46 protein-coding genes (1 of these 46 only partly in view) are annotated in these 57,671 nt (G+C 71.0%); 25 read left to right on the top strand and 21 right to left on the bottom strand.

The genetic code is table 11. The features are described 5' to 3' along the window. Window positions 1-46: 46 nt before the first annotated feature. Entirely contained in the window at window positions 47-1,849 is a 1,803-nt protein-coding gene (locus tag BXA11_RS18700) for a S9 family peptidase (protein WP_076436182.1), read from the top strand. Between the two features lies 1 nt (window position 1,850). On the opposite strand, the gene BXA11_RS18705 is transcribed toward BXA11_RS18700, so the two are convergent. Further along, the gene (locus BXA11_RS18705) at window positions 1,851-3,329 is read right to left on the bottom strand and encodes a PP2C family protein-serine/threonine phosphatase (protein ID WP_231513859.1); all 1,479 of its coding nucleotides are present in this window, start codon (window positions 3,327-3,329) and stop codon (window positions 1,851-1,853) included. A gap of 215 nt (window positions 3,330-3,544) precedes the next feature. Here BXA11_RS18705 and BXA11_RS18710 point away from each other — a divergent pair, with 215 nt between their 5' ends. After that, a complete protein-coding gene (locus BXA11_RS18710) occupies window positions 3,545-7,753 on the top strand; it encodes a HAMP domain-containing protein (protein WP_076436184.1) in 4,209 nt (1,402 codons plus the stop codon). A gap of 3 nt (window positions 7,754-7,756) precedes the next feature. After that, the gene (locus BXA11_RS18715; protein WP_030507738.1) at window positions 7,757-8,380 is read left to right on the top strand and encodes a response regulator; all 624 of its coding nucleotides are present in this window, start codon (window positions 7,757-7,759) and stop codon (window positions 8,378-8,380) included. 151 nt (window positions 8,381-8,531) lie between these two features. Here the strand turns inward: BXA11_RS18715 and BXA11_RS45390 are convergent, their stop codons facing one another. Together BXA11_RS45390 and BXA11_RS18725 are read right to left on the bottom strand one after the other, a co-directional pair. Further along, on the bottom strand, window positions 8,532-10,346 hold the full coding sequence (locus BXA11_RS45390; protein ID WP_076436186.1) for an NYN domain-containing protein: 1,815 nt from the start codon (window positions 10,344-10,346) through the stop codon (window positions 8,532-8,534). 251 nt (window positions 10,347-10,597) lie between these two features. Next, complete coding sequence (locus BXA11_RS18725; protein ID WP_076436188.1) at window positions 10,598-14,245, bottom strand: sigma-70 family RNA polymerase sigma factor; 3,648 nt, start codon at window positions 14,243-14,245, stop codon at window positions 10,598-10,600. Window positions 14,246-14,433: 188 nt separating this feature from the next. Here BXA11_RS18725 and pyrE point away from each other — a divergent pair, with 188 nt between their 5' ends. Further along, window positions 14,434-14,970, top strand: coding sequence for an orotate phosphoribosyltransferase (pyrE, locus tag BXA11_RS18730; protein ID WP_030507735.1), 537 nt, complete (start codon window positions 14,434-14,436; stop codon window positions 14,968-14,970). Here pyrE and BXA11_RS18735 read toward each other — a convergent pair. After that, window positions 14,940-15,413, bottom strand: coding sequence for a hypothetical protein (locus tag BXA11_RS18735; protein WP_030507734.1), 474 nt, complete (start codon window positions 15,411-15,413; stop codon window positions 14,940-14,942). The genes pyrE and BXA11_RS18735 overlap by 31 nt on opposite strands. A 169-nt stretch (window positions 15,414-15,582) precedes the next feature. Then, window positions 15,583-16,263, bottom strand: a complete 681-nt coding sequence (locus BXA11_RS18740; RefSeq protein WP_051761644.1) for a DedA family protein — start codon at window positions 16,261-16,263, stop codon at window positions 15,583-15,585. Between the two features lie 177 nt (window positions 16,264-16,440). Between BXA11_RS18740 and fbaA the strand changes: the two genes are divergently transcribed. From fbaA to BXA11_RS18760, 4 genes are all read left to right on the top strand, one after another. Beyond that, entirely contained in the window at window positions 16,441-17,463 is a 1,023-nt protein-coding gene (fbaA, locus tag BXA11_RS18745) for a class II fructose-bisphosphate aldolase (RefSeq protein WP_030507732.1), read from the top strand. Window positions 17,464-17,568: 105 nt separating this feature from the next. Further along, window positions 17,569-17,991, top strand: a complete 423-nt coding sequence (locus BXA11_RS18750; RefSeq protein WP_030507731.1) for a DUF3151 domain-containing protein — start codon at window positions 17,569-17,571, stop codon at window positions 17,989-17,991. A 193-nt stretch (window positions 17,992-18,184) separates the two neighbouring features. Beyond that, on the top strand, window positions 18,185-19,468 hold the full coding sequence (locus tag BXA11_RS18755; RefSeq protein WP_076436190.1) for an adenylosuccinate synthase: 1,284 nt from the start codon (window positions 18,185-18,187) through the stop codon (window positions 19,466-19,468). A 102-nt stretch (window positions 19,469-19,570) separates the two neighbouring features. Then, on the top strand, window positions 19,571-20,497 hold the full coding sequence (locus BXA11_RS18760) for a glycerophosphodiester phosphodiesterase family protein (RefSeq protein ID WP_076436191.1): 927 nt from the start codon (window positions 19,571-19,573) through the stop codon (window positions 20,495-20,497). A 281-nt stretch (window positions 20,498-20,778) separates the two neighbouring features. On the opposite strand, the gene BXA11_RS18765 is transcribed toward BXA11_RS18760, so the two are convergent. From BXA11_RS18765 to BXA11_RS18775, 3 genes are all read right to left on the bottom strand, one after another. After that, a complete protein-coding gene (locus BXA11_RS18765) occupies window positions 20,779-20,973 on the bottom strand; it encodes a ferredoxin (RefSeq protein WP_030507728.1) in 195 nt (64 codons plus the stop codon). Between the two features lie 19 nt (window positions 20,974-20,992). Next, window positions 20,993-22,189, bottom strand: coding sequence for a cytochrome P450 (locus BXA11_RS18770; protein WP_076436193.1), 1,197 nt, complete (start codon window positions 22,187-22,189; stop codon window positions 20,993-20,995). Window positions 22,190-22,377: 188 nt separating this feature from the next. Beyond that, window positions 22,378-23,496: a magnesium and cobalt transport protein CorA gene (locus tag BXA11_RS18775; RefSeq protein WP_076436194.1), complete on the bottom strand. Its 1,119-nt coding sequence runs from the start codon at window positions 23,494-23,496 to the stop codon at window positions 22,378-22,380. A gap of 487 nt (window positions 23,497-23,983) precedes the next feature. Here BXA11_RS18775 and purD point away from each other — a divergent pair, with 487 nt between their 5' ends. From purD to BXA11_RS18805, 6 genes are all read left to right on the top strand, one after another. After that, window positions 23,984-25,225 carry a phosphoribosylamine--glycine ligase gene (gene purD, locus BXA11_RS18780; RefSeq protein WP_030507725.1) on the top strand — a complete coding sequence of 414 codons (1,242 nt, stop codon included), beginning with the start codon at window positions 23,984-23,986 and terminating at the stop codon, window positions 25,223-25,225. 91 nt (window positions 25,226-25,316) lie between these two features. Further along, a complete protein-coding gene (locus BXA11_RS18785; RefSeq protein ID WP_239104882.1) occupies window positions 25,317-26,165 on the top strand; it encodes a phosphoribosylaminoimidazolesuccinocarboxamide synthase in 849 nt (282 codons plus the stop codon). Window positions 26,166-26,339: 174 nt separating this feature from the next. Then, the gene (murA, locus tag BXA11_RS18790) at window positions 26,340-27,617 is read left to right on the top strand and encodes a UDP-N-acetylglucosamine 1-carboxyvinyltransferase (RefSeq protein WP_030507723.1); all 1,278 of its coding nucleotides are present in this window, start codon (window positions 26,340-26,342) and stop codon (window positions 27,615-27,617) included. A 262-nt stretch (window positions 27,618-27,879) separates the two neighbouring features. Beyond that, complete coding sequence (locus BXA11_RS18795) at window positions 27,880-29,124, top strand: transcriptional regulator (protein WP_159454805.1); 1,245 nt, start codon at window positions 27,880-27,882, stop codon at window positions 29,122-29,124. Between the two features lie 36 nt (window positions 29,125-29,160). Continuing rightward, window positions 29,161-30,123, top strand: coding sequence for an EamA family transporter (locus tag BXA11_RS18800; RefSeq protein WP_051761643.1), 963 nt, complete (start codon window positions 29,161-29,163; stop codon window positions 30,121-30,123). A gap of 291 nt (window positions 30,124-30,414) precedes the next feature. Beyond that, window positions 30,415-30,864: a Clp protease N-terminal domain-containing protein gene (locus tag BXA11_RS18805; protein WP_076436198.1), complete on the top strand. Its 450-nt coding sequence runs from the start codon at window positions 30,415-30,417 to the stop codon at window positions 30,862-30,864. Here BXA11_RS18805 and hisC read toward each other — a convergent pair. Both hisC and BXA11_RS18815 read right to left on the bottom strand, forming a co-directional pair. Further along, a complete protein-coding gene (hisC, locus tag BXA11_RS18810) occupies window positions 30,861-31,925 on the bottom strand; it encodes a histidinol-phosphate transaminase (protein ID WP_076436200.1) in 1,065 nt (354 codons plus the stop codon). The genes BXA11_RS18805 and hisC overlap by 4 nt on opposite strands. A 75-nt stretch (window positions 31,926-32,000) precedes the next feature. Beyond that, window positions 32,001-32,477, bottom strand: coding sequence for a hypothetical protein (locus BXA11_RS18815; RefSeq protein WP_076436202.1), 477 nt, complete (start codon window positions 32,475-32,477; stop codon window positions 32,001-32,003). A gap of 165 nt (window positions 32,478-32,642) precedes the next feature. On the opposite strand from BXA11_RS18815, the gene BXA11_RS18820 reads away from it, so the two are divergent. Next, window positions 32,643-33,470, top strand: coding sequence for a polysaccharide deacetylase family protein (locus BXA11_RS18820; protein WP_143734390.1), 828 nt, complete (start codon window positions 32,643-32,645; stop codon window positions 33,468-33,470). Here the strand turns inward: BXA11_RS18820 and BXA11_RS18825 are convergent. From BXA11_RS18825 to BXA11_RS18855, 7 genes are all read right to left on the bottom strand, one after another. Continuing rightward, window positions 33,449-34,693 carry an acyltransferase family protein gene (locus BXA11_RS18825; protein ID WP_076436205.1) on the bottom strand — a complete coding sequence of 415 codons (1,245 nt, stop codon included), beginning with the start codon at window positions 34,691-34,693 and terminating at the stop codon, window positions 33,449-33,451. The genes BXA11_RS18820 and BXA11_RS18825 overlap by 22 nt on opposite strands. Window positions 34,694-34,849: 156 nt before the next feature. Next, a complete protein-coding gene (locus BXA11_RS18830; RefSeq protein WP_076436365.1) occupies window positions 34,850-35,506 on the bottom strand; it encodes an NUDIX hydrolase in 657 nt (218 codons plus the stop codon). Window positions 35,507-35,774: 268 nt separating this feature from the next. Then, window positions 35,775-36,362, bottom strand: coding sequence for a hypothetical protein (locus BXA11_RS18835; RefSeq protein ID WP_076436207.1), 588 nt, complete (start codon window positions 36,360-36,362; stop codon window positions 35,775-35,777). Between the two features lie 246 nt (window positions 36,363-36,608). Further along, window positions 36,609-38,435, bottom strand: a complete 1,827-nt coding sequence (locus BXA11_RS18840) for a DUF4434 domain-containing protein (RefSeq protein ID WP_076436210.1) — start codon at window positions 38,433-38,435, stop codon at window positions 36,609-36,611. Between the two features lie 128 nt (window positions 38,436-38,563). Further along, window positions 38,564-39,652: a glycosyltransferase gene (locus BXA11_RS18845; RefSeq protein WP_204053539.1), complete on the bottom strand. Its 1,089-nt coding sequence runs from the start codon at window positions 39,650-39,652 to the stop codon at window positions 38,564-38,566. 14 nt (window positions 39,653-39,666) lie between these two features. Further along, complete coding sequence (locus BXA11_RS18850) at window positions 39,667-40,929, bottom strand: nucleotide sugar dehydrogenase (RefSeq protein WP_030507711.1); 1,263 nt, start codon at window positions 40,927-40,929, stop codon at window positions 39,667-39,669. A gap of 110 nt (window positions 40,930-41,039) precedes the next feature. Continuing rightward, window positions 41,040-42,707, bottom strand: coding sequence for a glycosyltransferase family 4 protein (locus tag BXA11_RS18855; RefSeq protein ID WP_076436212.1), 1,668 nt, complete (start codon window positions 42,705-42,707; stop codon window positions 41,040-41,042). A 98-nt stretch (window positions 42,708-42,805) separates the two neighbouring features. Here BXA11_RS18855 and wecB point away from each other — a divergent pair, with 98 nt between their 5' ends. After that, a complete protein-coding gene (gene wecB / locus BXA11_RS18860; protein ID WP_076436214.1) occupies window positions 42,806-43,933 on the top strand; it encodes a non-hydrolyzing UDP-N-acetylglucosamine 2-epimerase in 1,128 nt (375 codons plus the stop codon). Window positions 43,934-43,936: 3 nt separating this feature from the next. Here the strand turns inward: wecB and BXA11_RS18865 are convergent, their stop codons facing one another. Continuing rightward, window positions 43,937-44,338 carry a carboxymuconolactone decarboxylase family protein gene (locus tag BXA11_RS18865; RefSeq protein WP_030507708.1) on the bottom strand — a complete coding sequence of 134 codons (402 nt, stop codon included), beginning with the start codon at window positions 44,336-44,338 and terminating at the stop codon, window positions 43,937-43,939. 126 nt (window positions 44,339-44,464) lie between these two features. On the opposite strand from BXA11_RS18865, the gene BXA11_RS18870 reads away from it, so the two are divergent. From BXA11_RS18870 to BXA11_RS18895, 6 genes are all read left to right on the top strand, one after another. Beyond that, a complete protein-coding gene (locus BXA11_RS18870) occupies window positions 44,465-45,370 on the top strand; it encodes a LysR family transcriptional regulator (protein ID WP_076436216.1) in 906 nt (301 codons plus the stop codon). A 67-nt stretch (window positions 45,371-45,437) separates the two neighbouring features. Further along, on the top strand, window positions 45,438-47,516 hold the full coding sequence (locus BXA11_RS18875) for a glycosyltransferase family protein (RefSeq protein ID WP_030507706.1): 2,079 nt from the start codon (window positions 45,438-45,440) through the stop codon (window positions 47,514-47,516). A gap of 251 nt (window positions 47,517-47,767) precedes the next feature. Continuing rightward, window positions 47,768-48,697, top strand: a complete 930-nt coding sequence (locus BXA11_RS18880; RefSeq protein WP_076436218.1) for a CPBP family intramembrane glutamic endopeptidase — start codon at window positions 47,768-47,770, stop codon at window positions 48,695-48,697. A 90-nt stretch (window positions 48,698-48,787) separates the two neighbouring features. Further along, a complete protein-coding gene (locus BXA11_RS18885; protein WP_083744370.1) occupies window positions 48,788-50,107 on the top strand; it encodes a sensor histidine kinase in 1,320 nt (439 codons plus the stop codon). After that, window positions 50,095-50,754, top strand: coding sequence for a response regulator transcription factor (locus tag BXA11_RS18890; protein WP_076436220.1), 660 nt, complete (start codon window positions 50,095-50,097; stop codon window positions 50,752-50,754). Before BXA11_RS18885 ends, BXA11_RS18890 begins: the two co-directional genes overlap by 13 nt. Before the next feature lie 114 nt (window positions 50,755-50,868). Next, window positions 50,869-52,401 (top strand): MDR family MFS transporter, encoded by a 1,533-nt coding sequence (locus BXA11_RS18895; protein WP_076436221.1) that lies wholly within the window; start codon window positions 50,869-50,871, stop codon window positions 52,399-52,401. Between the two features lie 18 nt (window positions 52,402-52,419). Here BXA11_RS18895 and BXA11_RS18900 read toward each other — a convergent pair whose 3' ends face one another. Next, window positions 52,420-53,343: an NADP-dependent oxidoreductase gene (locus tag BXA11_RS18900; RefSeq protein ID WP_076436224.1), complete on the bottom strand. Its 924-nt coding sequence runs from the start codon at window positions 53,341-53,343 to the stop codon at window positions 52,420-52,422. A gap of 35 nt (window positions 53,344-53,378) precedes the next feature. Here BXA11_RS18900 and BXA11_RS18905 point away from each other — a divergent pair, with 35 nt between their 5' ends. Beyond that, window positions 53,379-53,882 carry a cupin domain-containing protein gene (locus BXA11_RS18905; RefSeq protein ID WP_076436226.1) on the top strand — a complete coding sequence of 168 codons (504 nt, stop codon included), beginning with the start codon at window positions 53,379-53,381 and terminating at the stop codon, window positions 53,880-53,882. 5 nt (window positions 53,883-53,887) lie between these two features. Continuing rightward, entirely contained in the window at window positions 53,888-55,399 is a 1,512-nt protein-coding gene (locus tag BXA11_RS18910) for an ATP-binding protein (RefSeq protein WP_076436370.1), read from the top strand. Window positions 55,400-55,465: 66 nt separating this feature from the next. Here BXA11_RS18910 and BXA11_RS18915 read toward each other — a convergent pair whose 3' ends face one another. After that, window positions 55,466-56,497 (bottom strand): aldo/keto reductase, encoded by a 1,032-nt coding sequence (locus BXA11_RS18915; protein ID WP_308441017.1) that lies wholly within the window; start codon window positions 56,495-56,497, stop codon window positions 55,466-55,468. Between the two features lie 164 nt (window positions 56,498-56,661). On the opposite strand from BXA11_RS18915, the gene BXA11_RS18920 reads away from it, so the two are divergent. Continuing rightward, window positions 56,662-57,504 (top strand): helix-turn-helix transcriptional regulator, encoded by an 843-nt coding sequence (locus BXA11_RS18920; RefSeq protein ID WP_204053541.1) that lies wholly within the window; start codon window positions 56,662-56,664, stop codon window positions 57,502-57,504. Window positions 57,505-57,554: 50 nt separating this feature from the next. Here BXA11_RS18920 and BXA11_RS18925 read toward each other — a convergent pair whose 3' ends face one another. Then, on the bottom strand, window positions 57,555-57,671 hold the end of the coding sequence (locus tag BXA11_RS18925; protein WP_030507700.1) for an SPFH domain-containing protein. Its footprint extends 1,392 nt past the window's final position; 117 of the gene's 1,509 nt are visible here — the last part of the coding sequence; its start codon lies beyond the right edge, outside the window — the gene reads right to left on this strand; its stop codon occupies window positions 57,555-57,557.

Below are 57,671 nucleotides of genomic sequence, written 5' to 3' on the forward strand. Positions count from 1 at the left end.
GGGACATACTGAACCCGACCCCGTAGCTGCGCAGGGGAGGGCCGGTATGAAGGCCGAGGAACGCTGGCAGGCCAGGTTCCGGGCACCGCGGGTGACCCTGCCCACATGGGCGCGCCAGGCGCCGCAGCGAGCCGTCTACCGCGGCACCGCGTCCGGCTCCTGGGAGATCTACGCCTGGGACCGGGCGAGCGGCCAGACCCGCCAGGTCACCGACCGCCCCCACGGCACCCGGTATGGCGCGATCGACCCCACCGGCCAGTGGATCTGGTGGTTCGGTGACGTACGCGGAGACCCGGACGGCGACGGGCACGAGGACGGACACGGCGTCTGGTCGCGCCAGCCGTTCGGCGGCGGCCCGGACGAGCCCCTGGCGATGCCTCCCGGCCACCCCTGCGGGCTCGCGCTCGCCTCCGACGGCGCCGCGGCCGTCGGCCGCTCCTCCCGGGACGGCTTCGAGATCCTGCTGGCCAGGCCGGGAAGCGAGCCGGTCGCGCTGTATCACCACGACGAGTACGCCGCGGTCGCGGACATGTCGCTCGACGGCTCGCTCATCGCCGTCAACCACAGCGAGCACGGCGACGTCCTGCACCCGGCCCTGCGGGTCATCAGGGCGAACGGCTCGACGGTCGCCGAGCTGAACGACGGACCGGGCAGGGGCGTGACCGGCGGCAGATTCGCCCCCGTCCCCGGCGACCGGCGCCTGCTCGTCCTGCACGAGCGCCGGGGCCGCCGCGAACCGCTCGTGTGGGACCCGATCACCGGCGAGCAGCGGGAGATCTGGCTGCGGGTGCGCGGCGAGATCTCCGCGGACTGGTACGACGACGGCCGGGCGCTGCTCATCATCCACACCCAGCGGGGACGCACGGAACTGCTCCGCTACGACCTCGCCGGAGGCGGCCTCACCCCGATCGAGAGCCCGCACGGGGTGATCGAGGCGGCCGCGCCGCGCCCCGACGGCACCGTCGAGTACTCCTGGTCGAGCGCCTCCCACCCGCCGGTCGTCAAGTCGAGCAACGGCCACGTGGTCTTCAGCCCGGGGCGCACGCCGCCGCCGTCCGTGCCGCTGGAGGACATCGACGTGGAGGGCCCCGGCGGGCGCATCCACGCCCTCGTCTCCCGGCCGGAGCGGGTGGCCGCGCCCTACCCGACGGTGTTCCTCCTGCGCACCGTGCTGCCGGGGTTCTGCGGCGGCCCTCGCGGCCAGGACGACGACTCGTTCCAGCCGCAGGTCGCGGCGTGGGTCGACAGCGGCTTCGCGGTGATCAGGGTGAACCACCGGGGCTCGGACGGGTACGGCTCGGCCTGGCGCGACGCCCTGCGCGGCGACGTCGGCCACATCGAGCTGGCCGACGTGGCGGCGGTGCGCGAATGGGCGGTGGAGCACGGCATCGCCGACCCCGACCGCCTCGTGCTCGCCGGCACGGCGTGGGGCGGCTACCTGACCCTGCTGGCGCTCGGCACCCAGCCGAAGTCGTGGACGGCGGGGATCGCCGCCGCGCCGATCGCCGACCACGCGGCGGCGTACGAGGACGAGGCCGACTGCCTGCGTGCCGCGCACCGGGCGCTGCTGGGCGGCTCCCCGGCCGAGGTGCCCGAGCGGTACGCCGCGTCCTCCCCGATCACCTACGCCGACATGGTGGAGGCGCCGCTGCTGATCCTCACGGGTGCGAACGACCCGCGCTGCCCGCAGCGGCAGGTCGACCGCTACGTGCGGGCCCTGGCGGACCACGGCAGGGAGGCGTCGGTCTACCGGTACGGCACCGGACCGGGCACGTCGACAGTGGAGGAGCGGGTGCACCGGATGGCCGCGTCGATCGACTTCGCCGTCCGCACCCTGGGCTGTTCCTAGGCTAGGGCGCGCGCAGGACGAGGATGGCCAGGTCGTCGGCGCTCGGCTCGGGCGCGAAGTCCTGGACCGCCCGGCGGATGCGCTCGGCCACCGCGCGGGCGGACAGATCGGCGCACTCCGCCAGCAGCATGGCCAGGCCGCCGTCGTCGTCGAGCAGCCGGTCGCCCGACCGCCGCTCCGTCACCCCGTCGGTCACGCCCAGGAGCACGTCGCCGGGGGTGAGCCGCAGGTTGTCCTCCTGGAACTTCGCCTCGGGGAACACGCCGAGCAGCGACTGCGGCGACGCGACGACCTCCACGACGCCGTTCGGCCGCAGCCGCAGGGCCTCCGGATGCCCGGCCGAGACGAGGCGGATGTCGAGGCCCTCCGGCACGACCGTGATCTGGCCGTGCAGCAGCGTCAGGAAGCGGGCGCGCTCCCCCTCCTCCAGGATGGCCTGGTTGAGCCGGCCCACGACGGCGGCCACGCCGTACCCCTCGCGGGCGAGCAGCCGCAGCGTGTGCCGGGCCAGGCCGGTGACCGCGGCGGCCTCGGGCCCGGTGCCGCAGACGTCGCCGATCGCGAAGCGCCAGACCCCGTCCGCGATCGGGAACAGGTCGTAGAAGTCTCCGCCGACCTCGTTGTTCTCCCCGGCCGGCTCGTAGATGACGTGGAAGTCGAGCCCGGGGGTCGTGGGCTCGTCGGGCGGCAGGAGGCTGCGCTGCAGCGCCCGGTTGGCGGCCGCCTGCTGCGCGTACAGGCGGGCGTTGTCGAGCGCGAGCGCGGCGCGCCTGCTCAGGTCCTCGGCGATCTGCATGGCCTCGTCGGGGAAGCGGTCGCGCCGGCCGAGGCACATCACGCCGAGCCGCCGCCCCCGCGCGGTCAGCGGGTAGGCCAGCGCCTGCCAGTCGCTCATCGGCAGCACGGCGGGGTCGTCGTCCGCCGGCAGCGCGATCTCCTCCAGTTCGTCGCGCATGGTGTCGATCTGGGTCTCGTCCGCGTGCCAGAGGTAGGCGGGCCGCAGCTCCCCCAGTCCGTCCTGGTCGGTGTAGACGGCGCACCAGCTCGCCAGGCGGGGCACCACGATCTGCGCGATGATCGCCGGGACCATCTCCGGGTTGAGCGTGCCCGCGAGCAGGTCGCTCGCGTCGGCGAGGAAGCCCAGCCAGCCCGGGCCGTGCGCGGCCTCCAGCAGCCACTCGTCGCTCTGCACCGGCTCCCCGCCCGGAAGTTCCAGCCGGGCCCAGCGGGTGCGCAGCGACGAGGTGAACGTGACACCCCACGTGACGGCGTCGGCGGGCGGCCCGAAGTCATGATGACCGTCCGTCTTCTCCCGCACCTCCACCTGGACGGACTCGCCGTGGTGGAGCCACACGACCTCGAAGGGCGCGCCGACCGCGTCCGCGACCAGTTCCCGCACCAGACGCTCGGCCTCGGGATACACGGACATCGCGGCCCACGCCGTCATCACCTCACGGGTGAACCGCTTCACTTCGGACACGGCCGTCTCACCCGGCGCGAAGGACGCGGCGAGGACGGCTCTTGGGGTAGTTGCCACCACCATTGTGCTTACCACACTTCCTGCTGACTTCGGGTCAAGCAAGGGGCCCCGCACCCCACGGAACGTGACAGACTGGCATGGAGTCCGCGGCTGGACAGGCCGTACGAGGCCCAACGCCTTGGTCGCGTCAGCCCCGTCGGGGTAAAGGAGGCTAAATGTCGCCCGCCAACGCCGAGCTGGCCGGGACCGAACGGGTCTATCGCGAATCCGATCTCGTGCCGTTCCTGGAGACGCTTATCACATGGCGCGACGGCGACTTTCGCCGTCGCGTCTCGCACGCCCCGCCGGGAGTCCTCAGCGAGATCCGGCTGCTGCTCAACGAGGTGGCGGACCGGCGCGAACACCTCGCCAACGAGCTCGCCCGGGTGCGCCGCGAGATCGTCAAGGAGGGCCGTTTCACCGAACGGCTGAGCCCCGGGCCGGGCGTCGGCGCGTGGGCGGAGAGCGTGGGCTCGGTCAACGACCTCATCGACGCCATCGTGACACCGGTCAGCGGCGCCGCCGACGTCATCGACGCGGTGGCCAAGGGCGACCTGTCCCGCCGGATCGACGTGGACCGCGCGGCCCGGGGCGAGGTGCGCCGCCTGGGCAAGGCCATCAACGGCATGGTCGACCAGCTCTCGCTGTTCACCTCGGAGGTGACGCGGGTCACCCGCGACCTCGGCACCGAGGGCAAGCTGGGCGGCCGGGCCAACCTGCGCGGCATGTCGGGAAGCTGGCGCGACCTCACCGAGGCCGTCAACACCATGTCCGACCGCGTCTCCGCACAGGTCCGCGACATCGCCGAGGTGACGACCGGGGTCGCGCGGGGCGACCTGAGCCGCAAGGTCACCGTCGACGCCGTCGGCGAGATGCTGGAGCTGAAGCACACCGTCAACACGATGGTCGACCAGCTCTCGGCGTTCGCCGAGGAGGTCACCCGGGTGGCGCGCGAGGTCGGCACCGAGGGCCAGCTGGGCGGCCAGGCGCAGGTGCGCGGCGTGTCGGGGGTCTGGAAGGACCTCACCGACAACGTCAACTTCATGGCGAACAACCTGACCTCCCAGGTGCGCCAGATCGCCGTCGTCTCCACCGCCGTCGCGCAGGGCAACCTGACCAAGAAGATCACCGTGGACGCCCAGGGCGAGATCCTGGAGCTCAAGGAGACCCTCAACACGATGGTGGACCAGCTGTCCGCCTTCGCCGACGAGGTGACCCGCGTCGCCCGCGAGGTCGGCACCGAGGGCAAGCTGGGCGGCCGCGCCGAGGTGAAGGGCGTGTCGGGCGTCTGGAAGGACCTCACCGACAACGTCAACTCGATGGCCAACAACCTGACCTACCAGGTGCGCAACATCGCCCAGGTGACCACCGCCGTCGCCAACGGCGACTTCACCCGCAAGATCGACGTCGACGCCCAGGGCGAGATGCTCGAACTCAAGAGCACCATGAACACCATGGTCGACCAGCTGTCGTCGTTCGCCTCCGAGGTGACCCGCGTCGCCCGCGAGGTCGGCACCGAGGGACGGCTGGGCGGCCAGGCGCAGGTGCGCGGTGTGTCGGGCATCTGGAAGGACCTCACCGACAACGTCAACTTCATGGCGAACAACCTGACGTCGCAGATCCGTCAGATCGCCGTCGTCTCCACCGCCGTGGCGCAGGGCAACCTGTCGAAGAAGATCACTGTGGACGCCCAGGGCGAGATCCTGGAGCTCAAGGACACGATGAACACGATGGTGGACCAGCTGTCCGCCTTCGCCGACGAGGTGACCCGCGTCGCCCGCGAGGTCGGCACCGAGGGACGGCTGGGCGGCCAGGCGCGCGTCCCCGGCGTCTCGGGCGTCTGGAAGGACCTCACCGACAACGTCAACTCGATGGCCAGCAACTTCACCTACCAGGTGCGCAACATCGCCCAGGTGACCACCGCCGTCGCCAACGGCGACCTCACCCGCAAGATCGACGTCGACGCCCAGGGCGAGATCCTTCAGCTCAAGAGCACCATGAACACCATGGTCGACCAGCTCTCGTCGTTCGCCTCCGAGGTGACCCGCGTCGCCCGCGAGGTGGGCTCGGAGGGCCAGCTCGGCGGCCAGGCCCGGGTGGAGGGCGTCGAGGGCACCTGGAAGCGGCTCACCGAGAGCGTGAACGAGCTGGCCGGCAACCTCACCACACAGGTGCGCGCGATCGCCCAGGTGACCAGCGCGGTCGCCCGCGGCGACCTGACCCGGTCGATCACCGTCGAGGCGCCCGGCGAGCTGGCCCAGCTCAAGGACAACATCAACACGATGGTCGCCACGCTGCGCGAGACGACCAAGACCAACCAGGAGCAGGACTGGCTCAAGTCCAACCTGGCCAGGATCTCCCGCCTGATGCAGGGGCACCGCGACCTGATGGAGGTCGCGCGGCTCATCATGAGCGAGCTCACCCCGCTCGTCTCGGCCAGCCACGGCGCCTGCTACCTGTACGACGGCGGCCGGCTCAACCTGATCGCCGGGTACGGCATCCAGCCGGGTTCGGCCCCGAAGCCGAACTTCGAGCTGGGCGAGGGCATCATCGGCCAGGCCGCGCTGGAGGCCGAGCAGATCATTCTCGAGGGCGTGCCGGTCGACTCGATCACGGTCGAGACCGGGCTCAGCCGGTCGAACCCGGCGCAGATCGTCGTGCTGCCGATCCTCTTCGAGAACAAGGTGCTCGGCGTCCTGGAGATGGCCTCGTTCACCCAGTTCAGCGAGGTCCACCTGGCCTTCCTCACCCAGCTCGTCGAGACCATCGGGGTCACGATCAACACGATTATGGCCAACTCCCGGACCGAGGACCTGCTCACCGAGTCGCAGCGGCTCGCGATCGAGCTGCAGGAGCGCTCCGACGAGCTGCAGCGCCAGCAGGAGGAGCTGCGCCGGTCCAACGCCGAGCTGGAGGACAAGGCGGCGCTGCTGGCCAAGCAGAACCGCGCCATCGAGATCCAGAACTTCCAGATCGAGCAGGCCCGGCGGACGCTGGAGGAGCGGGCCGAGCAGCTCGCGGTGTCCTCGCGGTACAAGTCCGAGTTCCTCGCGAACATGTCCCACGAGCTGCGCACCCCGCTGAACAGCCTGCTCGTGCTGGCCAAGCTGCTGACGGAAAACGACGAGGGCAACCTGACCCCGCAACAGGTCGAGTTCGCCCGGACCATCCACGACGCCGGTTCCGCGCTGCTCCAGCTGATCAACGACATCCTCGACCTGACGAAGGTCGAGGCGGGCCGCATGGACATCCACCCGCAGACGATGTCGCTGTCCGGGCTGGTCGACTACATGGAGGCCACCTTCGCGCCGCTCGCACAGGACAAGGGCCTGTCGTTCACGGTCCAGGTCGACCCCTCCGTGCCCGACGACCTGAGTAGCGACGAGCAGCGGCTGCAGCAGGTGCTGCGCAACCTGCTGTCCAACGCGGTGAAGTTCACCCACGAAGGCCAGGTCAGGCTGGAGGTGACCCTCGCGCCCGACGACGTCAACTACGTGGACGAGAAGCTGCAGGGCTCGCCGGAGAACATGCTGGCCTTCAGAGTCGTCGACACCGGCATCGGCATCGCGCCGGACAAGCTCGAAGTGATCTTCGAGCAGTTCCGCCAGGCCGACGGCACGACGAGCCGCAAGTACGGCGGCACCGGCCTCGGCCTGTCGATCTGCCGGGAGATCGCCCGCCTGCTCGGCGGCGAGATCCACGTCCAGAGCGTCCCCGGGGACGGCAGCACGTTCACGCTGTATCTGCCCCCGGACTACTCGGGGCCGCTCGCCGCGCCCGACGGCGGTGCGATCGCCACGCCCACGGAACCGGACGTCCGTGAGGACGAGGTGCCCGAACTGCACATCAAGGACATCCTCCCGGAGATCCCCCTCCCGACCGACCTGCCCGTCCCCCAGTACGCTCCGCTGGTCGACGGCCACGACTGGCAGGGGGAGGACCCGCTGTCCGGGGCGAAGATCCTCATCGTGGACGACGACATCCGCAACGTCTTCGCGCTGACCAGCGTGCTGGAACGGCACGGCGCGACCGTGGTGTACGCCGAGAACGGCCGTGAGGGCATCGAGCAGCTCGAACGCAACGAGGACGTGGCGCTCGTGCTGATGGACATCATGATGCCCGAGATGGACGGCTGGGCCACGACGTCGGCGATCCGCACGATGCCGCAGTTCGCCGACCTGCCGATCATCGCGCTGACGGCGAAGGTCATGCGGGGAGACCGCGAGAAGAGCATCGCGTCGGGCGCCTCCGATTACGTGCCCAAACCCGTCGACGTCGACCGGCTGCTTGAACGGCTGCGCGGATGGCTCATGCGCGGCCGCGGGGGCACAGAACGAACGAGGGGCGTGCCGTCCCCTGAGTCCCGAGACTCCCAGGAGGCATGATCGATGCCTGAGCGCGCCAGGGTCCTGCTGGTCGACGACCGCGAGGAGAACCTGATCGCTTTGGAAGCGATCCTCAGCTCGCTGGACGTCGTGCCCATTCGGGCCCGGTCCGGGGAGGAGGCGCTGAAGGCCCTCCTGTCGACCGACTTCGCTCTGATTTTGCTCGACGTGCGCATGCCGGGCATGGACGGCTTCGAGACCGCCGCGCACATCAAGCGGAGAGAGCGCACCAGGAACATCCCGATCATCTTCCTGACCGTGGTCGACAGCGCCCCCGACTACGCCTTCCGCGGGTACGCCGCCGGGGCGGTGGACTACCTCACCAAGCCGTTCGACCCCTGGGTGCTGCGCGCCAAGGTCGCCGTGTTCGTGGAGCTCTACACGATGAACCGGCGGCTCACCGAGCAGGCGGCGTTGCTGCGCGAACGCCTGTCGAACGAACTGCCGGGCGGCGACCACACCTCCGTGCTGGCCGAGCTGTCCGGCCGCGTCACCGCCGTGGAGGACGAGCTACGGCGGGTGCGGGATCTGGCGGACAAGTCCGGCGACGCGCCCCTGAACGGCGCCGTCGACGAGTTGAGCGAGCGCGTCGCCCACCTGCGGGCCGGCTTCGACGCCCTCGGCTGACGCCGCGTACCGCGGCCGGCTCGGACATGGCCGGTCGCGGCCCACTTGGGCACTGTCGGCTCGGGCACGGCCGACTCGGACATTGCCGGCTCGGACACGGCCGGTGCCCGGCATGCGGCGAAGCCCCCGGGCGGGAGCGCGGACGGCCGGGTCAGCGGCGGGCGCGCTCCAGGGCGTCCCAGAAGCCGCGGCGCAGGGCGTGCCTGACCTCGTCGTGCAGCAGGAAGTCGATCGGCAGCGAGGACCCCTGCAGCAGGCGGGCCTCCAGGTCGGACGGCATCCGGGGCTTGCGGGCGAGCACGGCCTCCAGCCAGAGCGCGGGGGCGTCCCTGGCGACCGAGTCGCCGAAGTCGTGGCCCTCCTTGTGGGCCGCCTTCACCGCCTCGGCTAGCGTCGTGGTGCCTCCCGTGTGGACCGGCACCGGCGCGGGCTGCGGACCCGTGTACGGCCCCAGCGGGGAGGGCGAGTAGCCGGCGGAGCCGGAGCCGTACTGGCTCTGCACCGGGCTGCTCGGCGGCGTCTGGACTCCCGAGGGCGGAGGCGGCGGGGGGGTGGACGCCGGCGGAGCCGGCAGCGGGGTGCTGGCGGGCGGCTGCGCCTGGCGCTGCTGCTGGGACGGCTGGACGGGCGGCTGCGGGGGCTCGGGCGAGTAGCCGTTGTAGACCGGCGGGGACGGCTGCGCGGGGAGGGCCCGACGCGCGTGGGCGGCGGAGGACCGCCCGCCGCTGTGCGCCCCGTTGCCGTGGGCGCCCGTGCCCTGAGTGCCCGCGCCCTGGGTGCCCGCGCCCTGATTGCCCGCGCCGTAGGCGCCCGTGTCATGAGCGCCCACTTCAGGAGCGCCGGTGTCGTGAGTGCCCATGCCGTGGGCGCCGGTGCCGTGAGCACCCGTGTCGTGAGCACCCGTGTCGTGGACGCCCATACCGGGAGCGGCCGCGCCGGGAGTGCCCATGCTGTGAATGCCCATGCCGGGAGCGCCCGCGCCCTGAGTGCCGCTTCCCTGTGCACCGCTTCTGTGGGTGCTGTTCCCGGAGGCGCCGCCTCCGTGGGCGCCGCTGCCGGGAGTGCCGCTCCCAGGGGTGCCCGTGCCGTGGGATCCGCCGCTGTGGGCGCCCGTGCCGGGGGTCCCCGTGGCATGCGGCTGAGTGACGTTCGATATTCCGCCGGAGCCGCCCAGGTCGTATGAGGCGCTCTGCGAGGGGGCGCCGTGCGATCCCGTCACCGGGGTCGCCCCGCCGTGAAGGCCGGGAGAGTGGCTCCCCGGCGACTGGCTGCCGTTGTGCTGTGCCCCGTTGTGCTGCGTCCCGTTCGGCGGTGACCCGTTCTGCTGGGAGCCGTTGAGGTGAGTCCCGCTGGCCAGCGAACCGTTGCCGTAAGGGACGAGGCCGTTGCCGTGGGACTGGCCGTTGCCGAGGCCGGGGCCCGGGTCCGCCCCCGTGAGCATCGTGACGTACGGCCGGAGATGGCCGCTCGCGATCTCGACGAGGTCGTCGCACTCCTGCCGGAGGGTGCGGGCCGCCGACCATGCGCCGTCGGCGGCGATCTGCATGACGGTCACGCGGATGCCGAGGTCCTGCGCGTCGCTCACCACCTGGGTGAGGTCCTCGTCGCCACTGACCACGACCGCGTCGCAGACCGCGTTGTTGCGTGCCAGGGTCATGAGGTCGCGGTGGACCTGGGCGTCCACGCCCTCCCGTCGGCCCGGCCGGATCCGGCCGAGGCGGAGCTTGAGCCCGGGGATGTCCGCCAGCACGTCGTGCTCCGGGGTACGGCGGCCCTCGACGGTCGCCTCGTACCAGTAGCAGCGCAGCAGCGGCAGGCCCGTGCGCTCTCTTGACAGGTTGGTCAGGAACTGCAGCAGGCCCGGATAGTCCCAGGAGACGGCCTCGCGATGGCGAGTCCCGTGGACGGCCATCGCGCCGTCTGCCAGCAAGTAGCCGGCGTCAACGAACAGCGCGCAGCGATCCACGCGACACCGCCCTTCCTACGTGGCTCTCTCAGGGTAGACAAGGGTGTCTTCCCGCGAGGGTGATTCCCGGCGATTCAGCCCTCGCCCGCCTGGTGGGGGGATCAGGACGCCCACAACCCTGAGATCGGAAGCGTTCACGCCGACCGTACCAGTTTGTCCGGGTATCGCCTCTCACCAATTTGGTATGGAAAACGCGCATGGGAAAGACCGGCGAGGGGCTGGAAATCTATCCCCACAGCAAGGGGAGGCTGTCAAGACCACGTCCTCGCGCTCACGACCGCGACGCCGAAGAAGACGGGGTCGCGCCGCGTGGCCAGCTGGAGTGCGGGGTGGGGTCCCAGCAGGGCGTGAAGGGTGTCGACCGCGACGCCTCCGGCGTCTTCCTCGCCGAGGACACCCTCCCCGCTTCGGTCCTCCCCGTCCCCGCGAGCGCGATCGCTCATCGTGACGACCCCCGCCCTGACCCCCTCGCCGTTCCACACCATCAGGTCGATCCGCGCGGGCGCGCCGTCCGGGGCGAGGCCGTCGAGAGGGAGCCGCAGGGCCTTCTCCTCGCTCCCGATGACCGCCGCGGCGTCCAGGACCACGGCCCGTGTGTACGGCTGCCGCGCGTCCTCGGCCATCACCACCAGGCCCCAGGCCGCGTGCCGGACCGGTCCCGTACGCGCCGGGGCGCCCGCGACCCACCAGCGGCCCCCGCCGGCCGTACGGACGAGAGAGGTCACGTCGGCGAACGCCTGATAACCGGACCCGGCGGGCAGATCCCGCCGGGTGACCTCGGCGGCGTGCAGGGTCGCGTATCCGGGCGTACCCGGAGCGCGCACCCGGATGTCACCCGCGGGAACCGCCCCCCGGCCGCCGCCGGACCAGTAGAGGCCCGCCCACAACACGCGGCTCCCTGCGGGCAGGTCGAGATCGGCACAACTGGACGTACGCGTCGAGGGGTCCCTGTCGAGGTCGACCGGCACGCTGGTACCCGAGTCACGGCCCCGGCCGCCCGCGGCGGCCCCGCAGGGAACGGCCGGGCCGGCGGAGCTCACGAGCGCGTTGCCGACGACCCGGGCGAGGAGGCGGCCGTCCGCGGCGAAGCGCGCGGCCGCGCCCGAGGCGCGCACCCCCACGGTCGATGTGGCGGTGGTCTCCAGCCGCCCTGACCGTATCCGCACCGTGAAGGCCCGTCCCGTGGGCGCGTCCGCCGCCACAGCCACCTTCAGGAAGATCGCCGTCACCTCATCGGCGGCGAGCGGTCCCCGGACGCACCGCACCGTTTGGCCCGTCGTTCGGCCTGTCGTTCGGTCCGCGACCGAGCGGCCCGACGCCCCACACGACCAGCCGTCGCGCGCCGCCCGGCCCCGGGCATCGCGCCCGTCCTGCCCCAGGTAGCGGACGCCGGGCGGGAGGGTCACCGTGGCGGCGACCTCGCCGGTGGCCGCGCCGCCCGCGTTGCGCAGCCGCACGGCGACGAGACCGGACTGGCCGCGCAGCAGGGCCCCGAGCGGATCGACGGCGGCGACGAGCGCCTGCTTCGCCTTCTTTCCGCTCTCTGCGGTCCTTCCGCTCTGTGCGGCCTTGTGGGCTCCGGTGCCGCTCTGTCCCGATCGGGCGTGCTCACGGACCTCACGGCCGCGGTCCGCGGCCTGCCGGCGACCCTGAGCAGTCCCTGGCCGCTCAGGTGAGGTGCGATCGGCGGCCGGACGGGCTGCCTGCGACTCGTGCCGCTCACGAGCCCGCTCGGGCGTCTGCCGAGCGCCGGTCTGAGCGCGGCCCTGGGCCTGCGCGCGACCCTGGGCACTGCTTGGGCCACTGCCCTGCGATCTCACCTGGCCACCGCCCTGGCCGCTGTCCCGCGATCGGGCCTGACCGCCGCCCTGGCCACCGTCCTGCCCGGGGACCTGGGCGCGATGGTCCTGGTAGGGGCGCCGGGAGAGCCGGCCACGCACTTGCTGCCGTTCCGGAGCCGAGGCCCCTGCGGCGTCCCCAGGGCGGGAATCCCGCTCGCGACCGGCGACGACAGTGGTCGTATCCGGCTCGCTCACCGGACGCCTGCCCGCCTGGCCCCTGCTGCCCTGCCCGCTGCTGCCCTGCCCCCTGCTGTCTTGTCCCCTGCCCGTCTGCGCGCTGCCGCCCTGCCCCCTGCCCGTCTGCCCGATGCCGCCCTGTCCGCCACCCGTGAGACGACCGCTCTCCCGGTCGGCACCCGCGTGCTGTCCGCTGTCCCGGCCTTCAACGCCGGAGGCCGCCGGTCGTCCGTCGTCGCGACGTGGGACCGGAAGATTGTCACCCGCCCGTGCCGGGTCTGCCTGGGCCGCGGGTTCCTCCTGCGGCGACCGCCGATCGGCACCGGGCGTCACCCTGCCGGTGATCTCGGGCATGCCGAGCGCGATGCCCCCGCTCCACCCGCCGGCGCCGCTCCCTGCCACCGGGTCGTCGGCGGTCTGCGGCGTCGGGCCGCTCACGGCCGTCGGAGACGCCTGCGCGCTCGGCCTCCGCGGGTCGTAGGGAGACGGGACACCTGCCGCTTCGGTGTGGCCGGTGGCGGCCCGCGAACGCGAGGCGGCGCTGTCCGCGGGCTGCGGGCGGTCCAGGGCCCGTGTCCCGTCCTGTCCTCCCGGGCCGCCGGTGAAGAGCACGCCCGTCGGCTGGGCGACGAGCAGGAAGGCGGCCGTCACAAGGGCGGCCACGGCCACGCCTCCCAGCACCGCCCGATGCGGCGTCGGCACGCTCCGCACCAGGGCGGACAGCCGCGCCAGCGCCGCCCGCGCACGGGCGAACGCCACCCGCGGCGCCCTGACCACCTTCGGGCCCACCTTGCTCACCCTCGGGCCCACCTTGGCGGACACACGCCTCGTCATCACTCGCGCGCGACCGTACACCGCCCCCGGCGCCGCGCTCACCCTCGCGCACGCGCGCCGGGTCGCCGTCCTGGCCCGGCCGTACGCCCCACGCAGCAGCCCGTCCACGCGTCCACGCGTACGCCCCATCGGGTCCGTCTCGCCCTGGGCGGCCCGGACGCCGCCCCTTATGCGGCGATCCGCACGACTCGTCAACGCCCCGATGTGATGGCGTACGGCTTCCAGCCGCGCCCGTGCCCCGGCGCCCACCCTGCCCCTCACGCCGCCGCCCCTCACGCTGCCGCCCGTCACGCCGCCGCCGTACGACCGTGAGCCCGTCGCGGTCGCGGTGGCGAGGTCGGCGAGGTAGTCGTCCACGGCCGGCCCGGCGATGAGCTGACCGACGACGGCCCGCAGCTCCTGGGTGAGATCGACCAGCTGGAGGAAGACCGACCGGCAGTCGATGCACTCGGCCACGTGGGCGTCGACCGCGCCGGCCTCCTGCTTGGGCAGGCCGTTCTCGACATAGCGCAGGATCATGGACAGGATCGGCCGGCACTCGGCACGTGGGCCGTTCTCCAGGTGTAGCCGCAGGTACGACTCCCGCAGGCCCTGACGGGCCCTCCGGGTGAGCAGGGCCGCGGCCCTGCCCGACAGGCCGAGCAGCGGGCCCGCGTCGGCGGGCCTGCCGCCCTCGATCTCCACGTGCCACAGCAACGCGCGCCAGCGTTCCGGCAGCGAGCGGTACGCGCGGGCGAGCGGCGAGCGCTCCAGCCCCGTGAGTTCGGGGTCCACGTAGAGGGAGTCGCCGTCGGCCAGGTCGGCCACTCCGGCGGCGGCGTAGCGGCGCACGGACGCGAGGAGGTAGGGCCGGAACGCGCAGGCGGGCCCGCCGCCCCGCCGCATCGCTTCGAGCACCCTCGCGAAGGTCTCGGCGAGGAGGTCCTCGACCGCGTCCTCGCCCTGCACGACCTGCCGCGCCAGGGACCGCGCGGCGGCCGAGTGCCGCCGGTAGAGCGTCCCGAAGGCCGCCGTGTCGCCTCCCCGCACGGCCTCAAGCAGTTCCATGTCGGTATGCCGGACTTCTCTACGCATTGCGACCTCGCGATTACGATGAGTTGCACGGCGATACATTCCGCAGCCCGTGTCCTGGCTAAACCACTGGAGCCTCTTTACTCTCAGTAATCACCGCACGCCACACGCGACCACCTGGCCCGTACGGCCCGCACCACGGGACCGGCCGTACGCTGAGGCTCATGAGTGACCGCGAGAGACTGCTGGACGAGATCAAGAACAAGGGCATCGTGCACGGCCGGGTCGTGTTGTCCTCCGGCAAGGAGGCCGACTGGTACGTCGATCTGCGCCGCATCACCCTGGACGGCGTGGCGGCCCCTCTGGTGGGCCGCGTGATGCTGGACCTCACCGAGGACCTGGACTACGAGGCGGTCGGCGGGCTCACGCTGGGCGCCGACCCGGTGGCGACGTCGATGCTGCACGCCGCCGCGGCCCGCGGCCGCACGCTCGACGCGTTCGTGGTGCGCAAGGCGGGCAAGGCCCACGGCCTGCAGCGCAGGATCGAGGGGCCGGACGTCGCAGGACGCCGGGTGCTCGCGGTGGAGGACACCACCACGACGGGCGGGTCCGTGCTGACCGCCGTGGAGGCGTTGCGCGAGGCCGGCGCGCAGGTCGTGGGCATCGCGACGATCGTGCACCGGGGCGGCGACGAGGCGCTGGCCGCGACCGGCGTTCCCTACCGCTCCGCCTACTCGCTCGCCGATCTGTCGCTCGCCTGATCCGCGGACCGCTTCACGCTGAACGCCTGCCGCTCGCCGGCCGGCCCGGGGGACCTGACGGTTCCGTTCTCGAAGATCTGGACCGTGCTCGCGTCGTCGAGGACGACGTCGAGCTCGGGCTGGAAGTAGGACGCCTCCTCGCCCCGGGCCAGGTCCCGGTCGATGAGCACGTCGCCGCCGGGCACCCGGACGAACACGGGACACCGGTCGGCCCGGCAGACCACGCGGACGGTGGGCACGCGAGGCGTGGAGGGCTCGGCGGAAGGCGCGGCGGAGGGCCGCGCCGACGAGGTGGAGGCCGCGCCGGAGGCCGGCTCCTCCGAGCCGAACGTGGACAGCAGCGCTCTCGCGCCGACCACGATGACGGCGAGCAGCAGCACGGCCACCAGACCGACCAGCGCCAGCCTGGCGATACCGAGGGGATCAGACCTGTGGCGTCCCACAATCGGGAGAGTAGCGGGTGTGAGGCATATCTCAGTACTGACCGGTCACTTCTTGTGCGGCAACGCCTTCCCGCAGGTCACCCGCCGACTGCCCGTAGGCACCGACTCCTCGTAGGCGCCGACTGCCCGTAGGCGTCGGCCCACGGCGGGCGCGCCCCGCCGGGAGGCGTCACCGGGGAGCGTGGTGGCGGCCCTTGGGGACGGCGGAGGCGGCCCGGCGGCTCTTCATGACCTCGCGCACGATCGGTATCACCGACAGGAGGATGACGACGAAGACCCCGGGAAGGATGTACTTGTCGATGCCCTCGACCTTGCTGCCGAGGAAATAGCCGAGCAGCAGCAGGGCCTCGACCCAGACGACACCGCCGAGGACGTTCCAGACGAAGAAACGGCGCGCGTCCATCTCCAGCACACCGGCCACCGGGTTCATGAAGGTGCGGACGATCGGCATGAACCGCGCGGCGACCACCGCCTTCGCGGGACCGAACTTCTCGAAGTAGTACTCCGCCTTCTCGACGTGCTCCCTCTTGAACAGCCGGGAGTCCGGCTTGTCGAACATCCTCCTGCCGACCTTCGCCCCCAGGAGGTGGCCCAGTTGCGCTCCCGCGATCGCCGCGAGCGGCGCGCCGATCAGCAGAGTGGGCAGTGACAGAGGCGCGATCCCGAATCCCTCCGCGGCGGCGACGGTGCTGAAAATTCCAGCGGTGACCAACAGCGAGTCACCGGGCAGGAAGAACCCGACGAGCAGCCCCGTCTCGGCGAATACGATGGCGATGACGCCGATCGTCGCGAAGGCGCCGAGCATGCTCAGCCACCACTTCGGGTCAAGAAGGTCCAAGAGCACGTCCACGGGGCGAGCCTACCTGTCCTGGATGAGATCAGACTGAGAAGCGGCAGGGCCTGTGGAAAACCGTGAATCGCGGAATGACCGCGGCTTTCCCGGTACCCCACATACCCGGCTTTCCCGATCGGCCCGGGCTTCGGGATACTTGCCACGCCGCATACCGTCAGAAGGAGATGACTTCGCATGCCTATCGCGACTCCAGAGGTCTACGCCGAGATGCTCGACCGCGCCAAAGAGGGCGGCTTCGCGTACCCGGCGATCAACGTGACCTCGTCGCAGACCCTGCACGCCGCGCTGCGCGGCTTCGCGGAGGCGGAAAGTGACGGGATCATCCAGGTGTCGACCGGTGGCGCGGAGTTCCTCTCCGGCACCACCGTGAAGGACATGGTCACCGGGTCGGTGGCGTTCGCCGAGTTCGCCCGCGTGGTCGCCGAGAAGTACCCGGTGACGGTGGCGCTGCACACCGACCACTGCCCCAAGGACAAGCTCGGCTCGTTCGTCCGCCCGCTGCTGGAGATCTCCGCCGAGCGCGTCGCGCGCGGCCAGGACCCGCTGTTCCAGTCGCACATGTGGGACGGCTCCGCCGTGCCGCTGGACGAGAACCTCCAGATCGCCAACGAGCTGCTCGACAAGACCGCGGCCGCCAAGGTCGTCCTCGAGATCGAGATCGGCGTCGTCGGCGGCGAGGAGGACGGCATCGTCGGCGAGATCAACGAGAAGCTGTACACGACGCCGGAGGACGCCCTGGCCGTCGCCGAGACCCTCGGCCTCGGCGAGCGTGGCCGCTACATCGTGGCCGCCACCTTCGGCAACGTCCACGGCGTGTACAAGCCGGGCCACGTCAAGCTGCGCCCGAGCGTGCTCAAGGAGATCCAGGACGCCGTCGGCGCCAAGTACGGCAAGGAGAAGCCGTTCTCGCTGGTCTTCCACGGCGGCTCCGGCTCCACCCTGGAGGAGATCCGCGAGTCGATCTCGTACGGCGTCGTGAAGATGAACATCGACACCGACACGCAGTACGCCTTCACCCGCCCGATCGTGGACCACATCTTCCGCAACTACGACGGCGTGCTGAAGGTCGACGGCGAGGTCGGCAACAAGAAGGCCTACGACCCGCGCGCGTACGGCAAGGCGGCCGAGGCCGGCATGGCCGCGCGCATCGTCGAGGCGTGCCAGCAGCTCAAGTCCGCGGGCACCAAGATCAAGTAAGGGAACGGCCCGGCGGGAAACCCGAAGCTCCATTCTTGTATCGGTCTTCGGTTCCCGCCGGGACGCCCATACCCCTGCGGCTCTTGGACAGGTAAGACTGTCCCCATGGAATCGCACGAGAACCTCCTTGCCGGCCCGCCGCCCACCTTGCTGCCGGACAACGCCGAGGCGCGGCAGATGCTCGAGTCGGGCGCCAAGGCGGCAGACGTGGCCGCCCGCTTTCCCGCCCACTCGGCGGCCTGGGCCGCTCTCGCCGACGACTACTTCGCCGCGGGTCACGCCGTCACCTCGTACGCCTTCGCACGGACCGGTTACCACCGGGGTCTCGACCAGCTGCGCCGGGCGGGCTGGAAGGGGCACGGGCCGATCCCGTGGGAGCACGAGCCGAACCAGGGGTTCCTGCGCTGTCTGAACGCCCTGGCCCGGGCGGCCCAGGCGATCGGCGAGAAGGACGAGGCCGAGCGCTGCGCCCAGTTCCTTCGCGACAGCAGCCAGGAGGCCGCGGAGGCGCTAACCGCGAACTCCTGAGCGATTAATTGAACGAATTGCCGGGATGACTCCTGGACGAACTGCCAGAACGGGGCCATATACGGGACGGTTCGGCCGTCTCGGGACTTAAGACTCCGTTCACCCTCGGCATGCCCCTCAGGTAGTCTCTGTGTGCAAGAGGCCCCTGCCGCGCTTGCGTCAGGGGCTTTCGTCTTGGTGCGGGAGTTAAACCATGCCGGCTGTCGTTCTCGTTGGCGCCCAGTGGGGCGATGAGGGCAAGGGGAAGGCCACCGACCTGCTGGGCGGTGACGTCGACTACGTCGTGCGTTACCAGGGTGGCAACAACGCGGGCCACACCGTCGTCATCGGCGACCAGAAGTACGCGTTGCACCTGCTGCCGACGGGCGTGCTCTCCCCCGACGTGGTCCCGGTGATCGGCAACGGCGTGGTGGTCGACCCGGGCGTGCTGCTCAGCGAGATCGACGGGCTGGCCGAGCGGGGCATCTCCTGCGACCGGCTGCTGATCTCGGCCAGCGCGCACCTGATCATGCCCCAGCACAAGGCCATCGACAAGGTCAGCGAGCGTTTCCTCGGCAAGGCCAAGATCGGCACGACCGGCCGCGGCATCGGCCCGGCGTACGGCGACAAGATCTACCGCATGGGCATCCGGGTCCAGGACCTGCTCGACCCCGGCATCCTCGGCAAGAAGATCGAGGCCGCGGTGGGCGAGAAGAACCAGATCCTCACCAAGATCTACAATCGCCGCGGGCTCGACCCGGCGAAGGTGCTGGAGGAGTACCTCGGCTACGCCGAGCGGCTGCGCCCCCACATCGCCGACACCTCGCTCGTGCTCTCGCGGGCGCTCGACCAGGACAAGGTCGTGCTGCTGGAGGGCGGGCAGGGCACGCTGCTCGACATCGACCACGGCACCTACCCCTTCGTGACCTCCAGCTCCCCCACCTCCGGCGGCGCCTGCGCCGGCTCCGGCATCCCGCCCACCCGCCTGACCAGGATCATCGGCATCCTCAAGGCGTACACCACGCGCGTGGGGTCCGGGCCGTTCCCGACCGAGCTGCTGGACGAGCAGGGCGACTGGCTGCGCCAGACCGGCGGCGAGTACGGCGTCACCACCGGCCGCAACCGCCGCTGCGGCTGGTTCGACGCGGTCATCGCGCGGTACGCCACCCGGATCAACGGCGTGACCGACTTCTTCCTGACCAAGCTCGACGTGCTGTCCGGCCTGGAGCGGATCCCGGTCTGCGTGGCGTACGACGTCGACGGCGTCCGCCAGGACGAGATCCCCATGACGCAGACCGAGTTCCACCACGCCACGCCGATCTACGAGGAGCTGCCCGGCTGGCAGGAGGACATCACCGGCGCCAAGACGTTCGAGGACCTGCCGCCGAACGCGCAGGCGTACGTCAGGGCGCTGGAGGAGATGAGCGGCGCCCCGATCTCCGCCATCGGCGTCGGCCCGGGCCGCACGCAGACCATTCAGATTCGTTCCCTCATCTGAGGACCATCCGGATTCGCTCCCTTATCTGATGATCAGTGGCGTACGCGCCCGGAACCGGAGGGTTCCGGGCCGCGGACGGGCGAGGCGGTAAGGTACGCCGCTGTGCATGGATACGTTGAGCTGCACGGGCACCGTGGAGCGCGGGGCCTGAGGCCCGAGAACACCCTGCCCGGCCTGGCCTTCGCGCTGGAGCTGGGGGTCGACGCACTCGAGTTCGACGTCGCCATGTCCGCGGACGGGCAGCTCGTGCTCACCCACGACCTGCACGTGTCCGCGGTGACCAGCGCAGACACGGGCATGGCCGTTCCCGGGGACGAGATGTTCCCCTACGTCGGCAAGCCGATCATCGCGCTCACCCTGCCGCAGCTGCGCACCCTCGACGTCGGCGTACGGCTGCCCGAGCGGCCGGACGACCGCTTCGCGCTCACGCAGGTGCCGCTGCCGGACACCCGGATGCCGACGCTCGGGGCGGTGCTCGGCCTGATCGGCGCCCTCGGCGCCGACGACGTGCGCCTCCACGTGGAGCTGAAGTCCGATCCCACCCGTCCCGACCTGTGCGCCGACCACCGCCGCTTCGTGGAGGAGGTCGTCCACGAGCTCGACCGGCACGACCGGTTGTCGAGGTCGGCCCTGCTCAGCTTCGACTGGCGCATCCTGGAGGTCGCCAGGCCCATGGTCGAGCGGCGGTACGCCCTGGTCGAGCGCGACACGATGATCCCTGCCTGGATGAACGGCATCCGCCTCGGCGAGGTCGGCGGCGACCTCGCGGCGGCGGCCGCGGCGGTGGGCGCGACGGCGCTGTCCCCCGACCGCGTGCTCGTCGACGAGGCGCTGATGACCGGGGCGGCCCGGCGGGGCCTGCCGGTCGTGGTGTGGACGGTCAACGAGCCCGACGAGGCCGCCCGGCTGATCGACCTGGGAGCGGCCGGGATCGTCACCGACTACCCCGACCGCATGCGCCGCCTCTGGAAGGCCCGCGGCCTGCCGCTGCCCGGTCCGGTGACCCCGCTCCGCCCGGTGGGAGCCTGAAACCGGGAGCCCGAAACCGGGAGCCTGAAGCACCGCTTGGAACCCCGGGCAAAGGGGACGCCGGCAGGGGACGCGAGCACAAGGAACGAGCACAAGGGTCGGGCACAAGGGAAGAGCCCCGCCCTGAGGCGGTTGTCTCAACCACCGAGGCGGGGCTCCAGGGTCACCCACAAGAATGGCTTTCACAGCCAGCTTCCAGCCAAGCGCATCGGACCGTGCGCGTCAAGTAGCTGAGCGTCACCCGGCCCAGCGCGTAGCACCGTCACACGGCCCGTGCGGCCTCACTCCTCCACGGACAGCGCACCTGACGGGCAGAGCTGCACGGCCCTGTTCACGGCGGACGTGAGATCGGCCGGGGGCTCGGCGTCGAGCACCACGACCGTCCCGTCGTCCTCGCTCTGGTCGAACACCCGGGGCAGCGTGAGCACGCACATCCCCGCACCGATACACCGTCCGGTGTCCGCTTTGATCTTCATCGTTCCCCAGCGACCTTCCTCACCACAGCACCGGCAGACGGTGCACACCATAGATGGCCATATTGGACCGCAACGGAACCTCCCGCGCGGGCACGGCCAGGCGCAGGTTGGGGAAGCGGCGCAGCAGGGCGGGATAGGCGATGCGCATCTCGATCCGGGCGAGCTGCTGGCCCAGGCACTGGTGGATGCCGTGCCCGAAGCTCAGGTGCCCGTGCGCCGGCCTGCTCACGTCGAGGGCGTCGCCGCCCTCGAACCGCTCGGGATCCCGGTTCGCGGCCCCCAGGGACAGCGTCACCGACTCGCCGGCCCTGATCAGGCTGCCGCCGACCTCCACGTCCTCCAGGGCCGTACGGGTCGGTCCGATGTGCACGATGCTGAGGTAGCGCAGCAGTTCCTCCACCGCGTTCTCGACGGCGGCCGGGTCGTCCCGCATGACGGCGAGCTGGTCCGGGTTCGTCAGCAGCGCGAACGTGCCGAGGCCGAGCATGTTGGCGGTCGTCTCATGACCCGCGATGAGCAGCAGCAGCCCGACGCCGCCGATCTCCTCGTTCGTCAGCTCCCCGCCCGCGACGAGGCCGCTCAGGATGTCGTCGGTAGGCTCCTTCGCCTTCATCATGACGAGACCGTGCAGGTAGGAGTACAGATCCTGCACCGCTGCCCGGACGTCCTCGATCGGGGAGCTCAGGTTCAACAGCACGGCCGAGTCGCGCTGGAACTTCTCCCTGTCCTCGTACGGCACGCCGAGCAGTTCGCAGATGACCAGCGAAGGGATGGGCAGTGCGAAGGACTCGACGAGGTCGGCGGGGGCGCCCTCGCGTTCCATGGCGTCGAGGCGGCTCTCGGTGATCTCTTTGATCCTCGGTTCGAGCTGCTTCATCCGCCTCACGGTGAACTGCCCGGTCAGCAGGCGGCGATAGCGGGTGTGCGCGGGGGCATCCATACGGATGAAGAACCCCGGCGTCAGCGGCTCACTGCGGAACTCCCCACGCTGGGGGATCGGCGAGTGCAACAGTTCCGGGCGGGTGCTGAAGCGGTTGTCGGCCAGGATGGCGCGGGCCTCGGCATAGCCGGTCACCAGCCAGCCCTCGTGCCCGTCCGCGTACGTCATTCGCTGGATCGGCGCCTCGGCGCGGCGGCGTGCCAGTTCGTCCGGTGGATCGAAAGCACGTTCCCGAGTGAGGGGATAAGTCGCCAGCCGGGGTGTCGCCTCTGTCATGACACGCTCCTGCGAGAGTGGAAACGGTCGATGTGTCGAGCGGCCCGCTCCCCCCACCTAACAACATCATTTGACATATCGCAATGACTGATTGCTCATGATTCCGGTCATGAAGCGTACGCGTCTCCGGAAGCCCGTCGACGCCCGCCGGGACGCCCGTGGGGCGGCGTCCCGGGAGAAAAGGGCGGTCAGAGCCAGCCGTTGCGACGGAAGGCGCGATGCAGGAGCGTGCAGGCGACGACCATCACGCCGATCACGACGGGGTAGCCGTACAAGGAGCTGATCTCGGGCATGTGCTCGAAGTTCATGCCGTAGATGCCGGCGATCATCGTGGGGACCGAGATGATCGCCACCCAGGAGGAGATCTTGCGCATGTCCTCGTTGGCGAGGGCGTTGGAGCGCGCCAGGGCGGCCTGGAGGATCGAGTCGGACAGCTCGTTGGACGACTGGACCTGCTCGCACACGCGGGACAGGTGGTCGCCGACGTCGCGGAAGTACTCACGCATCTCGGAGGGGATGCTGCGCCGCTGGGGAAGGGCGTTGAAGGGCGTCTGGAGCGGTCCGACCGCGCGCTTGAGCTCCAGCATCTCGCGCTTGAGCTGGTAGATCCTGTTGATGTCGCGGGAGCTGACCTCCGCGAAGACGGCCGCCTCGACCTCTTCGAGCTCGGCCTGCATGAGGTCGGCGACCTGCAGGTACTTGTCCACGACGTGGTCGGCGATGGCGTGCAGGACACCGGTGGGACCGCGGCCGATCAGCTTCGGCTTCGACTCCAGCTTCTCGCGGACGTCCCCGAGCGGACAGTGCCGCCCGTGCCGTACGGTCACCACGAAGTCGGGCCCGACGAACACCATGATCTCGCCGGTGCCGATGATCTCACTGCTCGCCGCCGACACCTCGTGGTCGAGGAACGCGACGGTCTTGAGCACCACGAACAGCGAGTCGCCGTACCGCTCGACCTTGGGGCGCTGGTGGGCCTTGATGGCGTCCTCGACGGCGAGCGGGTGCAGGCCGAACACGTCGGCGAGCCACTCGACCTCGGGCGCGGCGGGCTCGTGCAGACCGACCCAGACGTACGCGTCGGGCACCTCGTTGGCCTGGTTGTGCTCGCGGACCAGGCGCACGGCCTCGGGAATGCCGCCGGCGTCGACCTTCTCGCCGCCGACGTACGCGCCGAACTCGACGAGGGAGTTGCTGGGCGGCACGCAGCGGACGATCGGGTCCACGTCCATGGACGTGGCGCCGAGGTGGGCGGACATGACGCGGGTGTGCCTGTTCATGCGGGGAAAGAGCAGAGTGGAGCGCATGGCGGTCCCTTCCCGCCCGAGCCGGCACGCTCTACGCGCGACGTGATGTCACCCCTTCATACAGGCGTGAGCTGCCCCTCGGGCTTCAGTTTCGGAGTGGTCGGGAATGCGCACGACGTACGTGCGCGAGCACGTACTGACGGGATCACCAGAATTCATCCCAGACCACCTCCAATCGCCACGAGACAGCGCGAAGCCTGTCTAACCTACCACACAGCCGTTGGACACCTGTTCCAGGGTACCCGCGTCAAGTGCCGTCGATCATGCACTTCTTGCCAAAAACAGCCCGAGCAAACTGGCCATCGATGTGTATCCCCGCCCAAACCGCTCCGCCCAACCGCTCCGCCCGGGCATGCCCGAGCCGTCGTGACGAGCACGGTGCCGTCACAAGGAGCACGGTGCCGTCGCGACGAGCACGGCGCCGCGCGGGAAGCGGCAGACAAACCGCGCCGGAGGTGTGACAGGCAAACACTGCGACAATGGTCGGGTGCGCGTACTTGTCATCGGTTCCGGGGGTCGTGAGCACGCTCTGTGCCGGGCCCTGCGGCTCGACCCCGCCGTCGTAGAGGTCCACTGCGCCCCCGGCAACGCCGGAATCGCCGAAGTGGCCACCCTGCACCAGGTCACGCCGACCGACGGGGCGGCCGTGACCGCGCTCGCCGAGCGCCTCGGCGCCGACCTCGTCGTGATCGGCCCCGAGGCGCCGCTGGTCGCCGGAGTCGCCGACGCCGTCAGGGCCGCCGGGATCGCCTGCTTCGGCCCGTCGGCTGAGGCTGCGCGGGTCGAGGGGTCCAAGGCGTTCGCGAAGGACGTGATGACCGCCGCCGGGGTGCCGACCGCGCGCGCGTACACCTGCACCACGCAGGAGGAGGCCGCGGCGGCGCTCGACGCGTTCGGCGCGCCGTACGTCGTGAAGGACGACGGCCTGGCCGCGGGCAAGGGCGTGGTCGTGACCGACAGCCGCGAGGAGGCCCTGGAGCACGCCAGGGCGTGCGGGCGGGTCGTCATCGAGGAGTACCTCGACGGCCCCGAGGTGTCGCTGTTCGCCCTGTGCGACGGGACGGACGCGGTGCCGCTGCAGCCGGCCCAGGACTTCAAGCGGGCCTATGACGGCGACAAGGGCCCCAACACCGGCGGCATGGGGGCCTACACCCCGCTGCCCTGGGCGCCGGAGGACCTGTCCGAGCGGGTGATGGCCGAGATCGTGCGCCCGACCGTGGCCGAGATGGCGCGGCGCGGCACGCCGTACACGGGTGTGCTGTACGCCGGGCTGGCGCTGACCGCGGACGGCCCCCGGGTGATCGAGTTCAACGCGCGGTTCGGCGACCCGGAGACCCAGGTCGTGCTCGACCGGCTGGAGACCCCCCTGGCCGGGCTGCTGCTCGCGTGCGCGACCGGCACGCTCGCCGGGCATCCGCCGCTGCGGTGGCGTGACGGCGCCGCCGTGACCGTGGTGCTCGCCGCGGAGAACTACCCGGCCGACCCGGTGAAGGGCGACCCGATCGCCGGGCTCCCGGTGACGGTCGAGGGCGCGTACGCGCTGCACGCGGGCACGACCCTCGACGGGACCAACCGGGTCGTGTCGAACGGCGGCCGGGTGCTCAACGTGGTCGGAACGGGCGCCGACGTCGCCCAGGCCAGGGCCCGGGCCTACGAGGCGCTGGAGCAGATCACGATGCGCGGCTCCCACCACCGCTCCGACATCGCCCTGACCGCCGCATCCTCCTGACGCCCGACGATCGGTGATGTCCGCGTATCGAGGCGCGGCTGCGGGCTCTCCCCCTGCTCAATGCGCGGTGGAGAGCTGGGAAGATGGAAGAGTGAAGCACCTGCACTCCGGCAAGGTACGCGACCTCTACGAGACCCCCGACGGGCTGCTGCTGATGGTCGCCTCCGACCGCATCTCGGCCTTCGACTACGTGCTCGAACCCGGCATCCCCGACAAGGGGGAGATCCTCACCCGGCTGTCCCTGTGGTGGTTCGAGCAACTCAAGGACGTGGTCCCCAACCACGTGGTCTCGACCGACGTCCCGGCGGAGTTCGCCGGCCGCGGCGTGCTGTGCCGCAGACTGCGGATGGTGCCGGTGGAGTGTGTGGCACGCGGTTACCTCACCGGCTCAGGACTGGTGGACTACCGCAGAGAGGGCGTCGTCTCCGGCGTACCGCTCCCGGAGGGGCTCACCGACGGGTCCCGGCTGCCCGAGCCGATCTTCACGCCGTCGTCCAAGGCCCCGATGGGCGAGCACGACGAGCCCATGACGTACGAGGAAGTCGCGGCCGAGGTGGGCGAGGACGTGGCCGAGCGGCTGCGCCGCATCACCCTCGACGTCTACAGCCGCGGGGCCGAGATCGCTTTGGAACGTGGCATCATCCTGGCCGACACGAAGATCGAGCTGGGCTGGGACGCCGACGGCGTGCTGACGCTGGGCGACGAGGTGCTGACGCCCGACTCCTCCCGCTTCTGGCCCCTGGACCAGTGGGAGCCGGGCCACTCCCAGCCGTCGTTCGACAAGCAGTTCGTCAGGGACTGGCTGCTGTCCCCCGAATCGGGCTGGGACAGGTCGTCCGGCGAGGCGCCCCCGCCGCTGCCCGGCGAGATCGTCGAGCGCACCCGCAGCCGCTACGTCGAGGCGTACGAGCGGCTCACCGGCGAGCGCTTCCGCGGCTGAGTCACAGAGGTCACGCAAGTAGTCTCAAGTGACTCGTTCCCCCCTGCGTTCTAGGGGTAGTTCCTCCCCGAAACTCCTGGAACAGCGGCTACTCTAGGCCGATCGTCCTCGCCGACGCGTCGGGCTGCCGGCTGACGGGAGTCCCCCATCCTTCCCCCGAAATAGGAGCAATTCATGGTCCGTTACCGCGTGCGCGGTGGCAACGTACTGCGTGGAACCGCCTTCATCCAGGGCGCGAAGAACGCCGTACTGCCCATGATCGGGGCGGCGCTGCTCGCGGCCGAGGGCCGCACGGTGCTCCGCAACGTGCCCGTCATCGAGGACGTTCGCCGGGCGGTCGAGCTCGCTCAGGCCGTGGGCGCGAAGGTGGAGTTCCACGAGAGCGAGCGGACGCTCGTCATCGACGCCTCCCGCCTGACCAGCCCGGTCCTGCCCGCGGAGATCGCCCGCCGGTTCCGGGGGTCGGTGCTGTTCGTCCCCGCGCTGCTCCACCGCCTCGGCGAGGCGATCATCGAGGGCATCGGCGGGTGCAACCTCGGCAGCCGCAATCTCGACTTCCACTACCTGGGCTACAAGCGCCTGGGCGCGATGGTGGACGAGGGCGAGGCCGTCATCCACATCAAGGCCGGCGGCCTGATCGGCGCCCCGCTGTACCTCGACACCCCGTCGCACACCGGCACGGAGAACCTGATCATGGCGGCCTCGCTGGCGCGGGGCACCACCGTCATCGAGAACGCGGCCCTCGAACCCGAGGTGCTCGACGTCATCACGATGCTGACCCGGATGGGCGCGCGCATCCGCGGCGGAGGCACGGGCTTCATCACGGTCGAGGGCGTCGACGAGCTGACGGCGGTGGAGCACACGGTCATGCCCGACCGGCTCGACGCGGGCGTGTTCGCGATGGCCGCGGCGATCACCGGAGGCGAGGTCAGCCTGGTCGGCGCCTCCCTCGAGCACCTCGGCGTGGTCCGGTGGAAGCTGGAGCAGATGGGCGTCGAGTTCGAGAACCACGGCGCGGTGCTCCAGGTTCGCCGCAACCGCCCGCTGCGGCCGATCAACGTCATCACCGACACCTACCCCGGCTTCGCGACCGACCTGCAGTCGCCGCTGATGACCGTGGCCTGCCTCGCGGAGGGCTCCAGCTACATCCACGAGCGCATCTTCGACGGCCGTTTCGCGCTCGCGGGCGAGCTGAACAAGATGGGGGCGAACGTCGAGGTCGAGGGCAGCCGGGCGGTCGTGCACGGTCCGACGCCGCTGCACGGCACCGACGTGACGGCCCACGATCTGCGATCGGGAATCGCGCTCGTGCTCGCCGGCCTCGCCGCGGAGGGCGAGACCACGATCGGGTCCGGATATCTCATCGACCGCGGGCACGCCGCGCTCGCCCAGCGTATGCAGGCACTCGGCGCAGATGTGGTGCGTGAAATTTCCACTTCGGACGAGGGCTGAGTCCGGAAACCTTTACTAATGCCCTGACCAGCGCGGATCTTCCGATTTACGGAACCGCCCAGACCACCCAGAATGGTATTCCGGTAAATCTGGGCGTGACATTACGGCCTTAACCAGCGATCGTTCCAAAGAGAAGCCACAACAACGAGGGCGACGTGGGATGGGACGAACATTGGTCGAACGCACGGAAGACACTCCGCGCGGGTCACGTCTGGGCACGGTGACACCCGACCTCACCATCGGCGTGGTGGGGTCGCATGATCTGGTCGAGCGGGTGATGCTCATGGGGCACTCGGCTGCCCCGGTGCCCTGCCGGCTGGTCGCCGCCGCGTACCGGGATGAGCAGGAGGCGGCGGACAAGGTGACCCGGCTCGGTCCGGGTGTGGACGCGTGCCTGTTCGCGAGTCCGGTGCCTTTCGAGCTCGCCCGGCGGGCCGGCGTGCTGACGATGCCGGCCACGCACGTGCAGCTCGGCGGGGCCGCACTCGTGGCGGCGATCGCACGGGCCGCACTGGACGAGCGGATCGATCCACGCCGGGTGAGCCTCGACGTGCTCGGCCGGCCGGACATCGACGAGGCGTACACGGACCTCAACCTCTCCTCCGGCGAGGTGCACAGCCGTGACGAGCCGGGCCCGGTGGGCACGATCACGGCCTTCCACGAGCGGTTGTTCCGCCAGGGGGCCACGACAGGCGCGCTCACGTGCGTCCATGGCGTGGCCGACCGGCTGACGGCCGCCGGCGTGCCGGTGGTGCCGATCAGGCCGACCTCCGCGGCCGTCCGTACGGCACTGCACACGGCGGCGCTGCTCGGCGCCCGCCACCGGCTGGAGGAGTCGCAGCTCACGGTCGTGCTGGTCGAGGTGCCGACGCTGCGCGAGCCCGTACGGCGGGCCGCGCCGCGCTACTGGCGAGACGAACTGCGGCTGTCGCTGCACCGCCTGCTGGTGCAGGAGGCCAATCGGATCAATGCGAGCGTGTGGCCGATCGACGACCACAGCTACCTCGTGGTGGCGACCAAGGGCTCGATCGCGGCGGCCACGGACGGGTTCCGGGTGCTGCCGTTCGCCGCGCGGATCCGCGAGGAGCTGGGCCTGGCGGTCGAGGTGGGTGTGGGGATGGGCCGCACCACGCACGAGGCCGAGACGCACGCCAGGGGCGCGCTCGCCCGCACCCAGGGCGGCAAGCAGCCGCAGGGTTTCGCGGTGGACCGGGAGGGGCGCGCACTGGTGCCGCCGCCCCGGATGCCGCCCCAGCCGGGCGGTCCGGTCAAGCCCAAGGGGGTCGAGGTGCTGGCGCGCCTGGCCGCCAAGCTGGAGGGCGGGGACACGGTCGTGGACGCGGAGGGCGCCGGGCGCATGCTCGGGGTGACTCCACGCACGGCCAGGCGGTTGCTGCGCACGCTGGTTGACGAGGGACTCGCGTGGCCGCTTCCGCCCAACCGCACCCCTCAGCCGGGCCGGCCGCGACAGCTCTACCGGCTGATCGTGGAGAAGCTGAACCGGTAATCGTCGCTCTGAAGCGACGGTCTATTGTCATGACCCATGGAACGAAACGGTCATGACGCACGGGTGTGGCTGGCGCTGGCGGCCGTGTACGTGGTGTGGGGCTCGACGTACCTCGGCATCGCGATCGCCATCCAGACCCTTCCGCCTATGACGAGTGGTGGACTCCGTTTCGTCGCGGCGGCGCTGGTTCTCGGCACGGTCCTGCTGGTCAGGGCCGTGCCGCTCCGCATGCGGTGGAGGGAGTTCGGGAGCGCCGCGCTCGTCGGGCTCCTGCTCCTCGCCGGGGGCAACGGCATGGTCGCCGTGGCCGAGCAGCACATCTCCAGCGGCCTGGCCGCGCTGCTCGTCGCCTCGACCCCGCTGTGGCTGATCGTGCTCAGGACGGTCTTCAGGGACCGGCCGCACGTGCTGACGTTCGCCGGCGTGCTGGTGGGCTTCGCCGGAGTCGCCTTCCTCTCACTCAGGGGCGGCGGCGCGTCCGGCAGCGGGGCAGGCATCACCGTGGTGCTGCTGGGCTCGCTGTCGTGGTCGGTGGGCTCGTTTCTCTCCCCGCGGATCCCGATGCCGGCCAACCCCTTCGTGGCCAGCACGGTCGAGATGGCGGTGGGCGGCGTCGCCCTGCTGGTCATGGGCCTCGTGCAGGGCGAGCGGCTGCACCTCGCCACGGTGAGCTGGCAGTCGTGGACAGCCCTGGCCTACCTGGTGCTGGTGGGCTCGCTGGTCGGCTTCACGTCGTACATCTGGCTGCTCGGCCACGCGCCGATCTCACTCGTGTCCACCTACGCGTACGTGAACCCGGTGGTGGCGGTGCTCCTCGGGATGGCGGTCCTGGCGGAACCGGTCACCGCGGCCATGCTCGTGGCGGGAGCCCTGATCGTCGTGGGGGTCGCGCTGGTCGTCTCCACCGAACGCCGCGGCCGGCCCGCGACGCCGCCGGAAGAGGAGACCGCCGCGGGAGCCGGACGCGTCACGGCGTCCCAGCCGGCCTCCGAACCGTGAGACCGATCCGGCTCGATGAACCCATGAGACCGATCCGGCTCGATGAAGCACGAGGGCGAAATCGGCAATTCGAGGCCATGACCGAATAAGGCACCTGATTTCGCTGCGATCTGCCGATCATCCCGCGGTATTCGCACGAGAAATGCGAAAGCGCCCCACGGAGGCCGGAGCGGGCGCCCCGATGGGGGCCGACTGCGAAATAGACAGAAGTCCACTAACGTCACAGCCGCAACCGGATCATGACAGGACCCGGAAGGGTTCACTGACACTGCTTATGCGAGGAACCGCGGGATGTTCGAGAAGTTCACCGATCGAGCGCGACAGGTCGTCATCCTGTCCCAGAACGAGGCCCGGACGCTCGGTCACGGCTCCATAGACACCGAGCACATCCTCCTCGGCCTGCTCCGTGAGGGCGGTGGCCTGGCGGCCCAGGTTCTCACGAGCCTGGGCCTGAGCCTCGAGGATGTGCGCCTCCGGGTCAAGGAGATCGTCGGCCACGGCCAGTCCGCCCCGCCGGAGTTCCTGCCGTACACCGCGGCCGCCGGCGCGGTCCTCCAGTCGTCGAACCAGGAGTCGGCGCAGCGCGGCCACGACCGCATCGGCACCGAGCACATCCTGCTCGCGCTCCTCCGCGATCGCGGGAGCGTGGCGGCTCAGATCCTGGTCGCGTGCGGACTCGACAACGACAGGGTGGCGCGGGCCACGGAGGAGCTCGTCCGGCAGTACTACCCGGCCGGCTAGGACGCCTGCCGGAACGCCTCGGCGGCGGCGAGGAAGACGTCGTTGGCCTCGCGGTCGCCGATGGAGATCCGGGCCCCCTCCCCGTCGAACGGGCGCACGGCGACGCCGACGGCCGCGCACTTCGCGGCGAACTCCATCGTGCGCTCGCCGAGGCGCAGCCAGACGAAGTTGGCCTCGGTGGGCGGGACGGTCCAGCCCTGCGACAGCAGCGCCTCCCTGACCCGGGTGCGCTCCTTGATCACGGTCTCGACCCGCTCCTGCAGCTCGTCCTCTGCCTGCAGCGACGCGATCGCGGCCGCCTGGGCGAGGTGGTTGACCGCGAAGGGCAGCAGCGTCTTGCGGACCGCCGCGGCCACCGGCTCGGGCCCGATCAGGTAGCCGGCCCGCAGCCCCGCCAGCCCGTACGCCTTGGAGAACGTGCGCAGGACGGCGACGTTGGGGCGCTCGCGGTAGAACGTGAGGCCGTCCGGCACGTCCGCGTCCCTGACGTACTCCCGGTAGGCCTCGTCGAGGACGACGAGGACGTTCTCGGGCACGCGATCGAGGAAGCGCGTGAGCTCGTCGGCCCGGTTCACCGTGCCGGTCGGGTTGTTGGGGTTGCACACGAAGACCAGGCGCGTCTCCGGCGTGATGGCGGCGGCCATGGCGTCGAGGTCGTGCGTCTCGTCGCGCAGCGGCACCTCGACCGCGTTGGCGCCCGAGAGGCCGACCAGCAACGGGTATGCCTCGAACGAGCGCCAGGCGTACATCACGTCGGCGCCGGGCTCGCCGACCGCCTCGAGGATCTGCTGGGCGACCGCGACCGATCCGGCGCCCAGCGCGATGTGGTCGTACGGCACGCCGAACCGCTCGGCGAGCGTCTCGGTCAGCCGGACCGCTCCGGGATCGGGATAGCGGTGGACCTCCGTGGCCGCCCGCGCGATCGCCTCTACCACCGACGGCAGGGGTCCGAAGGGGCTCTCGTTGGAGGACAGCTTGTAGGACCGGCCGTCCGGGGAGACCACGGCCTTGCCCGGCTTGTAGGCCGGCACGGTGTCGAGGATCGAGCGGAATCGAGGCATGCCCTAACGATAGGAGATCCGCCTGGTCGGGGGGCACCCCGCACACCCCCTGTGGATGACCCTCCGGCCCCGGGCCTACTTGTAGTAGGCGTAGAGCGTCTTCCAGGTGCCGGCGTACTGGCAGTTGAGGGACGGCTTGGCGGCCTTGGCCTCGGAGCAGACCTTGAGCTCGACCTCGCCGACGTTCTTGACGGTGAAGGCGAAGGTCTTCTTCGCGCCGTACGAGCAGGTGCGGTAGTTGCGGTATGCCAGGTGCGGCTTGTTGGCGGCGTCGAAGTAGCTGACGCGGAACAGGGCCCAGCCACAGGTGGACGACTTGTGGGTCAGGCTGGTGGCCTTGCCCGAGACCTTCACGTACGGCGCGGGCAGGCTCGGGTCGTTCTTGGCCGCGGCGATCAGCGAGCCGCTGACCTTGGCCTTCGACCCGCCGGCGTAGTAGGGGCCCCAGGACTTGGCGGTGGCGGCATGGGCGGCCGTCGCGGTGGCGAGCGGAGCGAGGGCCAGTATGCCGGCCGCGAGGGTGACGCCTGCGAGGGAGCGGGTGAGGGTCATGGCTGGGGGTCCTTTCCTCTTCGTTGCCGGCAGTGTGTCCCGGGGCGCTTTCAAAGCCCTTGACGCGCGCTGTACCGCGCCCTTCGCCTACCGCCGTCGCCTGGTCGGGCCGGGGTCCGCCGTTCCGATGACCATCTCATCGGGGTTTCACTAAGATCCAGCGGCATGTGGCGGAAAGCGAGATTCGTGATGGCCGGCGCCTGCGCGGCGGCCGGCGTGTGCGTCGTCCCCACCGCGGCCGGACCCGCGACCGCCGCGGCCGCCCAGGCGACGGCCGTGACCGCGAAGACCGTGACCGCCGGGGCGGAGGCCACGACCGCGAAGGCCACAGCCGCGAAGGCCGCAACCCCTGCCACGGCGCGGAAGAAGGGCACGCCCTACTGCGCCCGATACAAGTGCATCGCCCTCACCTTCGACGACGGCCCCTGGCCCTACACCCCGGCGCTGCTCGACACGCTGAAGAAGCACAAGGCGAAGGCCACCTTCTTCCTCCTCGGCCGGAAGGTCGCCAACCGTCCCGAGCTCACCCGGCGGATCCACGAGGAGGGGCACGATATCGGCAACCACACCTGGAACCACCCCTCGCTCACCACCCTGTCGGACGGTGAGGTGTTCGAAGAGGTCTCCAGCACCTCGAACATCATCAACAAGACGATCGGCAGGATGCCGGACTACATGCGCCCGCCCAACGGCGCGACCAACTCCAGGGTCGCGGGCCTCATGTCCGATCTGGGGCTGCCGCAGATCCTGTGGACGGGGTCCACGCTCGACTGGCAGGCCCGCGACACCAAGGTGATCGCCAAGCGCACACTGAAGCTGGCCAAGCGCAACGGCGTGATCCTGCTGCACGACATCGTCCCCGAGACGGTCAAGGCCATGCCCGGCGTGCTCACCGCGCTGGAGAAGCAGCACTACAAGTTCGTCACGCTGACGACCCTGCTGCAGGGCCGCACGCTGCGCCCCGGCGAGGTCTACCCGCCCCGCGGCAGGTAGGAGGCTCCCGGCGTCGTCTTCTCCACGTACGGCGCCGGCGGGGAGACCGCCGCAGAAACCGGCGCAGAAACCGGCGCAGACACCGGCGCGGGCATCGAGGACACGGGAGAGACGGCCGCCGTCTCCGCCGGGGGGACGCGGCCGGCGTCAGCCGCGAGCGAGCGGTCGAGGGCCGCGCGCATCCGGGGCTGCAGGGGCCGCTCGACCAGCCGGTGCACGCCGTACGCGACCACGAGCACCGCGGCGACGGCCAGCGGGAGCGTGAGGCGGCTGCCCAGCACCGGGTGGAGCCACTGGATGAGCAGGAACCCGACGTGGTGGTGGAAGAGGTAGAGCGGGTAGGTCAGGGCGCCGAGGACGGTGAGCCACCGCCAGGCGATCCGGTCGAAGGCGCCGACCGCCACGAGGATCATCACCAGGAAGATCAGCGAGATCACGCCGGCCACGAGCGCCGAGCCCAGCGCCTGCCCGAATCTCCGGACCGCCAGTGGTTCCTCGCTCAGCGCCGTATAGAGCCCCAGGCTCCAGCCCACGCCCACGAACAGCCAGGGGAACAGCGACCCGCCGAAGCGGTGGACGAGGAAGAGGGCCATCCCCGCGATGAAATACGGCGCGCCGAACGGCACGAGCACCGCCTGCAGCAGGTCGGCGTTCACCCGGTCGGCGACCGCCAGCAGCAGCACCCACGCCCCCATGAACGCCAGGCACCTGCGGTAGGTGATCCCCACGGCCGCGAGGCAGGCGATGAGGGCGTAGAAGACCAGCTCCTGCCACAGGGTCCAGTAGACGATCTCCAGGTCGCGTACGCCGAAGCCGTGCTGGAGCATCGTCACGTTGGCCAGCAGCTCGGGGAGGCTCGGCCGGTGGTCGGTGACCAGCCCGCCGAGGGCCAGACCGCCCAGGACGAGCACGCTCGCCCAGTACGCCGGGAACAGCCGGGCGATCCGCGACGCCGCGAAGTGGCCAGGCGTGCGGCCCCAGGCGCTCATCAGGATCACGAATCCGCTGATCAGGAAGAACAGGCGCACGCCGTAGACGCCGAAGACGGTCACCATGCTCAGCGCGGGGAAGGCGTTGGGCGTGCCCCAGGCGCGCGTCTCGCCGAAGTGGAAGAGGACGACGCCGAGAGCCGCGCAGAACCGCAGCAGGTCGAGCACGCGCAGCCGGGACGGTCCGGGAGGAATGGCCGGCGCATCGGTGATGCGCGGGGCCGCAGCCAGCATGGCCGGAATATATCCTGAAAGTTTCCTGTGAGTCGGGGCATTCACCCAGCATGGGTGCGTAGCGTGCGCCTCCCGCGTCACAGGAAGAAATGGGGCAGGCCGGCCCGGCCAGACCCGCCTGTCGCGCATGCCGGCCGTCCCGCCGGGCTCGGCCGGTCAGGTACGCAGCATGGGCGGGTGCAGCAGCACGGCGGGGCCCCGGCGGTAGAGCATGGCGGGACGGCCGCCGTCCCGGGTCGTGGTGCGCCCGGTGGGCACGAGGAAGCCCTCCGTCTTGGTGACCTTCCGGTGAAAGTTTCGCGGGTCGAGCGGACGTCCCCAGACGATCTCGTAGACGCGGCGCAGCTCCGCCACGGTGAACTCGGGCGGGCAGAAGGCGGCGCCGAGCGAGGTGTATTCGAGCTTGGCCCTGGCCCGCTCCACGCCGTCGAGCATGATCCTGCGATGGTCGAAGGCCATCTCCGTCAGCTCGGCCACCGGCTGCCAGCTCATGTGGGCCTCGGTGGACGCGGGCAGGTCGGGGGCGAGGCCCAAATAGGCCACGCTGACGACCCGCTGGCGCGGGTCGCGGTCCGGATAGCCGTAGGTCTGAAGCTGCTCCAGGTGGACCGGCGCCCCGGGAAGGCCGGCCCGTTCCGCCAGCACGCGGGCCGCGGCGGCGGGAAGGTCCTCCTCCAGCTTGATGAACCCGCCGGAAAGCGCCCACCGGCCCTCGTACGGCGGCCGGTCGCGCCGCCAGACGAGGGCGCTGAGCTGCTGGGACCTGACGGTGAGCACGACCAGATCCACGCTGACGGGGATGCGCGGGATCATGCCCAGCACGCTACAGGACGCGGGCCGCGGCTCGGACCGTCCTGACTGCGCCGGTCCGGCTCCGCGCGAGAGCTTCACCACCACATCACATCCCCGTAACCGGGTCTCGTGTCCCCGGAACGTCGCCCGGCATCATGCGACCGGCACAGCCCGGCCGGGACAGCCCGGCCGGCACAGCGCAACCGGCACAGCGCAACCGGCACAGCGCAACCGGCACAGCGCAGCCAGGACAGCGCGGCCGATGCCGGGCGACGCACAGCACGGAACGTCAGCGCGACTGCCCAGGCTTGACGTAGGTCACCCGGAGGTTCAGGTAGGCCGCCACGCCGGCGTCATGGCCGCGTACGGCGAGAAGGTTGCAGCAGTCGAGGTCGGCCGCGGGCACCACGACGTCGATCGCCCCGGCGGCGCACTTGCCGCTCTTGACGCTCTGCACGAGGTGGCCGTTGAAGTAGACCTGCGCGTCGTTGTCCACCGTGCCCTGGATGCGCACCGCCTGTGCGTCGCGCGGCAGGTGCAGCCAATGGCGCACCAGGATGTCGGTGCCGACCGCCCACTGGGTCCTGACGTCGGTCTGGTTGTTCCACGAGCAGGTCCCGTTGGTGGTGCCGAAGCCCGCCTGCCCCTGCGGCCAGGAGCTGTCGTCGAATCCCCGCTCGGCGAAGCCCGGCACCTGGGTCGTGGCGGGCACCTGGCGGTAGGTCCAGCCCGTGCTGTTGTAGTCGAGCGCGGTGACGACGTTCGCACGTCCGCTCGCGGCCTGGGCGGCGGTCGCGGCCGGGGCGGCCAGGGCCATCGCGGCCACCAGCGCGCCCGCCGCGAAACCTGCGGGCAGGAGGTGACGAAGTCGGTTCATGTGCGGTCTCCTTGTCGATCGTCGGATGCCCTGATGCGGCGGGCATCTCGGAACCGGCGTGGACGGGCCGGCCGTCGCGCCGCCTCCACAGCGAGATCCACTGGCGGCGGCGCAGGCAAAGGAGATCAGCGGGCGGCGCGGGCCACACGGACACCCCGCCGCGGCATTGTCCGTTCCTTGCGCGGACATTGCCATGCCGTGCTCATGACGCGGGGCAGGGCCGGGGGCAGACCGGCTCGGCGGGGGTCAGCCGGTGTTGTGGTAGTAGACCGGTTCGGCGGACTTCCTGCCGTCGGCGGAGGTGACCTCCACTCGTATCCAGACGTCGTCGGGGACCGTGGCCCAGTCCACCGGGATCCAGATCTTCTCCGTGCCCGCCGGCAGCCCCTGGATCGGGGTGGTGTCGTGCCAGCCGACCGTGGCCGAGTCGACGACCCGCGGCGTGTCCAGGCCCGGCCAGCTCAGGGTGACCTTGGCGGTGCCGAGGTGGTAGCCGCGGATCTCCATGCCGTCCTGGATCTGCCGCGCGCGCCGCTGCGCCTCGATCGGGATCGGGCGGTCCCAGTCCGCCGCGATCTCCTCTGACAGCGAGGGCGAGCCGCAGGTGAAGAAGTCGCTCCACATGTAAGAAATGATCTTCGACACGTACGGCGCGGCGAGCGTCACCTGCGTGTCCAGCCTGGGCTTGTCCGTGCGCCCGCGCGTGCCCTGACGGCCGCAGTTCTCCGTCGAGGTGGACGGCTCGAACGCCTCGACGTTGGCCCACAGCTCCACCTGGACGCCCTCCTGGACCAGCTCCTGGCGGGCCAGCGACATCGCGCGGTAGTAGTCGCGGGTGCTGCCGTAGTAGGCCGTGGCGTACGTGCTCTCCCCGACGACCGGTTTGAGGCTGTCGTCCACCGGCTTGTTCTTCCAGTTGGGCCAGAACAGGCCGACCTTGCCCGTGCCCCGGCCGTCCTGCGGCGCGATGATCTCGACCCCGGTGCGCGCGAGTTCCTTGAAGCCCTGGGCCACCTGGCTGGGCGTGGAGGTGTACTTCACCCGCCTTCGGCTGTCGATGTACGGGCTCACCAGGATCGGTTTGTCCGGCAGTTCCTGTTCGACGATCAGGTGCTGCTCGGCGTACACCTGGAGCGTCTGGACCTTGCTCGGGTCGGGCCAGTCCCGCAGCTGCAACTCGAACGGCTGGTAGACGCCGCCCAGCGACTCGCGGCCCTTGAAGCGGTCGCCGTAGTCCTGCAGGACCCGCCGGGTCAGCGTGGTCAGCGTGCCGATGTGACGGGGGTCGGCCCGGGTGGACTCCTCGGGGTCGCGCGGGGCGAGCGGCAGGGCGGGGAAGACCTTGATGCCGAACCGGTCGCCGAGGTCGAGCAGCTCGCTGAGGCTGTCCCTGGCGCCCGCCGAGACGAGGATCAGGTGGTAGCCGCGCCCCTCGCGGGTGAAGTCGCAGGTGGGGTCGTCCGAGCCGTCCTCGGGCGCGACGAGCCGGAAGAAGACGTCGTCCCCCACCACGATCTCGTGCTCCATCTGGGGACAGCGGAAGATGCCGGGGCCGAACCGCTCGTCGGTGCGGTAGACGTACGTCCTCGTGATGCGGTTGCCCGCGTTGGCCGCCTGGAGCTCCTTCTCCGCCTGCTTCACGCACGGCAGCCCGTTCTCGACGCAGCGGGCGTACCTGGCGTCGGGCTTGGGATCCTTGCCCTCGGGAGTCGAGGCCTCCAGGACCTGGCCGTCGTCGTCGGTCTCGCGCGGCGACAGGCCGAAGCCGAGGCGCACGACGGTGTCCCCGCCGAGGCGGTGGATGGCCTCCAGCTGACGGCGCCAGGTGCAGGGGTCGGAGGTCGGGATCAGCCAGTAGCCGCTCACGGCGTACGGCGTGGTCGCCGCGGTCTCGAACGTCCCGCACGGGTCGGTGAACACGCTGTGCGTCGGCGACCCGACCATGGGAGTCGACGGGGCGGTCTGCCCGGCGCTGGCGGTGCCGGAGCCGGTGCCTCCGTCACGAAGGACGATCACCACTGATGCGACGCCGGCGAGGATCGCCACACCCAGGATCAGAGTGAGCCAGCGCACTTTCAGGACACTACCGCCCGTCGTTCAAATGATCTTGCCGCGCCCAGCCTACCCGGATGTTCTCGCCGCCGGGCCGGCCTCATGGGCCGCCTGCGGCAGTGTTCACCGCGCGTTCAGCTCTCGCCTGATCAGCTCTTGACGCCGGCCCATGCCTCTAACTGGGTGACGAACCGGCGTGCGGAGTTGGGCCAGTGGTGGTTCGCCCGCGCCGCGGCGTAGCCGCGTCCACCGGTGCCGATCCGCTCGAAGGGGTTGTCCCTGAGCTGGAGCGCCGCCCGCGCCACCGCCTGAGCGTCCTGCCAGGGGACGACCAGGCCGCACTGGTAGCGCTCCACGAGCTCCACGGCCCGCGGCGAGGGAGTGGTGATGACCGGGATGCCGTGCGCCATGTACTCGACGATCTTCGTAGGCATCGAGTGGCGGTAGTTGGGCTCGTCGTGCAGCAGCGAGAGCCCGGCGAGCGCACCGTCGAGCCGCTTGAGCGCCTCGTCGTTCGGCATGAAGTCGCGCCATTCCAGCAGGCCCTGGGCGACGGCCTCGTTCAGCAGGGGGCGGCTCTGCGGGTCGGCGTAGCCGATGAGCTCCACGGCCACGCGGTGCGGCTGGAGCAGCCGGGCCACCTCGACGGCCTCCTGGACGCCCCGGGCCTCCGACAGCCAGCCGAGGTAGACGACGCGGTCGTCGCCGGGCGGGCTGACCCGGTCGGGTACCCATGTCTCGTTCGGCACCACGAGGTGCTGCTGCTTGAACCGGCCCGCGTACGCGGCCTCGGCCAGCAGCAGGTGCAGCCGGCGCTCGGCGGTGGTTTCGAGGAGCCGGGCGAGGAAGCGCATCGGCGGGCGCAGGAACGCCGGCAGCCACGGCTTGAGCGACAGCGTCGCGGGGGTGTCCTCGTGGACGTCCCAGACGACCGGCGGACGACGGCGCACCCCGGCGACCGCAAGCAGCAGCTCGGGGTCGTGGATGAGGGCCAGGTCGACCTTGCCCCGCATGCTCTTGAAAAGCTTGCGGGCGGCCCGCACCGCGGCCAGGCGGCGTCGCTCGGCGGCCCTGGGCAGGTCCACACCCGTCACCCACGAACGCGGCACGACTCCCCGCGCGGTGTACGGCGCGGCGTACGTGACCTCATGACCGGCGTCGACGAGTGCCCGGATCTGCCGGTGCAGGATCCGGGCGTCCTCGGGGTGATGCACCACCGTCATGACGAGCACGTGCACGCGCGAAACCCTTCCTACAACCGCTCGACGCGTTCGCTCGTGGCCAGCACGCCGCGAGTGTCCAGGACGAGAGGGGCTCGCTCCTCCACGACGTCGAGGTCGAAGATCGAGTGCTGCTGGAGCAGGACCACCACGTCGGCGGCGGCCACGGCCTCGGCCAGGTCCTCCTCGCGGGGGATCTGTCTGCCCTCGACCGACCACTCCTTCACGTACGGGTCGCAGAAGGACAGCTCGGCGCCCAGTTCCAGGAGCGCCTCGGCCACGGGGATGGCCGGCGTCTCCCGCTCGTCGGCGATGTCCGGCTTGTACGTCACGCCGAGGAGCAGCACGCGCGAGCCGTTCACGGCCTTGCGGGCCCGGTTGAGCAGCCGCTGCACGCGGGCCACCACGTACGACGGCATCCGCTCGTTGATCTCCTGGGCCAGTTCGACGAACCGGAAGGGGTAGCCGAGCTTGCGCACCGTGTAGGACAGGTACGACGGGTCGACGGGGATGCAGTGCCCGCCGACGCCGGGGCCCGGCAGGAACTTCTGGAAGCCGAACGGCTTGGTGGAGGCGGCCTCGATGGCCTCCCACAGGTTCACGCCGAGCTCGTCGCAGAAGATCGCCATCTCGTTGACGAGGGCGATGTTGACGTGGCGGTAGGTGTTCTCCAGCAGCTTGGCCATCTCCGCCTCGCGGGTGCCGCTGACCGGCACGACCCGCTCGACGAACTGCGCGTAGAAGGCCGCGGCCCGCTCCTTGCAGGCGGAGGTGTAGCCGCCGACGACCTTGGGGGTGTTGCGCAGGCCGAACTTGGGGTTGCCCGGGTCGATCCGCTCCGGCGAGAACGCCAGGTGGAAGTCCTTGCCGGCCACCAGGCCGGACTGCTCCAGGATCGGCCGCGCCAGCTCGTCCGTGGTGCCGGGCCACGTGGTGGACTCCAGCACGACGAGCGTGCCCGCCTGAAGATGCTCTGCGACGGCCCGAGTGGCGCCCTCGACGGCCGACAGATCCGGACGGTGGTCCTCGTCCAGCGGCGTCGGAACGCAGATGACGATCGTGCTCGACCGCGACAGCACCGACGCGTCCAGCGTGGCCGTGAAGCCGGCGGTGAGCATCGCGTCGAGGTCGGCGTCGGTCAGGTCGTCGATGTAGGAGCGGCCGGCGTTCAGGGCCTCGACCTTGCGGGGGTCGACGTCCAGACCAGCCACCCGCAGGCCCGCTGCCGTGGCCTCTTTGGCCAGCGGCATGCCCACGTATCCCAGCCCGATGATCGTGAGATCGAAGGCTGTCACGACGAGGCCTTTGGGGGAACCTGGGGGCGGAAACAACACTTCATGGTGGCAAAGGCTATCTCAACTCGGAACCAAGCATGCCTGATGCAACACATCCGACTTTCTGCTGTTTATCGGTTTTCGGTCAAGGACTGGTAGATCCCTTGGTACGTGCGGGCCAGGCTGCTCCAGGTCCGGTGCGCGGCGACCTCGGCCTTGCCCGCCTCGCCCATGATCCGGCGGCGTTCCGGATCGTCGCTCAGCGCGGCGAGCGCCTTGGCCAGCGCGGCCGGATCGCCGGGCGGCACCAGCAGTCCGGCCCCCTCGCCGCCGACGAGTTCCGACAGCGCGGGCAGGTCGCTCAGCACGACCGGCTTGCCCAGCGCCATCGCCTCGACCGGCTTCAGCGGGGTGACGAGGCGGCACACACGCAGGTCCTCACGCGGGCAGACGAAGATGTCGATGGCCGCCTGGGCCTGCAACGCCTCGTCCGGGCCCACCCGGCCGGGCAGGATCGCCTCCTTCAGGCCGAGCCGGTCGACCTGTTCGAGCAGCGCGGGCCGCTCGGCGCCGTCCCCGACCAGCAGGACCTTCACCGGCGTTCCGGCGTCGCGCAGCAGCGCGGCGGCGCTCAGCAATGTGGCGAATCCCTCGTAGGCGACGATGCTCGACACCGAGCCCACGACGATCTCGTCGCGCCCGATCCCGAACCGGTCGCGGAACGCCTCGCCGTCGTAGTCGGCCGTCAGCAGGGCGTCGTCCACGGCGTTGGGCGCGAGGAAGATGCGCTCCCTGGGCACGCCGCGCTCCACGATCTCGGCCGCCATCGTCTCGGCGAGCGTCACGACCGCGTCGGCCTCGCGCATGATCTGCGCCTCGCGCTCACGCTGCAGCGTGTGCCGCTCGCTGCCGACCCTGGCCGGGTCCCGGGAGACCCAGGTCTCCTCCAGGAAGCCGCGCACCTCGTACACGAAGGGCGTGTTCGTCCGCTCGCGCACCGCGAGCGCGACGGAGCCGTTACGGTGGTCGGTCGCCGCGTGCAGGACCTGCGGACGCAGGGTCCTGACCAGCTCGGAGACGTCCGCGGCGCCGCGGATCATCCGCCCCTGGCTCTCGAACGGCATCTCGCCCTTGGGCAGCAGCCGGTAGTAGGGGATCCCGTCGATCTCCTCGTACGGCTCGGCGTCGGTGTGCCCCTGGAGCATGGGCCAGCCCCAGCTCGTCACGACGTGGGGGTCGAGCCCCGCCGCCTTCTGGGCGGTGACGATGCGGTGGGTGCGCACGGTGTACCCCGCCTGCGTGTACGGCAGGGCGTTGGTGACCATGTGCAGCACCCGGCCGGCCACCCGCTCACCCATGATGATCTTCGGCTTGGGCGGGATCGGGTTCGGTCCGAGCGCGGCCTTCTCACCCTCGTAGTAGGCCATCCTCCGGCGGACGAACGGCCACCGGGACTGCGGCTGGAGCACCCGGACCGCGTCCGACATCCGGCCGGCCTCGAAGTGCGCCTTGGCGTCCCGCAGCGGGCCCTTGGCCGCGCGCTGCAGGATCTTGCGGGTCCTGACCTTGACGAACCGGGCCGCGGGCCAGGCGACGCGTCCGACGACCGGGCGCACCCCGGGAGGTATCGCGTCGGCGGCGGCCTGGGCGACCCGCATCGGGTCGGACTTGACCTTGCTCACGAAGATCCGGGAGACGAGGACCGGGTTCCTCGCGAACCCCCGGAGGAAGCCGCCGAGGCCGGCCTTCGCGGACGCGGCGGACACCACCTTTGCGGGCTTGTTGGCCTCGGTTTCCACGGCGCGACCGTACCATAGGCAACGTTTGTGCCAGGGAGTGCGAAAACGCGCAGCAGGGCACGGCTTGTGAGCACGACCAGAGACGAAAGGCGAGGCAGATGAGAGACAACCCCCTCGTCCTGCACGTACTGGGCGCCCGGCCGAACTTCGTCAAGGCGGCCCCGGTCGTCAGGGGGCTGGCCGAGCTCGGGGTCCGGCAGGGCATCATCCACACCGGCCAGCACTACGACGCGCTGATGTCGGACGTGTTCTTCGCCGACCTGGGGCTGCCCGAGCCGATCGCCAACCTCGGCGTCGGCAGCGGCACCCACGCCCGGCAGACGGCCGCCCTGCTCACGGGGCTGGAGGACGTCGTGCTCGAACACCGCCCGGCGCTCGTGGTGGTGTACGGCGACGTGAACTCGACGCTCGCGGCGATCCTCGTCTGCGCCAAGTTGCACGTGCCGACCGCGCACGTCGAGGCGGGCCTGCGCTCCTTCGACCGGGAGATGCCGGAGGAGGTCAACCGGGTCGTCACCGACGCGCTGTCCGACCTGCTGTTCGCCACCTCGCCCGAGGCGCTGTCACACCTCGCCAACGAGGGCGTGAACCCGGCGAAGGTGCACCTCGTCGGCAACCCCATGATCGACAGCCTGTTCGCCGCGCTGCCGAAGCTCGACCCGGCGCCGGTCCAGGAGCGTCTGGGGATCGACGGCGGCTACGCGGTGGCGACGCTGCACCGCCCGGCCAACGTGGACGACCCGGAGGCCGCCCGCGAACTGGTCGACGCCGTGCTCGGGGTGGCCGAGCAGGTGCCGGTCGTCGTGCCCCTGCACCCCCGCGGCCGGCAGCGGCTGGCGGAGGCCGGGCTCGTGGACCGGCCGAATCTGAAGATCGTGGACCCGCTGGGCTACGTGGACTTCCTGTCCCTGGTGCGGGGCGCCGCCCTGGTGGTGACCGACTCCGGCGGCGTCCAGGAGGAGACGACCATGCTGGGCGTCCCCTGCCTGACCGTCCGGCCCAACACCGAGCGGCCGATCACCGTGACCCACGGCACCAACCGGCTCGTCACCCCCGCCTCGCTGCCCGCCGCGGCGTCCAAGGCGCTCGCGGACGGCGCGGCCACACCGAGCGGCGAGCTGCCGCCGCTGTGGGACGGCGCGGCCGGGCCGCGGATCGCCCGCGTCATCGACGCCTGGCTCCGCGGCGACAACCTCTCCCCCGCCGCCAAGGGCGCCCTGCGCTAAGCGTCAGGACAGGTTCTGGACGGGGGGCAGGCCGCGCTCGGCGAAGACCTTCTTCGCCACCAGCGTGGCGTTGATCGCCCTCGGCATGCCCGCGTAGACCGCCGAGTGCAGGAGTGCCTCGGCGATCTCGGTGGCGGTGAGGCCCACGTTCAGCGCGGCGTTGAGGTGCACGTCGAGCTCGATCTCGCAGCCCCCGAGGGCCGTCAGGACGCCGAGGGTGACGAGCTGCCGGTCCCGCGGTGACAGCTCGGGGCGTGCGTACATGTCGCCGAACGCCCACGCCACCACCTGGTGGCCGAGCTCGGGCGAGACGTCGGCGAGGGACGCGACGACGCGCTGCCCGGCCTCGCCGTCGACCTCGTTCAGCACCTTGAGGCCGTATTCGTAGCGCTCTTCGCGGTTCATGGTTCTCCATCCGGTCGGTCCGGGCCGCCTGGTCGGCGTCCCGGCTGCGACCAGCCTCGCCCCTCCCGCGTCCTGTCCCGCTCGGCAGGCGTGGGAATCTGCATCTCCTATGCCTCGGAGGTATGGATGAACCTGAGACTGCTCGAGTACGTGGTGGCGATCTGCGAGGAGGGGAGCATCAGCGCGGCGGCGCGGCGCCTGCACCTGACGCAGCCGACGCTCAGCCGGCAGGTGCACGAGCTGGAACGGCGGCTGGGGACGCCGCTGTTCGAACGCGAGGGCAGGGGGATGGTCCCGACGCCGGCGGGCCGTGCGCTGGTGGCCCGGGCCACCACGGTCCTCGCCGAGGCGCGGGCCGCGCTGGACGACGTCCGGCTGGCGGCCGAGGGGCTGGCCGGACGGCTGACGGTGACGTTCGCCGGCTCGGGGATCAACGGCCCGCTGGGCGGCGCGCTCGGCCGGTTGCGCCGGGAGATGCCCCGCGTCGAGCTGCGCCTGGTGGAGAGCTTCAACGACGCCGAGATGTCCGGCGGCGTCCTCGACGGCCGCTTCGACATCGCCGTCCAGCGTCTGCCCGCCCGCGACCCGCGTCTGGTGGCGCGCTCCTGGTGGCGCGAGCCGCTCAGCCTGTTCCTGCCCGCGGCGCATCCGCTGGCGCATGAGGCCGGCGCCGCGCCGCTGACCGCGCTCGGCCAGGTGCCGCTCGTCGTGTGGCCGCGGGAGGTCTCCCCGCACTCCTACGACGAGATCATCGCATTGTGCGACCACGCCGGCGTGACACCCCGCATCGGCGCGGAGGGCCGGAGCGTGCAGACGGTGCTGGCGCTGGTCGCGGCCGGTTTCGGCGCGGCCGTGATGTCGGACTCCCATCGCGCGCTCCGCCGCGTCGGCGTCCGCGCCCGCCCGCTGGAGGGCACCTCCACGACCCTCCACATGGTCTGGCGGGCGAAGGACGCGAATCCCCTCCTCGAGCGCTTCCGCTCGGTGCTGGCCACCCTCGCCACGAGCGATCCCGCCAGACCGGTCCATTGAAACCCCTATATCGGCACAAAGGTCCCTGCAGCCCCTTTACGATGGCTTGTCCGTAAGGGGGAGAGGCATGGCTGAGAGCGACGAGACTCCTGAGACTCCTGAAGAGCCCCGTTTCCAGCGGCTGGGGCCGGTGAACTGGCTGCCCGAGGAGCGCAAGCACGTCGAGCAGTACGAGCAGCGGATCCGCGACCTGGAGAACCGGCTCGCCTACCAGGAGGCCCGCGCCGACTACGCCCTCTGGCGGCTGCAGGCCACCCAGACCCAGAAGCCCTACCGCGTCGCGCAGGTGCTGACGAACGCGGCGAAGCCGAAGAAGATCGTCCGGCTGCCCCGCGATCTCAGCAAGGCGATGAAGGACGGCAAGAAGGCGCCGAAGGCGCCGCCCTCCGCGATCGAGGTCGCCGCCGCCGCCGAGACACGGGGCCCCGAGGTCAAGATCCCGGGCCTCAGGTGGCCGGACGGCCCGGTCGTACGGCCGGACATGCCCGTCGCGGTCATCCTCGACGACTTCTCCCGCATGGCCTTCAAGTACGAGTGGGACCAGATCGAGTTCGGGCTGCAGGACTGGCGGGAGATCTTCGCCGAGAAGCGGCCGGAGATGCTGTTCTGCGAGTCGGCCTGGCACGGCAACCAGGGCCGCTGGCGCTACCAGATGACCGGGACCAACGCGCCCAAGCAGGAGCTGCGCGACCTGATCGCCTGGTGCCGCGAGGAGGGCATCCCCACGGTCTTCTGGAACAAGGAGGACCCGCCCAACTTCGACTTCTTCATCGACACGGCCAAGCTGTTCGACTACGTGTACACGTGCGACGGCGACATGATCCCGAAATATCGCGAGATGCTGGGTCATGACCGTGTCGGCGTGCTGCAGTTCGCCGCCCAGCCCCGGATCCACAACCCGATCCAGACCAAGATGGGCCGGCCGTACGACGTGGTCTTCGCGGGGATGTACTTCCGCGACAAGCACCCCGAGCGGCGCGAGCAGATGGAGACGATCCTCGCGCCCGTGCGCCCGCTCGGCCTGCACATCTACGCCAGGAACGCCTCGGTGGCCGACAAGTACGCCTGGCCCGAGGAGTATCGCCCCCACATCGTCGGCGAGCTGCCGTACGAGCAGATGCTGGCCGCGTACAAGATGTACAAGGTCTTCCTGAACGTGAACTCGGTGATCGACTCGCCGACCATGTGCGCGCGCCGGGTCTTCGAGCTGTCGGCCTGCTCGACCACGGTGCTGTCGGGGTGGTCGCGGGCCATCGAGGAGACGTTCGGCCCGCTCATCCCGGTCGCGCACTCCCAGGAGGAGGCGTACAACCGGGCGATCTACCTGATCAACAGCCCCGAGCTGCGGGCTCGCCAGGGCCACCTGGCGATGCGCGAGGTGTTCGACAAGCACCTGTTCTCCCACCGCGTCGACCAGATCCTCGGCGACCTCGGCCTCCCGGTCGTCTCCCGGTCGCGGTCGATCTCCGTGGTGCTGCCGACCAACCGGGCCGGCCAGCTCGAACACGCGATCAGCCAGGTGGCGCGGCAGCGGCACCGCAACCTGGAGCTCGTGCTGGTCATGCACGGCCTGTCGGAGGACCCGGCGGTCGTGCGCGACAAGGCCCTCGCGGCGGGCATCCCGGCCGTGAAGGTGCTGACCGCCGACCCCTCCTGGACGCTGGGCGAGGTGCTCAACCACGGCATCGCCCACGCCGAGGGCGAGCTGATCTCCAAGATGGACGACGACAACATCTACGGCGAGCACTACCTGTCGGACCTGGTCCGCTCCTTCGACTACGCCGACGCCGAGATGGTCGGCAAGGGCGCGCACTACACGTACTTCCCCGACCAGGACGTCACGATCTTCCGCCTGCCCGGGCTGGAGCACCGCTACGCCCACCTCATCCAGGGGGCGACGATCCTGGCCAGCGCCGACCTGCTGCGGGCGTTCCCGTTCGAGCCGGTCAACGCGGGCGAGGACACCCGTCTCGTGCGGCGCTGCAAGGAGGAGGGCGTCCGGATCTACTCGGCCGACCGGTACAACTTCATCTACATGCGCGGCTCGGACGCCACCGCCCACACCTGGCAGGCGGCGGACTACAAGCTGACCCGCAACGCGCAGTTCTGCTTCGCCGGCAACCCCGAGGCGCACGTCCTCATCTGACCGGCGCTCCTGTGGGAGGAGGCCGTCCAGGGCTCGTCACGGCTCTGGACGGCCTCCTTTTCGCTCTGCCCACGGCCCTCCCGGTCTCCCTGCGCCCTTCCGACGTCGCCTGTCCGACGCTCCGACCTGCCCGTTCCCGCCCTGGTACCCCTGGCTGTACCTCCATTGGGCAGCACGCGGGAGCGACCGAGCGGGCCGGCGGCTGGTGTGCTGAGCACTGTCAGTCGAGCGCTCCCGCAGGAGAGAGTGAAATGGCAGTCGACAGCCGGCCGCGGGCCGGGCACCACACGAGCGAGACCGGGATCCGGGGCTTCATCCGCCGCCGCCCGCTGGTCGCCTTCTTCGCCCTGGCCAACCTCATGAGCTGGGCGGTCTGGTCACCCTACGTGCTCTCGGACAACGGCCTGGGGGTCTGGGACTTCGAGTTCCCCTCCGTGCTCGGGACATCCCAGTTCTCCGGCGTTCTCCCCGGCGCGTACCTCGGCCCCATCTTCGCCGCGTACATCGTGACCAGGGTCGCGGACGGCAGGGAAGGCGTCCGCCGATGGGTCCGGCGGATGACCAAGTGGCGAGTCGGCTGGGCCTGGTACGTCACGGCCGCCCTCGGCGTCCCCGCCGCCCTCGTCGTCACCGGGTACGCGCTCTCCGGCGAGAACGTCCACATGCCGTCCGTCGCCGCTCTGGTCGCCTACGTGCCCGGCCTGCTGCTCCAGATGGTCACCACCGGTCTCGCGGAAGAGCCCGGCTGGCGTGACTTCGCCCTGCCCCGCATGCAGCGGAGGTTCGGCCCGCTGGGCGCGACCGTCATCCTCGGCCCGCTGTGGGGTGTCTGGCACCTGCCGCTGTTCCTGAGCCAGTGGGGCGGGTGGCCGGACGTCACCTGGATGAGGGTCGGCGAGTTCATCGCCTTCGCCTCCCTCTTCAGCGTGGTCGTCACCTGGGTGTTCAACCGCACCGGCCAGAGCCTGCCGCTGATCATGCTGCTGCACGTCAGCGTCAACAACTTCATGTCGATCGTCTACTCGGACATGTTCCCGTCGCTCGACACCCCCGAGCACGCGAGCCACGTCACGCTGCTCGCGGCCACCACGGCGGCGATCCTGGTGCTCATCGCGACCCGTGGACGCCTCGGCTACCGCCCGGCGGAGGAGTCCGCGCCGGAGCTCGCCCCGCAGTGCTGAACCAGCGCGCCGGGAGCCCGGACGCCGAGAGGGACACAGGCCCACACGCCGCGCGAAGACTCTAAGCTCGTCAGCCCGAGGGGGTGCATCATGGCGGCGCGCCAGCGGAAGCCGGCGGAAACCCGGCGCGACGGCCGGCAGGACGACCGGCCAGACGCCCGGACGGATGCCCGGCCAGGCGGCCGGCGGCGTGTCGCCGCACGCGCCCGTGACCTCTTCGACGCGTTCGAGCACCTCGTCGGCGGTCTCGGCACCGCGCTGCTGGCGCTCGCCGGTCTGGCGTGGCTCGTCCTGGTCGCGCTCACCTGCGTGATCGGCCTGGGCCTGCTCCTGGCGCCCACCGTGCCGCGTGTCGTACGGTCCGTCGCCGAACGGGAGCGCAGCCGGTTGTCCTTCTGGGGGCCGGAGATCGTCGGTCTGGGGCCCGCACCCGCCGGCGTACGCGCGGCCCTCGCCGATCGGGCCGTACGGCGGGAGCTGTGCTGGCTCCTCGTGCACGCCACGCTCGGCCTGTTCCTCGGCCTCGCGGCGTTGACCCTGGTGGTGGACGCCGTGCAGGACGTCACGTACCCGCTGTGGTGGCGGACGCTCCCCGTGGAGGACCCCGCCCCGACACCGGTGTTCTGGGACGTGCACGACGACGCCGACGCCTGGGCGGTCGCGCTCCTCGGCGTGGGGCTGGCCGTCTGCTTCCTGGCGCTCGGGAAAGGAATGGCCCGGTTGCAGGCGTGGCCGGGACGCCGGCTGCTGGCGCCCACCGCGGACATGGACCTGTCCCTGCGCGTCGCGCACCTGTCGGCCACCCGCGCGGCGGCGCTGGACGCCCACGCCGCGGAGCTGCGGCGGATCGAACGCTCCCTGCACGACGGGGCGCAGAACCGGCTGGTCGCCGTCACCGTGCTGCTCGGCGCGGCCCGCCGCGCGCTGTCCCAGAACCGGCCGGGCGCGGAGGACATGCTCGAACGCGCGCAGGAGACCGCCGAGCAGGCACTGGCCGAGCTCCGTACGGTCGTCCGCGGCATCCTGCCGCCCGTGCTGGCCGACCGGGGGCTCGCCGACGCGCTCGCCGGGCTCGCGGCGAACTGCGCGGTGCCGTGCCGGGTCGACGTCGACGCGCTCGGCAGGTGCGCCGCCTCCATCGAGGCCACCGCCTACTTCGTGAGCGCCGAGGCGCTCACCAACATCTCCAGGCACAGCCGGGCCCGGCACGCCACCGTGACCGTACGGCGTGAGGGCGGCCGGCTGTGCCTGCGGATCGAGGACGACGGCGTCGGCGGCGCGGACGAGCGGCACGGCTCCGGGCTCACCGGCATGCGCGGCCGGATCGAGGCGCACGACGGACGCCTCACCCTGACCAGCCCGCCTGGCGGGCCGACCACCGTCGACGTGGAGTTGCCGTGCGGATCGTGATAGCCGAGGACGACCCGTTGCTGCGTGAGGGGGTCGCGCTGCTGCTGCGCGCCGAGTCCCTGGACGTGGTGGCCACGGCCGACTCCCCGGACACCTTCCTGGCGGCCGTCGACGCCCACCGGCCCGATGTGGCCATCGTCGACGTCCGGATGCCTCCGACCCACACCACCGAGGGCATCGCGGCGGCCGTGGAGGCCCGGCGTCGTCAGCCCGGCCTGGCGGTGCTCGTGCTGTCCGCCTACGTCGAGCAGGCGTTCGCCACCGAGCTGCTCGCCGCGGGAACCGACCGGCTCGGATATCTGCTCAAGGAGCGGGTCGGCCGCGTCGGCGAGTTCCTCGACGCCCTGCACCGGGTCGCCGCCGGAGGCACGGCCATCGACCCCGAGGTCGTCGCACAGCTGCTCACGCGCACCCGCTCCGACAGCGGGCTGGAACGGCTGACCGCCCGGGAACGCGACGTGCTCGCCCTGATGGCCGAGGGGCTGGGCAACACCGCCATCTCCGAACGGCTTTTCGTCAGCGAAGGCGCCGTCCACAAGCACATCCGCAGCATCTTCGCCAAGCTCGACCTGGCGCCCACCGACCGGGCGGACCGGAGGGTCACGGCCGTCCTGCGCTACCTGGAGGAGACCCAGCGCCGCGGCTGACGCCACAGCGCTGGAATGCCGGGCGGTTTGCGATAGTTGCGCTGTTCCGGGACTCTTCCGCCCTCGGGCGGGCGGGTCCCGCGTACGTGCACGCCGGACAGGGGAGCCCCTCACGTGACCACGAAGTCGACCGCGACGACGGCATCGAAAGGCATCGGGCTACGGTCGGAGCGCGGTCCCGTGCTCGCCGCCATCATGCTCTGCACCGCACTGGTGGCGCTGGACAGCACGATCATCGCCACCGCGGTGCCGTCCGTCGTCACCGACCTCGGCGGGTTCTCCCAGTTCCCCTGGCTGTTCTCGATCTACCTGCTCACGCAGGCCGTGACCGTGCCCATCTACGGCAAGCTCGCCGACGTGTTCGGGCGCAAGCCGGTGATGTTCTTCGGCATCGGGGTGTTCCTGCTCGGGTCGGTGCTGTGCGGGGTGGCCTGGAGCATGCCCGCGCTGATCGCCTTCCGCGCGATCCAGGGCATCGGAGCCGGAGCGGTGCAGCCGATCAGCATGACGATGGCCGGCGACCTCTACACGGTCGAGGAGCGGGCCCGCGTCCAGGGCTACCTCGCCAGCGTGTGGGGCATCTCGGCGGTCGTCGGCCCGACGCTCGGCGGCATCTTCTCCGAGTACGTCTCCTGGCGCTGGATCTTCTTCATCAACCTGCCGCTCGGCGCGGTGGCCACCTGGATGCTCGCCCGGCGTTTCAAGGAGCAGGTGAAGCGGGGCTCCCACCGGATCGACTACACGGGTGCCGTGCTGCTCACCGGCGGCTCCTCCCTGCTCATCCTCGGCCTGCTGGAGGGCGGCGTCGCCTGGGACTGGAACTCGGCGCCCAGCCTGCTGATCTTCGCGACGGGCCTCCTCCTGATCGCCGCCTTCGTGCTCGTGGAGCGTCGCGCGGCCGAGCCGGTGCTGCCCCTGTGGGTGTTCCGCCGCCGCACGCTGACCGGCGGCAACCTGACCTCCCTCGGCATCGGCGCCCTCACGATCGGGCTCACCTCCTACGTCCCGACGTACGCGCAGGGCGTGCTGGGCACCGGCGCGCTTGTGGCGGGCTTCGCCCTCGCCGCGCTCACCGTCGGCTGGCCCCTCGCGGCGACGTTCTCCGGCCGCTTCTACATGCGCATCGGGTTCCGCGACACCGCGCTGATCGGCATCGTCGTGGTGGTGGCCGGCGCCGTGCTGTGCGCGCTGCTCGGCCAGAACGCCATGATCTGGCAGGTCGCGGCCGCCTGCTTCGTCGTCGGCGTCGGTCTCGGGCTGTCGGCCAGCCCCACGATGGTCGCCGTGCAGTCGGTCGTCGGCTGGGAGCGTCGCGGCGTGGTCACCGCGACCAACATGTTCTGCCGCTCGCTCGGCAGCACGGTCGGGGCCGCGGTGCTCGGCGCCATCTCCAACGCGACGCTGTCGGACCGCTTCGCCCACCCGCCCGCCGACGTCGCGGGACGGCTGCCGGACAGCCTCGACGCCACGAGCCTGGTGCTGAAGGCCCAGGGCGCGGCGGCCCACTCGGCCACCGCGTCCTTCGTCAGGGGCGCGCTGTACGACGCGGTCCACCACATCTTCATCGCGCTCGTCGTCGTGGCCGTGCTCAGCGTCGCCGCGCTGCTGCTCATGCCCCGCCGTACGACCGAGCTGACGTTCGACTGACGGGACGGCTCCCACGGGTCAGAGCTCGATGACGACCTTGCCCCGGGTGCGACCGGCTTCGGCCATCCGGTGCACGGCCGCCAGGTCGGCCAGGGGGTGCCGCTCGGCGACGTCGACGACGATCTCCTTCGCGTCCACCAGGGCAGCCAGCTCGGCGAGCTGATCGACGTCGTTGCGGGTCACGAAACGCGTGGCGGTGACCCGCGAGCCCGGGGGCGGCTGAACGGGCGCGGTGATCGAGACGAGGTGGCCGCCGGGACGCACCAGCCGGGCCAGGTCCGGCCCGGCGCCGGGTGCGAACGGGACGAGGTTGAACAGCACGTCCAGGTCCCCGGGCAGAGGATCGGTCCGGTAGTCCACCACCTCGGCGGCTCCGTAGGCCCGGACCGCCGCCGCGCTGCGCGCGTTCCCGGCCGTGGCGATCACCGTCGCTCCGGCCCTTCTGGCGAGCTGCACGGTGAACATCCCCACCCCGCCGCCCGCCCCGTTGACCAGCACGCGCCGCCCCGGGGCGATCCGGCCGTGCTCGTGCACCGCCTGCCACGCCGTCAGGCCCGCCACGGGGATCGCGGCGGCGTCCGCGAGCGGGACGGCCGTCGGCGCCGGGGCCAGCAGCCGCGCGGGCGCGACCGCGTAGTCCGCCGCCGCACCGCCCTCAAGCAGGCCCATGACCCTGTCCCCCGGGCGCGGCCAGGACACCCCCGCTCCGGTCGCCACAACGGTGCCCGAGACGTCCCACCCGAGCGTGTACGGCAGCGGCAGGTCGCGCAGCTCCGGCACCACGGTCCGCAGCAGCCCCGAGCGCAGCCCGATCTCGGACGGGTTGAACGAGGTGCCCGCCACTTTGACCAGCACCTCGCCCCGGCCCGGCGCGGGGATCGGGATCTCCTCCTGGCGGATCACTGACGCGTCGCCGTACGCATGGATGCGGGCGGCCCGCATCGCACCTCCAGCGCTCATTCTGTGGCCGGGATCTCGTGTGTCATGAGTACCACCATAAGCAGCCCGGCCAAGACCCCCAATGTCATGAAGTCCGGATTTCATACGCCCGGCACGCCCCTCGCCGTCACCGCCTGCGACCCGACGGCCGAGGACCTGGCGTTGTTCGTGAGCGACTCGGCGGGACCGGACACCCCGGACGGCGGCGAGGCGACCACGGTGACTGCGGGGGATATCGCCTCGACCCCGGGCATGCGCACCCGCTGCTGCACGACCTGCCCGGCCTCATCCACCTCCCGGCCCGCGCCGCCCCGACAACCGGATCGCAGGCCGCCACGGACGCGGAGGCCGATCTGGGCACGCTCGTCGCCCTTCTCGGCCGTGAGATCACCTCTCCCCGCCCGGGCACGGACGCCGTCGTCCCCGCGCTGCTGGACATGCTCCTGCTCTACATCCTGCGGGCCTGGGCTTCCACGGCTCACCCGCCGAGCGCCGGTGGCAGGCTAATGTCATCTAAGTTCACTTCGTCGAAGCGGAGTTAGATGTGATGGCGACTCCAAGCAAACCAGCGGAGATCTTCGACCGCGATGCCGAGTGGGCTGAACTAGAGCGTTTCGTCACGAATCCCGATCCCGGACCCAACCTCGCGGTGGTGTACGGTCATCGCCGCCAGGGCAAGAGCTTTCTCCTCGATCATCTGGCCAGGCGGTACGGCGGGCTTTATCACGTGGCCGCAGAGGACGACCCGCGTACGGCGTTGGACGGTTTCGCCGCGTCCCTCGCCGAATGGCTCGGCCTGGCCGTGCCGCTGCGATTCGCGGACTGGAAGTCCGGGATCGAGGCTGCCGTCGAGCAGATGACCCGGCGCTCCGTGGAGACCGGCAAACCGGCTCTCATGGTGATAGACGAGTATTCGTACCTGCTCTCCGGCACACCTGCCCTATCGTCCTACATCCAGAACGCCTTCGACCGGTACAAGCGCGACCGGCGTGGCATCGTTCGGATCGTGCTGTGCGGGTCCGCCTTCTCCCTGATGGCGAACCTGCTCTCCGGCGACAAGCCGCTGTACGGAAGAGCGGCGCTCGGCAAACTGATCCGGCCCTTCGACCACCGTCTCGCAGCGCGTTTCTGGAACGCCACGCACCGCCCCACAGCCCTGCGGCTGCACGCCATCGTGGGAGGAGTGCCCGGTTATCGGATGCTGGCCGAGGCCGTCTATCCCACCTCGGGATTCCACGCTCCTCCTGACCTTGACGAGTGGGTGGTCGCGACCGTGCTGAACCCCGCGTCCATGCTGTTTCAGGAGCATGACCGGCTACTGCGAGAGGACCCGCGGATCACCCACCGGGCCCTTTACCAGGGGGTGCTCCGGCAGATCGCTCAGGGTGTGACCAAGCCCGGAAAGATCGCTGCCGCATTGGGGCGCGACGCGCGGAGCATGAAGCATCCGCTTGATGCCCTGGTGGACACCGGCCTGGTGCGACGCGTGGAGGACCTCGTGTTCTCCGGGAAGACCAGCTACCACATAGCCGAGCCGATCCTCCGGTTCGCCCACGCCGTGATCCTGCCTCGTCTCAGTCAACTCGAGCGCGGCAGAGCCCGCACGGTCTGGGAGCGTTCAGCCGACGTCTTTCGCAGCAACATCCTAGGCCCGCATTTCGAAGACCTCGTTCGTGACTGGCTCACCGACCAAGGATGGGCCCGGCTCGGGTTCTCCGAGCCGGGCGAGGTCGGCCAGACGACGATCAGCTCCGGCGCGGAAGGGCAACGTGGCCATCAGGTTGACGTGGTGATGCTGGACCCTGACGCCTCTCCACGTGGAGACCGGGTCGCCATCCGAATCCTGGGTGAGGCCAAATGCACCGCCGAGCCGCGCAGCGGGCACGATCTGCGACGGCTGGAGAAGATCAGAGAGCGGATGCGCTCCATCAGCAAGATCGACGTCTCAGCCACGCATTATGCCGTCTTCAGCGAATCCGGCTTCGCGGCCGATCTGCTCGCGGAGGCGAGCCGTAGGGACGACGTCCATCTGGTGGATCTCGACGACCTCTACGAATGATCACGTCGTACGGGAGACATTCGGGCGCGGGCCGGGCCCAGCCCGGTGCCGTCCCCTGCGAAGGTGTCAGGCGGCCGTGCGCTCGCCGAGGGGGCGGCGGCGCAGGCTCGTTTGCTGGAGAGCCGGCGGCACGTACGCCTGGTCGAGCACGCCGACGTCGGTGCCGGGCGGGACGATCGCGTCGATCCGGTCGAGGATGTCGTCGGTCAGAGCGACGTCCACGCCCGCGAGCAGGTCGTCGAGGTGGCTCATCGTGCGCGGCCCGATGATGGCGCTGGTCACGCCGGGATGAGCGATGGCGAAGGCCATGGCGAGGTGGGTCAGCGGCAGACCCGCCTCCTGGGCGAGCGAGATGAACCGCTCGACGACCTCGATACGGTGCTCGTCGTTGACGTGCTTGAGGAGGCCGGCGCGGCGGAGCTCGTTCTGCCGCCCCTTGCGGACCTGTCCGGTGAGCAGTCCCTGCCCGAGCGGGCCCCACACGAGCGTGCCCATTCCGTAGCGCTGCGCGGCCGGCAGCACCTCGCGTTCGATGCCGCGGTTGAGCAGCGAGTAGGGCGGCTGCTCGGTGCGGAACCGCTCCAGGCCGCGCCGCTCGGCGACCCACTGGGCCTCGACGATGTCGGACGCCGGCATGGCGGACGTCCCGATCGCACGGACCTTTCCGCTGTGGATCAGGTCGGAGAGCGCGGAGAGCGTCTCCTCGACGTCCGTGGCGGGGTCCGGCCGGTGGATCTGATAGAGGTCGATGTGGTCGGTCCCCAGGCGGCGCAGCGAGTTCTCGACGGCGGTCATGATCCAGCGCCGCGAGGCGCCCTGCTGATTGGGATCGTCACCGACGGGGCGGCTCACCTTGGTCGCGAGCACGACGTTGTCCCGCCGTCCCTTGAGCGCCCTGCCGACGATTTCTTCCGAATCGCCGTAGGCGTCGGCGGTGTCGATGAGGTTGACCCCCGCGTCCAGCGCCTTGTGGATGATGCGGGCCGAGTCGCCGGGATCGGGGTTGCCGATGGACGTGGCGAACATCAGTGCGCCGAGCCCATAGGGGCTGACCTTGATACCGGTGCGGCCGAGCGTGCGGTACTGCATGCGAACCATGCCTCTCCTTCGTCGAACAGTCCGGGTCGTCCGTGGCGTCGGCGAACCCGGCTCCCAGCTTCCGGCGGCGCGGGCGTGGGCGGGAGAGACGCCCTTATCCGGGGACAGGCCGTCCCTGGCAACCTCCGGCGCACCGGGGCATGGTGAAGGGCATGGTGAAGGGTGTGGACAGAACCGAACTGGCCGACTTCCTGCGTCACTGCCGCGCCCGAGTCGCCCCTGCCGACGTGGGGCTGTCGCACGGCGCGCGGCGGCGCACCCCGGGACTGCGCCGCGAGGAGGTCGCGCAGCTGGCGGGCATGTCCACCGACCACTACACGCGGCTCGAACAGGCCAGGGGCTCGCACCCGTCCCGCCAGATGCTCGCCGCCGTCGCCCGCGCGCTGCGGCTGACCGGCGACGAACGGGACCACCTCTTCCACCTGGCCGGCGAGGAGCCGCCGCGGGACCGGCCGGCCACGGAGCACGTCCGGCCCGGCCTGCTGCTCATCCTCGACCGGCTGATCGACACGCCCGCCCAGGTGGTGAACGACCGCGGCGACGTCCTCGCGCAGAATTCGATGGACAAAGCACTTCACGGTGACGCGTCCGCCCGCCCCGAGGCGGAGCGCAACGTCATCTGGCGCTACTTCACCGACCCGTCCGCGCGGGAGCTCTTCCCTGCCGCGGACCGTGACCACGCCGCCCGCACGGCGGTGGCGGATCTGCGCGCCACCTCCGCCCGCCGCCCGGACGACGCCCGGCTGGCAGAGCTCGTACGCCGGCTCCGCGCCCGCAGCGAGGAGTTCTCCGCGCTGTGGAACGCCCACGACGTCGCCGTACGCCGCGCCGACGTCAAGCGCTTCCAGCATCCGGTCGTCGGCCTGCTGGAGCTGGACTGCGAGGTGATGCTGAGCCCGGAGCACGACCAGCGGCTGGTCGTCTACACCGCCCGCCCGGGCAGCGAGTCCCACGAGCGGCTGGAGCTGCTGCGCGTGGTCGGCCTCCAGGACATGATCCGCGGCTGAACCACGAGACGTTCGTCCCCGTCCGAAGGGACGGGGACGAACGCGGGCCGTCAGGAGGCGGCGTCGATGGCGTTCTTCGTGGTGGGCTCGGCGCCGTTGACGCTCGCGCCGTCCTTGGCCGCGGCGGGGGCGCCGCCGGCCAGCAGGGAGCGGGCCAGGCCGAGGCC

It is taken from the genome of Microbispora rosea, assembly GCF_900156315.1.
GTDB classification, from domain to species: domain Bacteria; phylum Actinomycetota; class Actinomycetes; order Streptosporangiales; family Streptosporangiaceae; genus Microbispora; species Microbispora rosea.

What these genes read in the sequence shown, in the direction of transcription:
- BXA11_RS18700 (WP_076436182.1), top strand. Translation starts at nt 47, where the DNA reads ATGAAGGCCGAGGAACGCTGGCAGGCCAGGTTCCGGGCACCGCGGGTG.
- BXA11_RS18710 (WP_076436184.1), top strand. Translation starts at nt 3,545, where the DNA reads ATGTCGCCCGCCAACGCCGAGCTGGCCGGGACCGAACGGGTCTATCGC.
- BXA11_RS18715 (WP_030507738.1), top strand. Translation starts at nt 7,757, where the DNA reads ATGCCTGAGCGCGCCAGGGTCCTGCTGGTCGACGACCGCGAGGAGAAC.
- BXA11_RS18725 (WP_076436188.1), bottom strand. Translation starts at nt 14,245, where the DNA reads ATGGAACTGCTTGAGGCCGTGCGGGGAGGCGACACGGCGGCCTTCGGG.
- pyrE (WP_030507735.1), top strand. Translation starts at nt 14,434, where the DNA reads ATGAGTGACCGCGAGAGACTGCTGGACGAGATCAAGAACAAGGGCATC.
- fbaA (WP_030507732.1), top strand. Translation starts at nt 16,441, where the DNA reads ATGCCTATCGCGACTCCAGAGGTCTACGCCGAGATGCTCGACCGCGCC.
- BXA11_RS18750 (WP_030507731.1), top strand. Translation starts at nt 17,569, where the DNA reads ATGGAATCGCACGAGAACCTCCTTGCCGGCCCGCCGCCCACCTTGCTG.
- BXA11_RS18755 (WP_076436190.1), top strand. Translation starts at nt 18,185, where the DNA reads ATGCCGGCTGTCGTTCTCGTTGGCGCCCAGTGGGGCGATGAGGGCAAG.
- BXA11_RS18765 (WP_030507728.1), bottom strand. Translation starts at nt 20,973, where the DNA reads ATGAAGATCAAAGCGGACACCGGACGGTGTATCGGTGCGGGGATGTGC.
- BXA11_RS18770 (WP_076436193.1), bottom strand. Translation starts at nt 22,189, where the DNA reads ATGACAGAGGCGACACCCCGGCTGGCGACTTATCCCCTCACTCGGGAA.
- BXA11_RS18775 (WP_076436194.1), bottom strand. Translation starts at nt 23,496, where the DNA reads ATGCGCTCCACTCTGCTCTTTCCCCGCATGAACAGGCACACCCGCGTC.
- murA (WP_030507723.1), top strand. Translation starts at nt 26,340, where the DNA reads ATGGTCCGTTACCGCGTGCGCGGTGGCAACGTACTGCGTGGAACCGCC.
- BXA11_RS18800 (WP_051761643.1), top strand. Translation starts at nt 29,161, where the DNA reads ATGGAACGAAACGGTCATGACGCACGGGTGTGGCTGGCGCTGGCGGCC.
- BXA11_RS18805 (WP_076436198.1), top strand. Translation starts at nt 30,415, where the DNA reads ATGTTCGAGAAGTTCACCGATCGAGCGCGACAGGTCGTCATCCTGTCC.
- hisC (WP_076436200.1), bottom strand. Translation starts at nt 31,925, where the DNA reads ATGCCTCGATTCCGCTCGATCCTCGACACCGTGCCGGCCTACAAGCCG.
- BXA11_RS18815 (WP_076436202.1), bottom strand. Translation starts at nt 32,477, where the DNA reads ATGACCCTCACCCGCTCCCTCGCAGGCGTCACCCTCGCGGCCGGCATA.
- BXA11_RS18820 (WP_143734390.1), top strand. Translation starts at nt 32,643, where the DNA reads ATGTGGCGGAAAGCGAGATTCGTGATGGCCGGCGCCTGCGCGGCGGCC.
- BXA11_RS18825 (WP_076436205.1), bottom strand. Translation starts at nt 34,693, where the DNA reads ATGCTGGCTGCGGCCCCGCGCATCACCGATGCGCCGGCCATTCCTCCC.
- BXA11_RS18830 (WP_076436365.1), bottom strand. Translation starts at nt 35,506, where the DNA reads ATGATCCCGCGCATCCCCGTCAGCGTGGATCTGGTCGTGCTCACCGTC.
- BXA11_RS18835 (WP_076436207.1), bottom strand. Translation starts at nt 36,362, where the DNA reads ATGAACCGACTTCGTCACCTCCTGCCCGCAGGTTTCGCGGCGGGCGCG.
- wecB (WP_076436214.1), top strand. Translation starts at nt 42,806, where the DNA reads ATGAGAGACAACCCCCTCGTCCTGCACGTACTGGGCGCCCGGCCGAAC.
- BXA11_RS18865 (WP_030507708.1), bottom strand. Translation starts at nt 44,338, where the DNA reads ATGAACCGCGAAGAGCGCTACGAATACGGCCTCAAGGTGCTGAACGAG.
- BXA11_RS18870 (WP_076436216.1), top strand. Translation starts at nt 44,465, where the DNA reads ATGAACCTGAGACTGCTCGAGTACGTGGTGGCGATCTGCGAGGAGGGG.
- BXA11_RS18875 (WP_030507706.1), top strand. Translation starts at nt 45,438, where the DNA reads ATGGCTGAGAGCGACGAGACTCCTGAGACTCCTGAAGAGCCCCGTTTC.
- BXA11_RS18880 (WP_076436218.1), top strand. Translation starts at nt 47,768, where the DNA reads ATGGCAGTCGACAGCCGGCCGCGGGCCGGGCACCACACGAGCGAGACC.
- BXA11_RS18885 (WP_083744370.1), top strand. Translation starts at nt 48,788, where the DNA reads ATGGCGGCGCGCCAGCGGAAGCCGGCGGAAACCCGGCGCGACGGCCGG.
- BXA11_RS18900 (WP_076436224.1), bottom strand. Translation starts at nt 53,343, where the DNA reads ATGCGGGCCGCCCGCATCCATGCGTACGGCGACGCGTCAGTGATCCGC.
- BXA11_RS18910 (WP_076436370.1), top strand. Translation starts at nt 53,888, where the DNA reads ATGGCGACTCCAAGCAAACCAGCGGAGATCTTCGACCGCGATGCCGAG.
- BXA11_RS18915 (WP_308441017.1), bottom strand. Translation starts at nt 56,497, where the DNA reads ATGGTTCGCATGCAGTACCGCACGCTCGGCCGCACCGGTATCAAGGTC.